Raw genomic sequence first — 56,569 nt, forward strand, 5'->3', positions numbered from 1 at the left:
GGTCGGCGCGCTGCCCGCGCTGCCGGGCCTGGGTGACCTGCCGGTGGACCTGCCCGAGGGGCTCCCCGCGCTCCCGGCGTTGCCGGGTGGGTGTGATGACGGTGACGGTTCGTCGGCGCTGCCGGCGCTGCCCGCCCTGCCGGGTCTGGGTGACCTGCCGGGCCTCGGTGACCTCGACACCCCCGCCGGCGGCGTGAACGCCATCGTCGACACCGGCAGCACCGGCGTCGTCACGAGCGTGACCAACGACGTGCTGTACTCGGCGACGTCCGGTTACCTCTCGAACGAGGGTGACGGCGACGCCCCGACGATCTCGCACGTCACGACCAGCATGCTGGGTGAGGTCACCGCGGACGGGAAGCTCGCCCCGGAGGAGTTCGGCGGCGCGTTCGGCGCCTCCTCGTCCGTGGTCGACCTCGACGCGGGCCTCGTCGGCCACTCCAGCGGTCACGTCGCGACCGGTGCCGGGGTCGACAGCGTCCTCGGCGGTCTCGCCGGTGGCCTGACCGCGTCCCCCGATGGCCTGTCGATCGCCGGGCAGTCCCCGCTCGGCAACTTCTCGGCCGGCTCGGACGGCGAGTTCTCCATCGACCCGGCGAACCCGGCCGACCTGCTCGACGTCGACAACCTCGGCACGACCGGCGACGCGGTCGCCGGGACGGTCGCGAACGTCGCCTCGAGCGGCACCCACGCGGTGACCGGCGGCGTCGAGAACGGCGGCGACCAGCTCGCCGGCCTGCTGACCGGCCCGGCCGCCCCGGTCGCGGACGTCGTGGACACCACGACCGACACCGTGTCCGACGGCATCTCCCAGGGTGGCGCCACCGTCACCGACCACGTGTCGACCCTGCCCGCCGTCGACGACCTGCCGGTGCCGCAGCTCCCCGAGCTGCCCGCGCTGCCGGACGTGCCGACGATCGACTCGGCCGCGGTGCCCGCGGTCGGCGACGTCACCAGCTCGGTCTCCGACACCGTGGCCGGCGTGACCAGCCAGCTGCCGGTCGACACCTCGTCGCTGCCGGTCGACACGAGCGCCGTCACCGGCCTCGTGTCCGACAACCCGGTGACCGATGCCGTCAACGACAGCCCGGTGGGTGGGCTCGTCTCGGGCGTCACCGGCCACCTCCCGCAGGACGCCCCCATCGTGGGCGATCTGGATCTGGGTCTGTAACGCGCCTTTTCAGCCCAGTGGGAAACGGGGTTAGCCCCAACCCCGAAGAGCCGGGGCCCGTACGCCGTACGGGCCCCGGCCCCCTTTCACCCAGATGGGGGAGCACGGCACACTCGTCCGCGTGAGGACTCAGCCCTGGCTCACCGTTCTCGACGACACCATCGCCGCGTGCATCACGCACCACCGCACTGACCTGGCGGGAAAGCTGGAGAAGCGCCGTTCGCTCCTCCTCGAACCGACACTCCGGGTGCCCGTGATCGGTGAGCTGAACCAGGGCAAAAGTCAGTTGGTGAACGCCCTCGTGACCGCGAACGTGTGTGCCGTGGGTGACGATGTGACCACAATCACGCCAACGACCGTAACGCATTCGCCGACCCCCACCGCGGCTCTCGTCACCGACGTCCCGACGTCCGGCCGACGCGCCATCGGCCCGTCGAACGAGCCGACGCGGACGCCCGTTCCGGTGGACGAGGTCGCCCAGCGGGCGCTGGTCAGCCCACCCGACGTGCACGCCGAGGTCGGCCTGCCGCGCGAGCTGCTCGCCGCCGGGCTCGCGCTGATCGACACGCCCGCCCTCAACTCGACCGGCGCGTTGCGCACCGCGTCGACGTTCGCCGCGCTCGCCACCGCCGACGCCGTGCTCATGATCACCGACGCCACCGGCGAGCTGTGCGCCTCCGAGCTGGACCTGCTCAAGGAGGTCACGTCGCTCTGCCCCGTGGTCACGGTCGTGCTCACGAAGATCGACATCGTGCCGCGCTGGCGCAAGGTCGCCGAGCGCAACCGCGCCCGCCTCGCCGCGGCGGGCCTGCGGGTGAAGGTCGTGCCGGTGTCGGCGACCGTGCGGCTGGCCGCCGCGCAGACCGGCGACAAGCAGCTCAACGAGGAGTCCGGCTTCGCCGACCTCGTGCGCACCCTGTCCCAGGACGTGCTGCGCAACGGCGACATGATCGCCCGCGGCGCCACCGCCGTGCTGGCCGCGCAGGCAACCAAGGAGCTGATCGGCCCGCTCACCACCGCACTGACCGAGGCCCGCACCGGTGAGCAGGGCCGGGCGCAGACGCAGTACCGCGCGGCCCAGCACCGCCTCGACGAGCTGCGCAGACGCACGACCCGCTGGCAGACCATGCTCTCCGACGAGGTCGCCGACCTGATCTCCGACGTGGAGTACGACCTGCGCGACCGCACCCGCAAGATCGTCCGGGTCGCCGACGAGTTCTTCGACGCCGCCGACCCGGCCAAGACGTGGGACGATTTCGGCGACTGGCTCCGGGACGCGCTCGTGGACACCGCCGAGGTCAACTTCGCGTGGCTCGTCGAGCGGTTCCAGTGGGTGGCGGAGAAGATCGCCCGTCAGGTGGCGCTCGAGGAGGCCGTGCCGGAGGACGTCGCGAAGGAAGGCCTGCTCGACCACGTCGGCGGGCTGGAACCGCCCAGGATCGAGAAGTTCACCATCGGCCAGCAGCTGTTCGTCGGTCTCCGCGGCTCGTACGGCGGCCTGCTCATGTTCGGTCTCGCGACCACGATCGCCGGCATGCCGCTGATCAACCCGATCTCGCTGTCCGCGGGCGCCGCGTTCGGCGCGAAGAGCATCTGGGACGAGCGGTCCGGCAGGCTGAAGCGGCGGCAGGCCCTCGCCAAGCAGACCGCGCAGCGCCACGTCGACGACTTCTTCCTCTCCTACGGCAAGGCCAGCAAGGACACCGCCCGCCAGGTGCAGAGGAAGCTGCGCGACCACTTCCAGGCGGTCGTCGAGCGGCTGCAGTCGGGCATCGCCGAGCAGGCGACCGCCGCCAAGCGCGCCGCGGAGGCGGAGCTGGCCGAGCGGCGGCGCCGCAGCCAGGAGATCGCCGCCGAGGTGGACCGGCTCGTCGGACTGCACAAGCGGATCCAGGCCCTGGTCGGCCAGCCCGCGCCCAGGGAGCTGACAGCGTGAGCGGAGCTTGCGGAGCGAACCGGTCAGGCACAGCAGCACGGCGCCCCGGAGCCTGCGAGGGGGCGGCGTGACCCTGGCTGACCGCGCGCACGGCATGGTGCGCGACGCGCTCGACCTGTACCGGGACAGCCCGCGCGCCACCAACTGGCTGCGCCGCCACCTGGAACGGCTCGCCGAGCCGTTGCGCGTGGCCGTCGCCGGGCAGCCGGAGACGGGCAAGTCGACGCTGGTGAACTCGCTCGTCGGCGAGGAGATCGCGCCGTTGTCGGTGGAGGAGGGCAGGCAGGTCCTCGCCTGGTACCGCGGTGGCATGAACCCGAGGGCGCAGGTGTACCCGACACAGGCGCCGCCCAGGGACGTCCCCGCCGCGCGGATGGGCGGGCGCCTCCACATCGACCTGGAGGGCTGGCGGTCCGACCAACTCGATCGGGTGGTCGTGGACTGGCCGTCGCGCACGCTGCGTGGTCTCACCCTGATCGACACGCCGGGCATCGACTCGTCGGAGGTCGGCTCCCGGATCTCGCTGGACGCGGACGCGGTGCTGTACCTCATGCGGCAGCCGCACGCGACGGACGTGGGGTTCCTGCAGTCGCTGCAGGACCACCCGATCGCGCGGGAGGCGCCGGTCAACTCGATCGTCGTGCTGTCGCGGGCCGACGAGGTCGGCGGTGGCCGGATCGACGCGCTGACCTCGGCGAAGCGGCTGGCCCGGCGGTACCGCACGGACGTCGGGCTGACCGGGCTGTGCCAGAACGTGATCGCGGTGTCCGGCCTGCTCGCGCAGGCGGGACGGACGCTCGCCGACGAGGAGATGGTGTCGCTGGGCGTGCTGGCCGAGGCGCCCCGTCGGCAGCTGGAGATCGCGATGGTGTCGGCGGACCGGTTCGCAGGCGACGGCGTGGCGCTGCGGCTGGACGCCCGCACCCGGCTCGCGCTGCTGGAGCGGTTCGGGATGTTCGGCATCCGGCTGGTCACCACGTTGATCCGGCAGGGCTTCACCACCGCCGACGCGCTGTCGGCGGAGCTGGTGGACCGCAGCGGGCTGGCCGAGCTGCGTGAGTCGATCCGGCAGTGCTTCACCGACCGGCACGACGTGCTGAAGGCGCGGTCGGCGCTGCTGGCGCTGGAGGTCGTGCTGCGCATGGAGCCCCGGCCCGCGGCGCGCAGGCTGGTTTCGGCGCTGGAGGCGCTGGTGGTGAGCGCGCACGACTTCCGTGAGCTGCGGCTGCTGGCCGCGCTGCACGGCGGGCGCGCCACCCTGCCCGACCCGCTCGCCGACGAGGCGCGCAGGCTCGTCGGCGGGGTCGGCACGGAGCTCACCGCCCGACTCGGGTTCGAGCACGAGGCGTCCGGGCACGAAATGCACGACGCGGTGTCCGACGCGCTGCGCCGCTGGCAGGAGCAGGCGGAGAACCACGCGCTGGGCACGGTGCAGCGGCGGGCGGCGCGGGTGGTGGTACGCAGCTGCGAGGGCATGGTGGCGCAGCTGAGTAGGTACTAGTGGGGTGTCCACCAACGTTCGCCGGGTTTCTCGGCGGCCCAGCTTCCCGCTGGCGGCGTTGCCGATCCACCCAAGTACACCCAGTACGAGGGAGGATCGGCGCCTTGCCAGCGGAAACCTGGATCCACCGATAAACCCATCAACATTGGTGGACACCCCACTAGTCGGAGGGTCGGCCCGCTGTTCGCGGGCTGGTGCTCTAGGTTTGGCGGCCTGACAGAATTTTCCGAGGAGGAATCTCGTGGCGCGCGACCCCGACACCATCCAGCGGGAGATCGAGCAGGCGCGGGACGCGCTCGCGTCCACGCTGGACCAGCTCGGCACGAAGGCCAACCCGAAGAAGCTCGTGAACGAGGCCAAGGCGGGCGCGGCGAGCACGCTGAACTCCCCGAAGGTCAAGTACCCGCTGATCGGCGTCGGCGCGCTGATCCTGCTGCTGCTGATCCGCAAGCTGTTCCGCTGACCGCGATGCCCTGAAAGACGCTTTCAGGACGCGTCTTTCAGGGCATTCGGCGGTCAGCTGCCGGAGGCGGCTTCCTTCTGTGGTTCCTGGGTCTTCGCCTGCTTCTCGGCGTCGGACTTCGCTCGTGGCCTCGGGGTCGGCTTCTGCTCCGGTTGCCCGGACTTCTCCGGCTCCGCGGGCGCGGGGACCTCGACCGGCTTCTCCGGCTCGGTCTTCGCGAGGCGCGCCGTCAGGTACGCCGTCGTGAACTCGACGGCGTCACCGTTCAGCAGGTGCACCACCGTCTTGTGACCGGGCTCGTCCGGCGCGATCTTCTCCACCAGCTGGTCCGCGCGGTCGCGGGCCGCGATGAGGCCCGGCGCGCGGGCCGTCAGGGTCTGGCCTCTTCCCTTGACCGCGACCGCCCAGTCGTCGCCGTCCGGCGTGTAGTTCACTTCGATCGGGTCAGCCATCTCGTACTCCCGCCCTCCTCGGTCCTCCCCGGCCCCCCGTGGGAAGACACGTTCCGCTGACCATAATCGATCGGCGGTGACAGTGCGTGCTCAATCCGGTCGTAGACCGAACCAGACCATGCGCATAACCAGTTCGGCGGCGTCGGCGGCCGACACGTCACGGTGGACATACCACGTGGCGAGCCGTTCACACGCGCCGACCACGATCTCGGCGTACGCCTCCAGTTCGGCGTGCGGCACGTCCGGCAGGAACGACGAGAACAGGGTGACGTTTATTTCCGTCTGCTGCTGGCGGCCGGCCTCGATCTCGTCGACGGCCTGCTGGCCCGCGACCGTGGCCTCGGCCTGGATGATCTTCCACGACTGCCGGTGCGAGTCGATGAACTCGAAGAACGCGGTCAGCCCGCGCCGCAGCGCCTCCTCGGCCGAGCCGACGCCCTCGACGGAGGCGATCGTCGCCGCGAGCAGTTCGGCGCGAGCCGCCCGGATGCACGCGACGAGCAGGCCCTCCTTGGACCCGAAGTACTCGTAGATCATCGGTTTGGAGACGCCGACGCGGTCGGCGATCTCGTCCATCGAGGTGTCGCGGTAGCCGCGCTCGGCGAAGATCTCCTCCGCCACCTCCAGCATCTGCCGCTCGCGCTCGGCGCGCGGCATCCGCTTCCTCCGCTGTTCCTTCACAGGCCCCACGGCGCTACTCTACCGGAAGTAACCTACTCCGAGTAAGGTAGGGCGGCATGGAGTTCCACACCGTGGTGATCGGCACCGGCTTCTCCGGTCTCGGCATGGCCATCCAGCTGAAGAAAGACGGCCGCGAGGACTTCGTCGTGCTCGAGAAGGCCGCCGACGTCGGCGGCACGTGGCGCGACAACACCTACCCGGGCTGCGCCTGTGACATCCAGTCGCACATGTACTCGTTCTCCTTCGAGCAGAACCCGCGCTGGTCGCGGTCGTTCTCGCCGCAGCCGGAGATCTGGCAGTACCTGCGTGACGTCACCGACCGGTACGGCCTGCGCCGCCACATCCGGTTCGGCGTCGAGGTGACCGGTGCCCGCTGGGACGCCGACGAGCACCGCTGGCACATCACCACCAGTGCGGGCGACTACACCGCGAGGTTCCTGGTCTCCGGCATCGGCGGGCTGCACATCCCGAACGTCCCCACGCTGCCGGGCGTCGAGCGGTTCCGCGGCAGGGCGTTCCACTCCGCCCAGTGGGACCACGACTACGACCTCACCGGCAAGCGCGTCGCGGTCGTCGGCACGGGCGCGAGCGCGATCCAGTTCGTGCCGCGCATCCAGCCGGACGTCGCGAAGCTGACGCTCTTCCAGCGCACCCCGCCGTGGATCATGCCCAAGCCCGACCACGCGATGCCCGGCTGGGTGAAGACGCTGTTCCGCCGGGTCCCTGGCACGCAGCGGCTCTACCGCGACGCCATCTACTGGCTGCTCGAGGCCCGCGCGATCGGGTTCAACGGCAACCCGGCGCTGATGCGGCTCGCGTCCCGGGTCGCGAAGGCGCACATGCACAAGGCGGTCAAGGACCCGGACCTGCGCCGCAAGCTCACGCCCGACTACGTGATGGGCTGCAAGCGGGTGCTCATCGCCAACGACTACTACCCGGCGCTCACCCAGGACAACGTCGAGGTCAACACCGACGGCATCCGCGAGGTCACCGAGCACGGCGTCGTCGACGACAAGGGCGTCGAGCACGAGGTCGACGCGATCATCTACGGCACCGGCTTCCACGTCACCGACGCCTTCGACTACCTGGACATCACCGGTCTCGACGGCCGCGACCTGTCCAAGGACTGGCGGGACAACGGCATCCAGACCCACCTCGGGATCACCGTCGCGGGCTACCCCAACCTGTTCTTCCTGCTCGGCCCGAACACCGCGCTCGGCCACAACTCGGTCGTGTTCATGATCGAGTCGCAGATCAGGTACGTGTCGGCCGCGATGCGGCTGGTCGAGGAGCGGGGCGCGCAGGCGCTGGACACGAAGGAGAGCGCACAGGCGCGGTTCCAGTCCGACATGCAGCGGCGGCTGGTCAAGGGTGTGTGGACCCAGGGCGGCTGCAAGAGCTGGTACCTCGACTCCCGCGGCGTGAACCGCACCATCTGGCCCGGCTTCACCTGGCGGTACTGGCTGCGCACCCGCAAGCTCGAACCCCAGGAGTTCGACCTCGTCGGCTAGCCCCAAACACCGCGAGTCGCGCTCCCAGGCACAACGAGTTGTCGGTTTCGTGCACACACACCACCTGCACGAAACGTACGACTCGGTGTGTTCGAGAGCGCGACTCGCTATGTCTGGGCGCGTGACTCGCGGGGTTGGGTGCGGTTAGTCCGCGTGTGCAGTGCGTCTGTGCGCCTGTGCACTGACGCTGGCGGCAGCGGGCCCGTAGCCACGACGCTTCCCCCGAACGAACACGTGAGGGGAGACGTCCATGGCCACGCTGTCGCCCGCGCAGATCGCCGAGTACGCCCACGACGCCGGGTTCCGCGGCCAGGACCTGACGGTGGCGGTCGCCGTGGCGATGGCCGAGTCCGGCGGGGACACCCGCGCGCACAACCCCGTGCCGCCGGACGACTCGTACGGGCTGTGGCAGATCAACATGATCGGCTCGCTGGGCCCGGCCCGGCGCGACCAGTTCGACCTCGACAGCGACCGCGAGCTGTTCGACCCGGAAGAGAACGCCAGGGCCGCGTGGGCCATCTCCGGCCACGGCGACTCGTTCCGGCCGTGGACCACCTACACGAGCGGTGCCTACAAGAAGTTCCTCGACGACGCCCGCCGCGGCATCCGCGCCATGAAGAAGAAGGACGACGACCGCGAGCCGGCACGCGGCCGGGGCCGGGACGGGTTCGCCGTGGACCCGGACGCGCTGTCCGGCTACGCCCGCGCCACCCGCCACATCGCCGACGACCTGCGGGACCTCTCGACACACCAGCTCCGAAACGTCCGGGGCCTCGCGGACGACAGTTTCGGCAGGATAGGAAAGGAATCCGGGTTCGCCGCCGCACTGGACCACTTCGGGGCCGCGCTGCAACGGCAGGTCAAGGGCGTCGGCGCCAGGGCCGACACGATCGCACACTCCGTGTCCAGGACGGCTCGCGACTACCGGGAGGAGGAGCAGGACATCCAGCAGGTGCTCCTCGGTCTGCTAGGAGACCGGTAGGTCTGCTACGACCCCCCGTTTCACCTGCTTAAACTGTCGAACGTGTACACCGTCCGGGGCATATCTGGTATCTGGGAACAGCGTGGGACCGACGACCGATCCCCCCGGTTCTCACCGAGGCCGGTACTCTGAGCTACGTGGTGATGACCCAAGAGCATCAACCACGGACGCGAGAAGTAGCTGACCGGGCACCGCAAGTGTCGAGATGCCTTGCGGTCAGCGGATCGTGAGGCGGCGTGGTCGTCGCAGGCCATGGCGGGATCCGCGGACAGAGGTCGACACGGGGGTTGACACGTTGAGCCAACGAGCGCCTGGGATGTCCGCCGTGCTGGCGGTCACCGAGTTCCGCGCGCTCTGGTTCGCCGAGGCGCAGTCGATCTTCGGCGACCAGCTCGCGAAGGTCGCGCTCACGATCCTCGTCTACGACCGCACCGAGTCGGCGCTGTTCGCCGCGCTCGTCTACGCGCTGTCGTACGTGTCCGCGCTGGCGGGCGGCCTCGGGCTGTCCCAGCTGGCAGACCGGTTCCCGCGCCGGTCACTGATGGTCACGTGCACCTCGGTACAGGCCGTGCTGGTCGCGCTCATGGCCATCCCCGGCATGCACATAGCCGCGCTCTGTGCGCTCGTCCTCGGCGTCGGGCTCGCGCAGGCACCCGCCCTCGCCGCGCAGAACGCCGTGACCAGGGAGATCTTCACCGACGACGAGCTGTACCTGCGCAGTCAGGACCTGCGTGGCATCACCACGAACACGCTCATGCTGCTCGGCCTCGCGCTCGGCGGCATCCTGGTCGTCGCGATCGGCACCACCTGGGCGCTGTCGATCAACGCGTTCACGTTCCTGGTCAGCGCGATCGTCATCCGCCGTTACCTGCGCAACCGGCGCGCGGCGGGCAGCGGCGAGGACGGCTGGTTCGGTGCCGCCAGGTGGGTGTTCGGCAACAACCGCATGCGGGTGCTGCTGACGCTGTCCTGGCTCGTCGGGTTCGTCGTGATCCCCGAGGGCCTGGTCGCGCCGCTCGCGAAGGAGCTGAACGCCACGGACGCCGCGGTCGGCTGGCTGCTCGCCGCGGACCCGCTCGGCTTCGTGTTCGGCACGTACGTGCTGTCCAGGTTCGTTTCCGCGGAGCACCGCGTGCGGATCGTCGGCGCGCTCGCGACGGCGTCGTGCGCGTGCCTCATCGCGTTCGCGTTCGAGCCGCACGTGGTGTTCGCGCTGGTGCTGCTGGCGCTGGCAGGCGCGTTCGGCGCCTACCAGATCACCGTCAGCGCCACGTTCAACACACTCGTCCCCAACGAGATCCGGGGCGGCGCGTTCGGCGTTATCCGTGCCGGGCTCCGGGTATCCCAGGGCATCGGCGTGGCGATCGGGGGTGCGGTGGCCGAAGGGATTGGCTCCGCGTCCACCACGATCGCGCTCGCGGGTGCGGTCGGCGTCGTGATCGCCGTGCCCACCACCGTCGCGTGGGCCAGGCAGAACCGTGCCGAGAACACGGTCCACCGGGCCGGAGCGCGCGGCGGCAAGACGAAGAACCGAGCCGGAGGACATCCGGAGACGTCACGGGCGTGACAGGCCGTCGAATTCGTCCGGGGACGGTGTGACAGATCAGTACTCGCGGTCCGACATCACGAATTCACCTCCCGCCGACGGGCTGCGATCAGTGACCCGAGCCGTCACTGACAGCGAACCTACGGAGGTGGCGCATAACTCACAGTGGGAACTCATCAGGGGGACCTCCCGCCCGGGGGCTGGCAGCAGGTGTCGTCAATCCGCCTACACCGGGTCAACGACTGAGAGAATAGTAACCGGTCCGTGTGCTTCATGGTTTTCGTACCGTTCCGCACACATTGGTGGGCGATGTTGATGCAGGATGTAGGCCCATGTCGTTCACCGCTCGAGAGGGAGTCATGCCGGTGGCACCCGACGACGCGAGCACGCCGGGAGACCCGGCGTCACCGGCGTCCACCAGTGTGAACGACGAACGCGCCGCGAAGAAGAGCGAGCGCAAACTGAACATCGTTCACCCCCGCGAGTGGGCGCTGTGGAGCCAGCCCCGGCGGATCGTCTCCTACCACCTCGGCTTCGAGACCGTGGCACTGGTGGTGATGATCTGGGCCTGTGTCACCGCGCCCGCGCCCGGCAGCAGGGACTGGTTCCGGTTCGCGGCGCTGGCGTTGTGCGCGACACTCCACATCCAGCTGTCACGGCGGCAGGAGGAGCGGCGCCGCAGCAAGCGCACGAAACCGCAGGTCTATGTGGACCTGACCGGCATCTGGTCGTTCCCGGGCGTGCTGGTGCTGCCCATTCACCTGGCACTGCTGCTGATCGTCGTCAGCCGTGCGCAGCGCTGGTTCGTCGCGCGCAGGCAGCCGCACCGGTTCGTGTTCGCGGCCTTCTCGATGATGCTGGCCGCCACGATCGCGCACGAGGTCGTCGACCTGCTCGGCGACCGGGGGTGGGTGTCGTTCGGCGCGATGGGCTCGCTGGGCTCCTTCAAGGAGTTCGCGGTGATGGTCGTCGCCGGGTTGATCTACGGCGGTCTGCAGGCCCTGTTCATCGGCGTCGTGCTGGCGCTCGCGGACAGCCAGGCGACCGTGCGGACCTTGTTGGGCAGCAAGGAGGACAACGAGCTCGAGGCCGTCACCATCGCACTGGGCGTGGTGGCGGCGGTTCTTGCCGTCAACCTGCCCGCCGCGCTGGTGATCATGGTGGCCATCGGCGTGATCGGCAACCGGATCGCCGAGGTCCGCCAGTTGCAGGTGGACGTTCGAACGGATCCCAAGACAGGCTTGCTCAACATGCGAGGCTGGCGCGAGGTCGCCGAGCGCGAGATGCACCGCGCGAACCGCGACGACCTGCCGTGCGCGTTGCTCATGGTCGACCTCGACCACTTCAAGTCGATCAACGACACGTGGGGTCACCCGGCCGGTGACGACGTGCTCGAGTACGTCGCGCACGCGCTGCGCAGTGCCACGCGGCCGAGCGACGTGATCGGCAGGTTCGGCGGTGAGGAGTTCGTCCTCCTGCTTCCCGACGCCGACGCCACCGAGGCGGAGGCGGCCGGGGAACGAATCCGGCAGACGATTTCCGAACTGCACGTGCCGACCACGGACAAACGCGGTGGTCCGGTGGCCATCTCGAATCGCACGACCTCGATCGGCGTCGCCGTATACCCGGCACACGCGGAGGCGCTGGACTCTCTGCTGCAGGCCGCGGACGCCGCCGTTTACGAAGCCAAAGAAGGCGGCAGAAACCAGGTCCGACTGGCGAGCTGACCCGAGTTGGCACGGGGCGAGTTGCGATTTCGCAGAGATTTCCGATTTGAGGTTTAGAACGCGGAAAGCCGGTTTTCGATCACTCTGCGGGGCCAGGTGGCTCCCCTGAGTGGTACCGGGGTATGACGTAGAAGATCAGGGTCAATCCGGATGGATCGGGTGATCTCGGCTAGTAGCCTTCGGCGCATGGGGAAACCAGGACGGTTGCCCCGGTTCAGCGCACTGGTGGCGATCGTGCTGGCGGCGGCCGGCTTCGCGGTGATCGCCTCCCGGCCGGACCCGCCGAGTTACGAGCCGCCGACGGGGGACGTCGCCAAGGCGGCGCAGGCGATCGAGGACCAGCTCGACCCGGAGTCCGGGCGGGATCCGATCGCCAACCTCCCGGCGGACTTCGAAGAGGTCAGCGGGCGCGAACCGGTGCACATGAAAGCGCCTGACGGCACGACCCGTGCCGTGCATCCCGGTGGGGGGTGCTCGTCACCGTGGGGGGCGACGCAGTGGGACTACAGCGTGGGGTGCAAGGCGCACGACCTGGGCTACGACCTGCTCCGCTACGCCGAGGCGAAGGGGCAGCCGTTGTCGCCGGAGCTGCGGGAACGGCTCGACGACCGGCTCTCGCAGGACATGCACGCGCAGTGCCGCTACAACCCGCTCGGCTCGCCGGGCGCCTGCGAGGTCGTCGCGTCGATCTACACGGCGGGCCTCGTGGTCAACTCCTGGCACCAGCGGTGGGGGCCGCCGCGCAACGAGCCGGTCGGCGTGTGGTCGATCGCGATGATCGTCATCATGTTGTTGATCATGGCCCGGGCGCCCGCCATCGCGCGCAAGGGCGTGCCGAAGGCCCGTCCGGTGCACCACCAGCCCGTGCTGGACGAGACCGAGCAGGCACAGGCGCACAGCATGAGCCTCCTGCGCATACTCAGCCTGACCGGCGTCGTCCTCGGTGAGTCGCTGCTGGCCTTCACCATGCGCGGCGACTCCGAACCGGCGTGGGCCTGGCCCCTGACCTGGTTGCTGCAGCTCGTGCCGCTGTTCTTCCTCGCGGGCGGCCATTCGAACATCCTGGCCTGGCGGGCCATGGAGGGCCACTACGTCACCTATGTCGTGAGCCGCGTCGGCTGGCTGATCCGGCCCGTGCTCGCGTTCGTGATCGCGTGGCTGGTCATCCCGCTGTCGCTGGAGCTGTTACGGGTCCCGGAGAGCGGGGTCGCGGCGTTCAGCAGGATCATCGTCCAGCCGCTGTGGTTGCTCGGGCTGTACGTGCTCGTCGTGGCGCTCACCCCGCTCATGCACCGGCTGCACCGGGCGTTCCCGGTGGTCACGCCGCTGGGGCTGCTGGTGGGCGTGGCGGGGCTCAGCTTCGTCGGCGGCTCGGTCGCCGCGCACGCCGGCGGTGTCCTGGTCGCGCTGCTGTTCGCCCAGCTGGCGTTCCACTACGCGGACGGGACGCTGTGGCGGGTCCCGCGCCGGGTGCTGCTCGCGGGGGCCGCGGCGGCGTTCGCCGGGCTGGTGCTGCTCACGGTGTTCGGCGCGCAGCCGAAGCTGCTGCTCGCCGAGCCGACCGGGTACGCGGCGTTCGCGCCGTCGCTCGCCGGGGTGCTGCTCATCGGCGTCATGCAGACCGCGCTGGTCGCGCTGCCCCGTGAGGCCGGGCTACGGGCCCTCACCACCAGCGCCCCGGCCCGCGTGGCCGCGGTGGTCAGGGCCGCGCCCATGACCGTCTACCTGGTGTACCTGTGCGCGATGCTCGTGCTGGAGGGCCTGATCGGGGTGGCGAGCAGGGCGACGGGCGTCGGGTGGCTCACCGAACCGCGCATGATCTTCGCGGTCGGCCTGATCGCCATGCCGACGCTGCTCGCGTTCCTGTGGTTCGAGCGCCGCCCGCCCGCACCCGCGGAACCGGCGACGGGGCCACCGCCCGCACGGGGCTGGCAGGACACCCTCGCCGCGGTCCTCGGCGTCGCCTACGGGGCGTTGGGCGTGGTCGGGTTCGCCGTCGCCGGGCTGTCGGGGTGGGACGAGTCCGCCGAGGTGCTCGGTCTGCCGGTCGACCCGATGGCGAACCTGATTCACCTGCTCATGGGGTGGTACATGGTCCACTGTGTGCACCTGCACACCAGCTCGCGGCCGGGTCCGTGGCTCGTGTCGGCCGTCGCGTGTGTGCCGCCCATGCTCACGACCGTCAGCGGACCTGGCACCGTGGTACATGGCATGACGATGGCCGGGGCCCTGGTCGTCGCCCTGGCCTGCACGCCCGTGCTGGCCCGCGCGGCAGGCCCGAGCCCGGCGCCCGCCGGACGTTGACCGGGGTGCGAAACACCGCGTCGGTGCGATCACGTCCGGCGACGTATGCCACGCTACGGGACAACCGTGCGGGGCCCGGGCGCGTCTGTAGTCAGGGAGAGCGGTTCAGCGGGAGCGGGAGGGAGCCGGGGTGAGTTATCGGCCGCCGAGGTCAGAAGGGCCACGGCCCGGGCGTGGCCGGCAGCAGCCGCCGCGCGACGGCAGGCGCACGCCGCCGCCCGTGAACTCAGGGCGGGTCGTCGCCGGCCGCGCCGGTGGCCTCTCCGACCGTCGCGAGCGCGCCCGCAGCGAGGCCCCGACCGAGCGCAGCAGGCCCGCGTCGAGGACGTCGGACGCGCGCTGGCAGCCACCGCCGCCGTCCGCGTCGAAGGCCCGGCAGCCCAGTCGGTCCCGGCCCGCTCTGACCGGTGCCAAGACGCTGGTCGCGCTGCTGTCCGCGGTCGTGCTGGTCGGCACCGGCTACTACGCGAACCGGCTCAACGAGTTCACCGAGGGGCTGGCCACCCGGGACGTCATCGACCAGCCACCGGTCGAGAAGCCGGCGGACGGCGCGATCGACATCCTGATGGTCGGCATGGACAGCCGTACCGACGCCCAGGGGCATCGGCTGTCCGACGAGCAGCTCGCCATGCTGAACGCCGGGGTGGCCGACGGCGAGCAGAACACCGACACGCTGATCATGATCCGGATCCCGAACGACGGCGGTCCGGCGGTCGGCGTGTCCATGCCGCGCGACTCCTACGTCGACATCCCCGGCTACGGCCAGCACAAGATCAACTCCGCGTACGCGCGCGCCAAGAACGACGCCATGGCCAGACTGCGCGAGGAGGGTGTCTCCGACGAGGCCGAGCTGCAGGTGCGCTCCAACCAGGACGGCGCCAAGAAGCTGATCGAGACGGTCCAGAACCTGACCGGCGCGGGCATCGACCACTACGCCGAGATCAACCTGCTCGGCTTCTACGACATCACGAACGCCATCGGCGGCATCGACGTGTGTCTCAACCAGGCGGTCAAGGACAAGTACTCCGGTGCGGACTTCCGCGCCGGGGTGCAGACGATCGCGGGCAGGAAGGCGCTCGCGTTCGTGCGGCAGCGGCACGGTCTGCCCAACGGTGACCTGGACCGCATCGTGCGCCAGCAGGTGTTCATGTCCGGGATGGCGAAGAAGGTGCTGTCCGGCGACATGCTCGCCCCGGGCTCGGACACGCTGGACAAGCTGCAGGCGGCGATCCAGAAGTCGGTCGTGCTGGACAAGGACTGGAACATCATGCAGTTCGCCCAGCAGATGATCGGCATCACCGGCGGCAACCTCGATTTCAAGACCATCCCGCACGGCACGATCGACCTGCAGACCGAGAGCGACGGCTCCGCGATCGAGATCGACCCGGACGAGGTGAAGTCCTACGTCGAGAGCCTGATCGGCAAAAAGGACGACGAGGGCGGAAAGGACGCCCCCGGGGACGACAGCGCCCAGGACAACAGCAAGACGACCGTCAACGTGCGCAACGCCACCGACGTCGGAGGTCTCGCCGGTTCCGTCGCGGGCGAGCTGGCCGCCAAGGGCTTCGCCAAGGGGGAGGTCGGCAACGCCGACAACCGCGACTCCACCGTGGTCCGGCACGCCGCGGGCGAGAAGGACGCCGGTGACCGGGTGGCCGCGGCACTCGGCGGGAACCTGCAGGTCGAGGAGGACGTGAACCTCCCGGCCGGGACGGTGACCGTCCTGCTCGGAGCGGACTACAGCGGGCCCGGCGCGTCCGGTTCGGACAGTGCGGCGGGTGGCGGTGACGGCCTCGCGGGCGACCGGCTCCTCGATCTGTCAGGTGGCGGTGTCGCGTACGCCGAGCAGCCCAAGCCGAAGAACCCGGACTGCGTCAACTGACCTAACGAGCGACTGCTGTTCAGCCGCGGTTACTCACCCGAACGGGTTACTCGCAAAAGCAAATACTGAAAACCCGCGTAATCAGTCGCGGGTTGGTCGCTTCCTCTTATGTCGGCGTCCCGGTCGGGGACCGGGACGCCACTGAGAGAGGGGCGATCGTGCAGCTGGACACAGCGAACTACCAGCGGGTACTCGGCGACGAGCTGCGCCGTCTGCGTAAGCAGCGCGGGTGGACGCGGCGAGATCTCAACCGTCGGTTGCAGAGCGACATCTCCCTCCAGACCCTCGCCACGTACGAGCTCGGCACGAGACAGTGTTCCGTCGTGCGGCTCGTGGAGATCTGCCTCGCGCTCGACGAGGTGCCCCACGAGCTGATGGCGCGCGTGCACCAGCGGGTGTTCAGCGACTCCCCGGTCGGCCGTATCCGCATCGACCTGCACAAGGTCGTCCGCGACGCGCAACCCGAACTGCTGCCGCTGCGCAGGTGGGCGCAGGGCAGGCTCAGCGAGCTGAACGGCACGGCGGGGCCCGCGGACGTGAGTCTGGACATCTCCGCGCTGGAGCGGATGGCCGAGCTGTGCGGGCTGGAAACCGTGGAGCTGATCGCCCGGCTCCGCACCGTCTCCGGGGTGCCCGGCCCCGTATAGCGCCCCTGGCACGTTTTGCGGTCACCCGTCCGGGTAGCCGTGGTGTGTACCGGACTTTCAGTCGGGAGGTGCACAACGATGCCGGACAGGAGTGGGCCAGCCGAAGGCGTCAAGGGCGTCGTCGAGGACATCAAGGGCAGGTTCAAGGAAGCGGCCGGCGCGATCACGGGGGATGACTCCAAGGTCCGCGAAGGCCAGGCCCAGCAGGACAAGGCCGGGGCACAACGCGAGGTGGCGGAGAAGGAAACGGCCGCCGAGCGGGCGAGGGCCGAAGCGGACATGCATGAGGCGCGCGAAAGGTCCCACCAGGACCGCTGAAGCGCACCATGCCCGCGGCGCCGGTGACGACACGTCCCGGCGCCGCGGATTGCTTGTGGCGTCCGGCCCGAGGTACCTTCCGGTTCAGCGGCGGATCTCGGCCACTGCCTCGAGTAGACGGTCCACATCGGACTTGGTGGTGTACGGGGCGATGCCCGCGCGGACCGCGCCGCCGTTCTCGATGCCGAGGACCTTCGCGCACTCGTAGGCGTAGAACGTGCCCGCCGGGGCGTTCACCCCGCGGTCGGCCAGCGCCCGGTAGATCTCCGCGGGTGCCACCCCGGTCACCGTGAACAGGGTGGTCGGGGTGCGCGGGCGGTCGGGGTCGCCGTAGCGTTCGACACCGGACAGCTCCGCGAGGCCGTTGTCCAACTGGGACAGAAGGACCTGCTCGTGGTGCTCCAGCGCCTCCATCGAGGTGGCCAGGCGGTCGCGGCGTGACCCGGTGCCGGGGACGAGGTCTGCCAGGAAGTCGATCGCCGCCGTGGTGCCCGCCAGCGACTCGTAGGGCAGGGTGCCGTACTCGAAGCGTTCCGGCACGATGTCCGACGACGGCAGCAGCTTGTCGGGGCGCAGCTCCTCCAGCAGTGCGGGCGCGGCCGCGAGCATGCCCAGGTGCGGGCCGAGAAACTTGTACGGCGAGCACGCGTAGAAGTCCGCGCCCAGCGCCGCCATGTCGGCGAACGCGTGCGGGGTGTAGTGCACGCCGTCCACGTACACCAGCGCGCCGACGGCGTGTGCGGTCGCCGCGATCGTCGGGATGTCCGGGCGACTGCCCAGCAGGTTGGACGCCGCGGTCACGGCCACCAGCCGGGTGCGTGCGGAGATGACCTGTGCCACGTCGTCGGCGGTCAGCACGCCGGTGGCCGGGTCGAACGTCGCCCACCGGACGGTGGCCCCGGCGGCCTGCGCGGCCTGGACCCACGGGCGGACGTTCGCGTCGTGGTCCAGCCGGGTCACCACCACCTCGTCGCCGGGGCCCCACGTCTTCGCGAGGGTGCGGGCGAAGTCGTAGGTCAGCTGGGTCATGCTGCGGCCGAACACGATGCCCGCGGGGTCGCCGCCGACGAGGTCGGCACCCGCGGCGCGAGCGGCGTCCACGATCTCGGTGGCCCTGCGTTCGGCGGCGGTCACCGTGCCCTTGTTCGCGACCGCCGACCGCAGCACGTCCGCGACCGCGTCGGCGACCCGGGCCGGTGACTGCGAGCCGCCCGGCCCGTCGAAGTGGGCGGCGGCGCCCTGGTCGAGTGCGGGGAAGTGTGCCCGCACCGCGGTCACGTCGTAGGACATGCAGGACCTCCGGCCAGCCGTCGAAGTGGTACGCCACCCACACTAGGCAGCACAACCACCCGCAGCCAGAACCCCGCGAGTCGCGCGCGCCCGCATACCGAGTTGTGCGTTTCGTGCAGATGGGACGGTGCGCGGTGACATGCACGAAACCGACAACTCGGGGTGTTCCAGCGCGCGACTCGCGGTGTTCTGGCGCGTGACTCGCGGGGTGGTGGGTGTCTAGTCGAGGTTTAGGTCTACTACTACTGCTGCGTGGTCGGAGGCCTGTTGGTTGTGGTTTCGCATTTCCGGGTACGTGTACCAGTCGGTCGGGCGTGTGGTCCTGGTGCCCCACAGGCCGTGCCGGAACAGGTGGCCCGAACGGAACCGTCGCCGCAGCGACTTCGAGACCAGCACGTAGTCGAGCCGGTTGCGGATGCCGCACGAGTCGAACGTGCCGGGGCGTTTGCCGGTGTCGAACCCGTCGAGGTCGTAGCACGACAGCAGCGGACCGTCGAACAGTTCCTTCAGGTTCGCGGGCGGCGTGGTCAGCGACGGCTGGCCCTCGTTCAGGTCGCCGAGGACGATCACGTTCTTCCGCGCCGCCACCAGCTCGTCCGCGATGCGGCGGACCTCCTTGGCCTGGCGTCTGCGTTTCGCACCACCACCGCCCGACTGCGACTTGAAGTGGTTCACCAGCACGTGCAGGACCTTGCCGGACGGCGTGCGGACCTCGTACTGCGGGCAGTCGCGCGAGAACACCGGGACGTCGCCGTCCTTGACGTCCACATTGGACCGAATGGACCGGATGTCGTACCCGGCCTTGGTCATGATGCCCACGTCGATGCCGCGGTCGTCGTTGCCGTCGACCAGCATCACGTGCTCGTAGCGGCCGCCGAGCAGCTCCTTGTTGAGCCGCACCAGCGACGGGCGGTCCTCCACCTCGATGAGCGCGAGCACGTCCGCGTCGATGTCGGTGATCACGCGTGCCGTGGTGCGGGTGCCGATCTCGTCCACCGGCTCCTTCGCCAGCTCCACCCAGCCGATCCAGTCGGCGCGGCCCGTCGCGATGATCTCGACGTCCTTCGCGGGGTCCTGCGGCTCGCGGTCGAACGTGCCCCGGTTCTTCCGCAGCCACGCCCACCTCGGGTCACGGGTGTGGTTGCGGCGCACGACCCCGTCGCGAACCGTGTAGACCTCCAGCGTCACCAGCAGCTCCCGCAGCCGCCGACGGGTGTCGTCGCGGTACTCCTCGGCCGCGATGAGCTCGTTGAACTCGGAGTAGGCGGCCAGGATCGGCGCGCCGGCCGACCGGTCGGACGTGTCGAACGCCTTCGGTCGCGCGAACAGGTTCTCGACGTTGAACGACGCCACTCTCATACCGGAAAGGTCGTGCTGACCGGCCTACCGATACGCCCACCGAGGATGCCGGCCCAGAAGGGCGACCAAACGGTCGCCCGACACTGCTCCGAACGGCGTAGCGATCGGTGTCGCGAACCGCGCCGGCCGGTCTCCCGCCGCCACCAGCAGCGGCACCAGATCGAGCAGCTCGGTCGCGAGTCCGTCCGGCACGGTCGCGTCCGCGCCGCACGCCCGTGCCACGTCCCACCCGTGCACCACCACCTCCAGCGCACCGGTCGTGGTGACAATCGCGGACGTCAGCGCCAGCTCGCCCAGCGCGACCTCCCTGCGGGGCACGGGCGGCGTCCACGCGCCGACGAGCCGGGTGGCCCGGTCCCGCACCAACGCGATCGGGTCGCGGCCGGTGTCGTCGGCGGTCTCGGGGAACACCCGGCCGAGCGCGGCCGCCTCGTGCAGTGCCAGCAGCGAGTCGTTGACGTGGTCCAGCAGCGCACGCAGGTCCCAGTCCGCGCACGGCGTCGGGCGGGTGAGGTCCGCGCCGTCCGCCGCGTCGAGGCAGGCCAGCGCGTAGTCGACGGCGCGCGCCAGCAGGCCGACGCCGCCGAGCAACGGGGTCATGCCGTGCTCGGCAGGCCGAACGTGTCGAACAGGCGCAGGTCGAAGAACGACACCACGTGCGAGAACCGGTCACCGCGCACCGTGAACGTCTGCAGCGTGAACGGCCGGAACGCGCCGTCGTCGGCCCGCAGGTACATGCCGAGCGCCGGCTCGCCGTTGGCCTCGGTCGCGGCGAACCGGAAGTCGCCCGGCCCGCCGGGGCACTGCATGGTGAGATGCCGCGCCACCTGCCGAGGGCCCTGGAACCACGTGGTGAACGGCGGCATCTCCCACACCGCGTCCTCCGCCAGCAGCGACACGATGGCGTCGACGTCCTTGCGTTCGAACGCGTCGACGTACCTCTCCAGCAGCCGCCGCTTGTCCTCGGTGGTCGGCTCGACCACGTCGTCCGGTGTCGGCGCGACCGCCTCGAGCTGGGCGCGGGCCCGCTGCAACGCCGAGTTCACAGCCGCGGTCGTGGTGTCGAGCAGCTCGGCGACCTCGGCGGCCCGCCACGCGAGCACGTCCCGCAGGATCAGCACGGCCCGCTGCCTGGCCGGCAGGTGCTGCAGCGCGGCGACGAACGCGAGTCGCGTGCTCTCCCGCGAGGTGACGATGGCCGCCGGGTCCTCGGCGCCGGCGAGGTCGTGGTTCGAGCCGCTCGGCATCGGCTCGAGCCACGGCACCTCGTTCCGCGTCTCCAGCGGCAGGCCGCCGGTGTCGCTGGGCCCGCCGAGCCCGGTCGGCAACGGGCGGCGGCCACGGCTCTCGAGTGCGGTCAGGCACTGGGTGGTCGCGATCCGGTACAGCCACGTCCGCAACGTGGAGCGGCCCTCGAACTTGTCGTAGCCGCGCCACGCCCGCAGCATGGTCTGCTGCACCAGGTCCTCGGCGTCGTGCACCGACCCGAGCATGCGGTAGCAGTGCGCGAGCAACTCCCTGCGGTACGGGTCCGCCTGGGTCAGGAAGTCCGGCTCGGTCTCGACGGGCATGCCGACTCCTTTCTCCTGTGTCAGTACAGACCCCGGTGGACGGCGAAACTCATCGCTGTCGCGAGCGCGAGTCTTCCCGGCCGCGGCTCAGTGCACCACCCGGTAGCGAAGGTGTGTCGCCTTCGCGCCCACGACCGTGCTGATCTGCTCCAGCTGGATCCCCGACGGGAGTGTGTCGAACAGCCGCGTGCCCCCGCCGACCAGGATCGGGACGACGTGCACGTAGATCTCGTCGACGAGGCCGAGCGGGAGCCCCTGCTGCATGACGGTCGCGCCGTGCAGGCCGACGACCTTGTCCCCCGCGACGTTCTCGGCCTGCTCGATGGCGCTGCGCACGCCGTCGGTGACGAACCGGTACACGGGCGGGTAGGTCCGCGTCGGCGCGTGGTGCGTCACCACGAAGACGGGGGTGTCGCCGAGCGGGCCGCCCTCGCCCCAGCCGCCGTCGCCCTCGTTCTTGTCGAACGACGTACGGCCCATCACGATCGCGCCGCAGGTGTCCAGCGACTCCTGCATCATGGCGCGTTCCTCGTCGCCGGGGTCGACGAACAACCAGTCGTGGAGCGAGCCGGCGCCGTCGCCGAACGGGTTCTCGCGGCTGTCGTTCGGGCCGGTGACGTAGCCGTCGAGGGACATGGACATGTCGCAGATGACGCGTGCCATTTCGGGTTCCTTCCTACGCTGCGGTGGATGCGGTGAGACTCGCCTCGCAGGCCGCGACCAGCTGGGCGTCGGCCCTGGTCCGTGCGCCGCGCCCGCAGCCGGGGCAGCGCAGCGCGACGGTGCGGGTGACCTCGTCGACGGCGACCTCCAGCGCACGCCCGCAGGGGCGGCACCAGCGGTGGCCGGTGACCCGGCTGACGTGCAGGTCGCTGTGGCAGCACTGGTGGATCCACCGCCGGTGTGCCGGGCAGGTGATCCGGTCCAGCGCGTCGAGCCAGCCGGTGTCCTCGGCGGTGTCCTCGGCCATGAGCGCGTCGGCCAGTGCGTTCCGGGTGACCAGGGTCGTGGTTGCCATGTCACTGTCCTCTCCGCTCGGCGTGTCTCGCTGACGCGTCGAACGGGTCGCCGAGGTTTCGACAGCCGATGCCGGGAAATTTCTACGAGCGCGCTGCCAGGCGGTCGATGGCCTCCGGCGCGAACACGGCTTCCGCCGCCAGGCCGGCCATCCCCACCAGCGGGGCCTGCTCGCCGAGCACCGCGGGTCCCACGTCCAGCCCGGTGGCCGCGACCTCGTGTGCGTGCTGCGTCAACGTCTCCGCGAGCCCGTCCCGGAACGGGGCCAGCCCGCCGATCTCCCCACCCACCCGGACCACGTGCGGGTTGAGGATCGTCACGACCGTGGCCAGCACGGTGCCGACCAGGCGCCCGGCGTCGGTGGCCAGCGCGACCGCGTGCGGGTCACCGGACTCGACCCGCCGGATCACGTCCGGCAGCGCGCGCACCCCCTCCCCGCGCAACTGCCGGATCATCGCCTTCCCGCTCGCCAGCGCCGCGACACACCCGTGCCGTCCGCAGGTGCACCGCTCGTCGCGGTCCTCGATGCGGATGTGCCCGATCTCCCCGGCGCACCCGGTGGCGCCGCGGTGGGGGCGGCCGCCGATCACCACCCCCGCGCCGATCCCCGTGCCGACCGCGACCCCCAGCACCGTCGACTGGCGGTGGCCCGCCGCCAGGTACTCGCCGTACGCGAGCGCGTTGGCGTCGTTCTCCAGCAGCACCTCGACCCCGAGTCCGTCGGCCAGCCCGTCCCGCAACGGCACGTCCCGCCACGCGGTCATGGTCGGCGGCATGATCGAGACACCGGTGACCTGGTCGATCTGCCCCGGCACCGCGAGCCCGACCGCGGCGAGGTCCCCGCCACGACCCGTCTCCGTCAGCTGTGCGCGCGCGATGTCCACCAGCCACGGCACCACGTCACCGGGGGTGTGGCCGAGCGGCAACCGCTCCGTGTGGTCCACCAGCACGGTGCCCGCGAGGTCCGCCACGCCGACCGACACGTGGCTGGCGCCCAGCCACGCCACCACCGCGACCCGGCTGGTCCGGTCCGCCTCGAGCAGCGCGGCCCGCCTGCCGCCACTGGACGCGTCGTGGCCCGCTGTGCGGACCATGCGCAACCGCGTGAGCGTGTCCAGCCGCTCGACCAGCGTCGCGCGGGACAGCCCCAGCAGTGCCTGCAGTTGCTGGCGGGTGAGCGGGCCCGCGTCACGTAACACGGCGACAACATTGCCCGGGGACGCCGCCCCGCCGGTCGCGGTTGTTCGGTTGACGTCGGCCATGGCTCCCGCCTAAGTTTGAGGAGTCCTACTTCTGTCTAGAGTTTAGACATAAGTTCTCGGAGGTCAGGTGAGACCCAACCTGGGGTCCGTGCAGTTGGCCGCGAGCGCGGCGTGGACCCTGTCCGGCAACGACATCGGCACGATGATCACGGCGGCGCCGCGGCTCTACCCGCACATGTGGAGCTGGGACACCGCGTTCATCTCGATCGGGCTCGCCCACCTCAACGTGGCGCGCGCGGCCCGCGAGCTGCAGACGCTGCTGAACGCGCAGTGGCGCAACGGCATGATCCCGCACATCGTGTTCTCCGAGGGTGCCGGCTACTTCCCGGGCCCGGAGCGGTGGGGCGCCGCGGAGCTGAACGCCGACGCCCCGAACACCCCGCGCACGTCCGGCATCTGCCAACCGCCGGTGCACGCGATCGCGTTGCGGCGCATCGTGGACATCGCCCGCTCACAGGGGCAGCGGGAGGTGGCGTACAAGCTGCTGAAGTCGGCGTGGCCCCGGCTGTACCGCTGGCACGAGTGGCTGGTGCGCCACCGCGACCCGCTCGGCACCGGCATGCTCGCGATCGTGCACGGCTGGGAGTCCGGCATGGACAACTCGCCGCGCTGGGACGTCCCGTACGCCGAGGTGGTCCCGGGTCCGGACCTGCCGCCGTACGTGCGGTTGGACCGCGGCCTCGTCGCCGCCGACGCGGAACGGCCCAGCGACGCCGAGTACGACCGGTACCTGTGGCTGATCGAGCAGATGCGCAAGGTCCGCTACGACGCGGACGCCGTGGTGCGCACGACGAGCTTCCTCGTCGGCGACGTGTTCGTGACCGCGTTGTTCGCGCTGGCCTGCGACGTGCTCGCGGAACTCGGCGAGGAGTGCGAGCAGCCGCCGTGGCGCGTCCGGCAGCTGCGTGGCTGGGCGCGGCGGTCCCGCGCGGCGGTCGCGGCCGCACACGACCCGTTGACCGGTCTGGCGCGTGATCGCGACCTGCGCGGCGACCGCTGGCTGTCGTCCAGCACGATCGCCGGGTTCGCGCCGCTGCTGTGCGGTGGGCTGCCCGACGACGTCGAGAAGCAGATGCTGGCCACCCTGACCGGCCCTGACTGGGCGGGCCATCCGGCGCTGTTCGCACGGATCCCGCCGACGGTGTCGCCGAACGACGTCGGGTTCCGGCCGCGCGAGTACTGGCGCGGCCCGGTGTGGCCGGTGATCGCGTGGCTGTTCGGGTGGGCGTTCGAGCAGCGCGGCTGGCAGGGCGAGGCCGACCACCTGCGGTCGGAGTGCCTGCGGCTGGCCGCGGACGGCTCGTTCGCCGAGTACTACCACCCGCTGACGGGCGAGGCACTCGGGTCGCGGCAGCAGTCGTGGACGGCCACGGTCGTGCTCGACTGGCTGCACACGTCGTGAACGCGTTCGCCGGCCCCGGCCGGTTCTGGCGGGGCAACCTGCACACCCACACCACGAACTCCGACGGCGCGCTGTCGCCCGCCGCCGCGGTGGAGGAGTACCGGTCGGCGGGCTACGACTTCGTGTCGCTGACCGACCACTTCCGCGCCGAGCACGGGTACCCGGTGACCGACACCCGGCCGCTCCGCACGGAGAAGTTCACGACGCTGATCGGCGCGGAACTGCACGCGCCCCGCACCAGGCTGGGGTCGTCGTGGCACATCCTGGCCGTCGGGCTCCCGCTGGACTTCGCGCCGGTGCCGGGCGAGACGGGTCCGGAACTGGCCCGCCGCGCCCGCCGTGCCGGCGCGTTCGTGGGGATGGCCCACCCGTCGGCGTCGCTGCTCACGCTCGACGACGCGGAGAGCCTCGACGCCGCGCACGCCGTCGAGGTGTACAACGCGGTGTCGGCGTGGGAGGACCGCGGGGACAGCTGGCACCTGTGCGACGTGCTGCTGGCCCGTGGCCACCGGCTGACCGCGTACGCGGCCGACGACGCGCACTTCCAGCCGCAGGACCCGCCGGGATGCGCGGCGTGGGTCCAGGTCCGTGCGACCGCGCTGGAGCCCGACCTGTTGCTGGCCGCCCTGAAGGACGGTGACTACTACTCCAGCACGGGCCCGGAGATCCACGGCGTGTCGGTGCACGACGGCCGGGTGACCGTGGCGTGTTCGCCCGCGAGCCGCGTGCTGGTGACCGGCGGGCAGCCCGGCAAGCAGGTCGTCGCCGGTGACGGGATCACCGAGTGCACGCTGCCGCTGGCGGAGTTCCGCCGGTACTTCCGGGTCACCGTGGTCGGCATGGACGGTGTCGGGGCCGGCCGCGCGTGGACCAACCCGTTCTGGCTCGACTAGTGCCGCCTCGCCGCCCTGGCGGCCGCCGCGCCCGCGGCGACGACGATGACCAGCACCGTCAGCCCCCAGCGCCGCTTCTCCTCCGTGGCGTCCCGCAGGGACGGCACGGCCGCGGGGTCCGGCTTGTCCACGATGTAGAGGCCCGGCCGTGACGTCGTCGGCGGGGTCGTCGGTGGGGGAGGGGGTGCCGCCGCGGTCGTGGTCGGGACCGTCGGCAGGGTGGTCGGCAGGGGTTGTGGCGCCAGGGGTGCGGTGACGGGCGGCGCGGGCGGCACGGTCACGGTGGTGGTCGCGGTGGTGGTCGCGGTGGTCGTCGGTGGGGGCGGGGCGGTCACCGACGTCGTGGCGGTGACCGTCGTGGGCGGTGGGGCCGTCACGGTCGTAGTGGCGGTGATCGTGGGCGGTGGGGCCGGTGGGTGCCACGGCGGTGGCGGGGGCGGGCGGCCCGGTAACAGGCACACGGTCACGGAGACCAGCACCGACACGTGCACGCCGAGCAGGCACTTGATCATCGCAGCCGGTCCAGGGCCGACTCGAACGCGGCCGGGCCCACCTGCGCGCCACCACCGTACGGGTTCTGCAGCTGCTGTGTCGCGAACAACAACAGCGCCATCGTGCCCGCCAGTATCGACACGATGAGGATGTGCGTCGCCGGTTTGGGGCCACCGAAGAGAATCGGCAGCGCGACCGCCATGGCGGCGCCGACGAGCAACGCGAACCACACCACCGAGTTCACGCCACCGCTCGTCGCGGTGTTGAGCCGTTCCTGTCGCTGCTGGTAGACGGTCGACAGCTGCGCGTTCGCCTCGTTCTTGCGGTCGACGGTCCAGTCGTCGGTCGCCGGTGTGGCGGCCACCTCGGCGCGCAGGCGTTCCAGCGCCGCCCAGCCGGTGTCGTCGGTCTGCGTGCCATCACGCATGTGCGGCCATTCCCGTTCGATCACCTCCTCCGCGTACGCCCGCGCCCGCGCCGCCACACCGGTGCTGTCCGGCAGCTCCTGCGCCGCCCACACGGTGGCCACCAGGCTGTCCGCCTCCGCGTACGAGCCGTCCTCCGCCGCGCTCACGCCGTCGAACAGCGAGATCAGCACGAACGCCAGCAGCACCGCCTGCAGGCCGCCGACCAGCGTGAACACCTGGCCCGCCGCCTCGTTGTTGTCGACGACGCCCTGTGTCTCGCCGATGCGCCGCACCAGGTAGGCGAGCAGGCCCGCCGCCAGCCCGACCCCGAGCACCCACGCCAGCCCGGTGAGATAGATGTTCACGTCCAGTCTCTCTTCATCGCCTCGTCGAGCAGGGCTTCGACGATCTGGCTCTCCGGGACCGTCCGGACCACCTCGCCGCGTACGAAGATCTGCCCCTTGCCGTTCCCCGACGAAACTCCGAGGTCCGCCTCGCGTGCCTCACCCGGCCCGTTCACGACGCACCCCATCACCGCCACCCGCAGCGGTGTCTCGAAACCGTCGAACGCGGCGGTCACCTGCTCCGCCAGGCGGTACACGTCGACCTGCGCCCGGCCGCACGACGGGCACGACACGATCTCCAGCCGCCTCGGCCGCAGCGCCAGCGATTCCAGAATGGACAGTCCGACCTTGACCTCTTCCACCGGCGGCGCGGACAGCGACACCCGGATCGTGTCGCCGATGCCCTCGGCGAGCAGCACCCCGAACGCGACCGAGGACTTGATCGTGCCCTGGAACCTCGGGCCCGCCTCGGTGACGCCGAGGTGCAGCGGGTAGTCGCAGCGCGCGGCCAGCTGCCGGTACGCGGCGATCATCACCACCGGGTCGTGGTGCTTCACCGACAGCTTCAGGTCGGAGAACCCGTGCTCGGAGAACAGCGAGCACTCCCACAACGCGGACTCGACCAGTGCCTCCGGGGTCGCCTTGCCGTGCTTGGCGAGCAGCCGCTCGTCGAGCGAGCCCGCGTTGACGCCGATGCGGATCGGGACACCCGCGTCGCTCGCCGCGCGGGCGATCTCGGCCACGCGGTCGTCGAACTTCCTGATGTTGCCCGGGTTCACGCGCACGGCCGCGCACCCCGCGTCGATGGCGGCGAACACGTAGCGCGGCTGGAAGTGGATGTCGGCGACGACCGGGATCGGGGACTTCTTCGCGATGTCGGCGAGCGCGTCCGCGTCGTCGGCCGACGGCACCGCGACCCGCACGATCTGGCAGCCGGCCGCGGTCAGCTCGGCGATCTGCCGCAGCGTCGCCTCGACGTCGGCCGTCACCGTGGTCGTCATCGACTGGACCGTCACCGGGGTACCGCCCCCGACCGGCACGTCGCCCACCATGACCTGCCGGGACCGGCGCCGTCTCGGGCCCACCGCCGGGACACCGAGGTCCACCGCGGTCATCACACCACCGCCTTCATCCTGGCGAGTCGTTTGAGGACGGTGCAGGCGATACCGTTGCCGTCGAGGCCGTGCGCACGCAGGATCTCGTCGCGGGACGCGTGCGGCAGGAACCCGTTCGGCAGCGCGAACGTCGCCACGCAGGTGCGTTCCCCCGCGGCGGCGAGCGCCTGCGCGAGCCGGGCGCCGAGCGCGCCGGTGGCCGTGGTGTCCTCGACCGCGAGCACCAGCGGGAACCCGGCGGCGAGGCGCAGCAGCCCGGGATGCAGCGGCATCGTCCACTGTGGATCGACGACCGTGACGGGCACGTCGTGGCGGGAAAGCTCGTCGGCCGCAGCCAGGCACGCGCCCGCGAGCGGGCCCACCGCCACCAGCAGTACCGGCGCCTCCGGGGCGTCCAGCAGCACGTCGTAGCCGTCCGTCCGACGTACCGCCGGGATGTCGGGTCCCGCCTTCGCCTTCGGGTACCGCAGCACGGTCGGCGCGTCCGAAACGGACACCGCCGCGCGCAGGAGCTCCCGCAGCGTGGCCGGGTCGCGCGGCGCGGCGAGGCGCAGCCCCGGCACCACCGGCAGCACGGACGCGTCCCACATGCCGTGGTGGCTCGCGCCGTCCGGGCCCGTGACGCCCGCGCGGTCGAGCACGAACGTGACCCCGAGCCGGTGCAGCGCCACGTCCATCAGCACCTGGTCGAACGCGCGGGACAGGAACGTGGCGTAGATCGCGACGACGGGGTGCAGCCCGCCCATCGCGAGGCCCGCCGCCGACGTGACCGCGTGCTGCTCCGCGATGCCCACGTCGAACGTCCGCGCCGGGAACCGCCGCGCGAACTTCCCGAGCCCGGTGGGCAGCGCCATCGCGGCGGTCAGGCACACCACGTCCGGCCGGTCCTCGCCGATCGCCACGATGCTGTCGGCGAACACCGACGTCCACGACGCCCCGGCGGTCGAGGACGCCGGGCTCACCGCGTGCATGCGGTCCGCCTCGTCCGCCTCGGCGGGCGGGTGGCCCTTCCCCTTCTCCGTGACGCAGTGCACGACCACCGGCCGCCCCAGCGCCGCCGCCTCGTGGAGAGCGCTCTCCACCGCGACGACGTCGTGCCCGTCGACCGGACCGGTGTAGGCGAACCCCAGTGCGGTGAACACGTTCGTCCGGGTCGCGCCCGCGCGCAGCGCGGCGAGGTGCTCGGCGAGACCGCCGACCGTCGGCGCGTAGGAGCGGCCGTTGTCGTTGAGCACCACCACGACCGGCCGCGCGGGCGCCGCGCCGAGGTTGTTGAGCGCCTCCCACGCCATGCCGCCGGTCAGCGCGCCGTCGCCGACGACCGCGACCACCCGCCGGTCGTGGGCGCCCGTGACGGCGAACGACTTCGCCAGTCCGTCCGCATAGGACAGCGCGGTGGAGGCGTGCGAGTTCTCGATCACGTCGTGCGGCGACTCGGTGCGCGACGGGTAGCCCGACGTGCCACCCGCCTGGCGGAGGTCGTCGAAACGCCGGCCGGTCAGCAGCTTGTGGACGTACGCCTGGTGCCCGGTGTCGAACAGGAGCACGTCGTCCGGCGAGCGGAACACGCGGTGCAGCGCGATGGTCAGCTCGACCGCGCCGAGGTTCGGCCCGAGGTGCCCACCGGTGGCGGAGACCCTGTCGACGAGCACGGTCCGCAACTCGGCGGCGAGCGAGTGCAGCGCGGGCGCGGACATCCGGCGCAGCGCGGCCAGGTCGGGCATCACGATCGCACCGAGGACGGGAGGGTGAACCGGATGTCCTCGGTCGCGGTGCGGTGTTCCAGCACCCGGACCGGTCTGAGCGCGGCGACCACCTCGTCGACCAGTTCGGGTGGCGCCGACGCACCCGCCGTGAGGCCGACGGTGCGCACGCCGTCGAGCCATTCCGGTCTGATGTCGCCCGCGTCGTCGATGAGGTGTGCCGGTGTGCCCGCACGCTCGGCGAGCTCCACGAGCCGCACGGAGTTCGACGAGTTCGCCGAACCGATCACCAGCACCAGGTCGGACCTCTCGGCCACTGTGGACAGTGCCTGCTGGCGGTTCGTGGTGGCGTAACAGATGTCGTCGGACGCCGGGCCCGCGAGCTTCGGGAAGCGAGCGCGGAGCACGCCGACGATCCGCGCGGTCTCGTCGACCGAGAGCGTGGTCTGCGTCAGGTAGGACACGCGCTCGGGCACGGTGACCGTCCGCGCCTGCTCGACGTTCTCGACGAGGATGGTGTCGTCGGGGGCCTCGCCGAGCGTGCCCTCCACCTCCTCGTGGCCGGCGTGGCCGATGAGCAGGACGGTGTCGCCGCGGCCCGCGAACCGGCGGGCCTCCGCGTGGACCTTGGTCACCAGCGGGCACGTGGCGTCGACGACGTGCAGGTGCCGCCCTCCCGCCTCGGCGCGCACGGCGGGGGAGACACCGTGCGCGGAGAACACGACGGTCGCGCCACGCGGCACGTGCGTCAGCTCGTCGACGAACACCGCCCCACGCCGCTCGAGGTCCGCGACGACGCGCGCGTTGTGCACGATCTGCTTGCGCACGTACACGGGTCGGCCGCGCTGCGCGAGCGCGTGCTCGACGATCTCGATGGCCCGCTCGACACCCGCGCAGAACGACCGCGGCGCGGCGAGCAGAACGGTATGGGGAGCCGGGGCCATGGAACCTCCTCGTTCCGCACGCCCGCCGGGGACATGCGTCAGTGCTGTCGGGTGGTCAGCAGGTGGGCCAGTGCGGTCAGTTCCGCTGCCGCCGCGGTCTCGGGGAGGTGCTCCAGGTGGGTCAGGGCGGTCGCCATCAGGTGGTCGGCCTGGTGCCGGCTCCACGCGCGACCGCCTGCCTGCTCCACGAGATCCGCCGCCCGGTGCAACTCCCGGTCCGCGGGCGGTTCCGTGCGTCCGTACAGGGCGGCCAGTTCGTCGCCCGCCGCCGTGCCGGACGTCAGCGCGTACACCACCGGGAGCGACTTCTTGCGGTTGCGCACGTCCGAGAACACCGGCTTGCCCGTCGTCCCCTCGTCGCCCCAGATCCCCAGCAGGTCGTCCACGTGCTGGAACGCGAGCCCGATGTGCTCGCCGAACGCACGCAGATGCCCGACCTGCTCGGGTGATCCGCCGCCGAACGAGCCGCCGATCGCGCACGCGCAGCCCATCAACGCGGCCGTCTTGCCCGCCGCCATCGCCTGGCACTCCGTGAGTTCCACAGTGGACCGCTGCTCGAAGTCCATGTCCGCGCACTGGCCGTCCACGAGCTCCTGCACGGCCGCGGTCAGCATCCGCATGCCCGGCCCCGCCGCGGGGTGGCCGCTCGCGGCCAGCACGTCCAACGCCAGCGTCAGCAGCGCGTCCCCCGCGAGGATCGCCGCGCCGATGCCGAACACGCTCCACGCGGTCCGCCGGTGCCGCCTGGTCAGGTCGCCGTCCATCACGTCGTCGTGCAGCAGCGAGAAGTTGTGCACCAGCTCGACCGCGACCCCGGATGGCACCGCCTCCCTCGGCGACCCGCCGACCACCGCGGCGCTCAGCAGCGTGAGCGTCGGGCGCAGCGCCTTGCCACCCGCCGACGACGTCCGCGTGCCGTGCTCGTCCCACCAGCCGAGGTGGTACCCGGCGATGCGGCGCATGCTGCTCGGCAGCGTGTCCACGGCCGCCCGCATCGCCGGGTCGACCAGTTCCCGGCTCCACACAAGCGTTTGCGTGGTACTGATCCGTTCCGGTGCGACCACGTCAGCGCCCCAGCTCGACGTTCTCCAGCACCCCGAGCGCGTCGGGCACCAGCACCGCCGCCGAGAAGTACACGCTGACCAGGTACGACAGGATGGCCTTCTCGTCGATGCCCATGAACCGCACGTTCATGCTCGGTGCCACCTCGTCGTCGATGTTCACCGTGTGCAGTCCGATCACGCCCTGGTCCTCGACGCCGGTACGCATCACGATGATCGACGACACGTCGCCCTCGGTGATCGGGATCTTGTCGCACGGCAGGATCGGCACCCCGCGCCACGTCTGCACGGTCGTCCCCTCGAACACGACGTTCTGGGGGTAGATCCCGCGTGCGGTGCACTCCCGCCGGAACGCGGCGATCGCCCGCGGATGCGCGAGGAAGAACTTCGACTTGCGCCGCCGCGACAGCAGCTCGTCGAGGTCGTCGGGCGTCGGTGGGCCGGAACGGGTGAAGACCCGCTGCGACAGGTCCGCGTTGTGCAGCAGCCCGTACGACGGGTTGTTGACCAGCTCGTGTTCCTGCCGCTCCCGCAGCGCCTCGACGGTCAGGCGCAGCTGTTCCCGCGTCTGGTCCATCGGGTCGTTGTAGAGGTCGGCGACCCTGGTGTGCACGTGCAGCAGCGTCTGCGCGACGTCCAGTTCGTACTCGCGTGGCGTCAGCTCGTAGTCCGCGAACGTGCCGGGCAGCTCGACCTCGCCCGCGTGCCCCGACGACAGCTCGATCGCCGCCTCACCGGCACGGTTCTGCGCCTTCGACGGCCGGGAGAGCGCTTCCCGGATGTGCTCGCGCAGCGCGTCGGACTGCCCGTTCATCTGCCGGAACGACTGTCCCGCCAGCACCAGGACGGTGCAGGGGGTGATCGTCTTGACGCTGAACTCCCACTGGTCGCGCTCGCCGGTGAGGATCTCGCTGCCGAAGTGGTCGCCGTCCGCGAGCACCTTCGCGACCTGGTCGTCGTCGTACCTACCGGGTGTCAGCTTGTTGGCTTTGCCGTGCGCCAGCAGGAAAAGCTCCTCGCGTGGCTCTCCACCCCGGACGATCAGCTCACCCGGCCCGTACTCCCGCTGCTCGAACCGGCCGGCGAGCGCACCGAGCGCGGCGTCGTTCGTGAAGTCCCGCAGCAGCGGCAGCTCCCGCAGCTCGGCGGGCACCACCCGGATGGCGGTGCCCTCGCTGACGAACGTCAGGCGCCCGTCGCCGACCGCGTACGACAGGCGCCGGTTGACCCGGTACGTGCCGCCCGCGATGTCCACCCACGGCAGCATCTTGAGCAGCCACCGCGTGGTGATGCCGCGCATCTGCGGCTTGGACTTGGTGGTGGTGGTGAGGTTGCGCGCCGCGTCGGTCGACAGGGTGCGCCGGACGGTGGCCTGCAGCTCCACGGTGGTGGTCACGGCTCAGCCTTCCCGGCCCAGCTCGACGTTCTCGAGGACGCCCAGCGCGTCCGGCACCAGCACCGCGCACGAGTAGTACGCGCTGACCAGGTACGACATGATCGCCTGCTCGTTGATGTTCATGAACCGCACCGAGAGGCTGGGCTGGTACTCGTCGGGGATGCCGGTCTGGTGCAGGCCGATGACGCCCTGCTGCTCCTCGCCGGTGCGCATGAGGAGCACCGAGCTGGTGCGGTGCTCGGAGACCGCGATCTTGTTGCACGGGAAGATCGGCACGCCCCGCCACGCGGGCACGCGGTGGCCGTTCACGTCGATCGCGTCCGGGTAGATGCCGCGACGGCTGCACTCCCGGCCGAACGCGGCGATCGTGCGCGGGTGCGCGAGGAAGAAGCCGGGGTTCTTCCACACGGTCGCGAGCAGCTCGTCGAAGTCGTCCGGGGTCGGCGGGCCGGACCGGGTGTGGATGCGCTGCGCGAGGTCCGCGTTGTGCAGCAGCCCGAAGTCCGTGTTGTTGATCATCTCGTGTTCCTGGCGCTCGCGCAGCGCCTCGATGGTCAGCCGCAGCTGCTGCTCGACCTGGTCCATCGGCTCGTTGTAGAGGTCGGACACGCGGGTGTGGACGCGCAGCACGGTCTGCGCGACCGACAGCTCGTACTCCCGGGGCGCGAGCTCGTAGTCCACGAACGTGCCGGGCAGGTCGGCCTCGCCGACGTGCCCCGACGACAGCTCGATCGACGCCTCGCCGTGCGGGTTCTGCGCCGCCGCCTTGCCCGACTGGAACGCGGTGACCTGCGTGCGCAACGTCTCCGAGCGGTCGAGCAGCTCGTCGAAGGCGCGCTGCGGCAGCATCAGCACCGTGCACGCGGTCTGCGCCTTGACCGTGTACTCCCACATGCTCTGCGGGTCGACCAGCGTCTCGTCCCCGAAGTGGTCGCCGTTCGCGAGCGTGTCCAGGATCGTCTCGTCGCCGTAGCGGCCGGGGCCGATCTTCGTCACCTTGCCGTGCGCGATGAGGAATGCCTCGTTCGACTCGTGCCCGAATTCGACGATCGTGTCGCCCGCCGAGAATTCCCGTTGCTCGAACCCGCCGGCGAGCGCGGCGAGCACCTCGGTGTCGTCGTAACCGCGGAACAACGGCAGCTCGCCGAGCTCCGCCGGAATCACCCGGATCGCGCCGCCGTCGTTGGTGAACGTGACGCGGCCGTCGCCGACCGCGTAGGACAGGCGGCGGTTGACCCGGTACGTGCCGCCGGAAACCTGCGTCCACGGCAGCATTTTCAGCAACCACCGCGACGACACGCCCTGCATCTGGGGAACGGACTTCTTCGTCGTGGCAAGGTTTCGAGCCGCGGCGGTCGCCAGGCTCTGCTGCGGCCGCTCACCGTTTGCGCCGACCCCGGGCGCCACCGGTTCCGTCACCGTCACAACGCACACCACCAATCAAAGAAAATTGTTTTGGGCAAGGCGAATACCGCGACCCGGGGAAATACGTGAAACTTTGTCAACGATCCGAAGTTAGCACCGCGCTCAAAACGAGCACAGTCGCCCAAGCGAGTGAGGTCGATCGCGACGGGAAATCATCGTCTTTTTCACTCTGTTCAGCGGTAACGCCGCACGATCTGTTCGCTGCGTAGTCTGTTGCTGGGCCGAACGAGCGGGGGGTGCAGCGAACGGGTCAGGGGCGGACATCACGGCTTCCCCGGGTGATGGCGCGGCCACCACCGCAATGGGCTAGTCCCGGCCGTCGCTGTCTCTACGGTGTGTTCACTCCGGACACGACGAACGGCACGGCCGACGGGACATCACCGTCGGCCGTGCCGCTTTCGTGTGGGTGTTCTATGCGTCGAGGAACATGAGTTGTTCGTTCGTGAGCTTGATGTCCAGGGCGGCGAGCGAGATGTCCAACTGGGCGGGCGTGCGCGGCCCGGTCAGCGTGATCGGGGTCGGGTCCGTCTGGTGCAGCAGCCACGCCAGAACGAGCTGGTTCGGTGTGACCCCGAGGTCACCCGCCAGTGTGGTCACCCGCGCGACGCGTGCCTCCGCGTCGGGTCCGGCGTAGTCGGTGTGCGCGGCCGCCTTCGCCGGGGTGTCGTAGATCCCCTTGAGGATCGGGGAGTACGCCACCAGTGACACCCGCGGATTGGCGCGCAGGTGGTCGAGCTGCTCGTCATCCACAATGGACAGGAAGTTGGCGCCGGGGACCGGGCGCAGGTATGAGTGCTGCTGTTGCAACGCGACCGGCGCAGGCCAGCCGTGCCGCTCGCACAACCCGAGGACGCGCTCCAGCCGCCAGGTCCGGATGTTCGACCAGCCGACGTGGCGGATCTTCCCCTCGGCGACGAACGCGGCGAGTGCCTCGAGGGTCTCCTCCAGCGGGGTGGCGAGGTCGTCGACGTGTACGTAGTAGAGGTCGACGTGGTCGGTGCCAAGCCTGCGGAGGCTCCCCTCGAGTGCGGCCCGCAGCGTGGTGGCGCCCGCGCCCGCGTAGGCCGGTCGCTCCGGTTTGCCGCGGTAGCGGTCCGGGTCGGACACCCACGCGCTGCCCTTCGTGGACAGGAACACCCGTTCCCGGTTGCCCCGGGCGGCGAGCCATCGGCCGAGCACGGTCTCGCTCTCGCCGCCGGTGTCGCCCGGCGCGGGCCACCACGCGTAGCAGTCGGCGGTGTCCACGAAGGACCCGCCGGCGTCGAGGTACCGGTCGAGCATGCCGAACGAGGTCTGTTCGTCGGTCCGGGTGCCCATCAGCATCGCGCCGAGCGAGAGCTTGCTGACCTGCTCACCGGTGCGGCCAAGTTCTGTCGTCTCCACGAACCCGACACTAAGGTCGAGGCAACGCATACGTCCAATGCAAATGCTGGACGTTTCTGATACGTGTATCGCATGGAGCTACGACAGGCCCGTGCGTTCGTGACGATCGTCGACGAGGGCCACGTCGGCCGGGCGGCCGAGCGGTTGCACGTCACGCAGCCGACACTGTCCCGGCAGGTGGCCGCGCTGGAGCGGGCGGTGGGGGTGCCGCTGTTCGATCGGAGCAGGCGGTCACTGGCACTGACGCACGCGGGCGAGGTGTTCGCGGCGGGCGCGCGGGACCTCGTGCGTCGCGCGGACGGCGTCGTGGCGGCCACCCGCCGCGCCCACCGCGGCGAACTGGGGGTGCTGCGGATCGGGTTCGTGCAGTCGGCGACGTTCGAGGCGTTGCCCGGTCTGCTGGGCCCGTTCCGAGCGGCGTGGCCGTCGGTGCGCATCGAGGTGACGGCCATGACGACGCTGCGGCAGTCGGCCGCGTTGGCTGACGACGCCCTCGACGTCGGTTTGCTGCGCCCGCCGGTGTCCGCGCCGGACATGGAGACGCGGACGTTGTCGCACGATCCGCTGCTGGTGGCGCTGCCGGGCGGCCACCGGCTGGCGTCCCGCCGCCGGGTGTCGCTGGCGGACCTGGCGGACGAACCGTTCGTGCTCTACGGCCGCGAGTCGGGCCCCGCCGTGCACGACCGCATCGTCGGCTTCTGCCGGGACGCCGGGTTCACGCCTCGGATCGTGCAGGAGGCCGTCGACGTGCAGACGATCGTTGCGCTGGTGGCGGCCAACGTCGGGGTGTCGCTGTTGATCGCGCCGACACCGCGCACGGACGAGTCGGCGGTCGTCTACCGGCCGTTGGCGGAGGACCTGCCGACGTGGGAGATGGCGCTGGTGTGGTCCCGTGACAACCGGTCACCGGTGCTGACCCGGCTGCTGGAGACCGTGCTGTAGGCGGCCTCGGCACGTCCGCGTCACTCCGGTTCCTTCGGGTACACCGCGATCGCGAGGTTGAACTGGTCGCCGTCCGCGCCGCCGTACTTGGTGAAGAGGTTCCGCAGCGTGGTCCGCAGTTCGTCGAAGAACTCCGCGCGGTGCGCGGCGGGCAGCGCGATGCGGCCGGACACCCCGAGCGTGGGCAGCTCCGGACGGGTCCGGTCGATCGTCGCCAGGTCCTGCTGCACGTCCTCGACCAGCTCGATCAGGTAGCCGAGGCTCAGCTCGTCGCGCACCCGGCGGCCGCCGATCGTGCCGATCAGGCGGGGGGACAGCCAGTACGACCGGGCCGTCGCCTGGTAGATGCCCTCGACGATGCCGCGCACCCGGCGCTCCGACACCTGGGTCACCAGGCCCGCGTCGACCAGTCGCTTCACGTGGTAGTACACCCGCTGCGGGGTCTGGTCGAGCTTCGCGCCGACCTCCGTGCACGAGCTCGGGTCGGCCAGGTGGCGCAGGACCTCGACGCGCTGGGGCTTGAGCAGCGCCTCCGCCTGCTCGAAGCCCTCGACGTACAACAAGTCTTTCATAGTGCCTACGAGTGTTTACATAAAAGAAGTGTTTGTCAATAGTCGCGAATCTATGCTTGCCCTCGATGAGTCACGTACCGAGCCGGGTCCTGGTCACCGGGGCGGCCGGCCGGCTCGGCAGCGCGGTGCTGCGCGTTCTCGCGGCACACGGCGCTTCCGTCGTCGGTCTCGACCGCCACGACCCGGGCACCGTTGAAACGTTCTTCACCGGCAGTGCCAGTGACGTCGACCTGGTCGCCAAGGCCATGTCCGGTGTCGACGCCGTCATCCACCTCGCCGCGCTGCCCTCGCCGGAGCACGGCACGCCGGAGGAGGTCTTCGTCGGCAACGCCGCCGCCACGTTCGTCGTGCTCGACCAGGCGGCGCGGGCCGGGGTCACGAGGTCCGTGATCGCGAGCAGCCTGTCGATCACCGGCCTGCCGTTCGCGCCCCGCCCCGCCGCACCGGACTACGTGCCGATCGACGAGGCGATGCCCCTGCAGGCCGCCGACCCGTACGCGCTGTCCAAACAGGCCGACGAGGCCACCGCCGCCATGGTCGCCCGCCGCGACGGGATGTCCGTCGTCGCGCTGCGGTTCCCGAAGCTCGGCAGCCCGGAGTTCCTCGCCGACTACGCGCGGGAGTACCGCGACGAGCCCGGCGCCGGCGCGCACGAGCTGTGGAGCTACCTCGACCTGCGCGACGCCGCCACCGCGTGCCGGCTCGGGCTGGCGGCCGAGGTCACCGGCGCGCACCCGCTCTACCTCGCCGCGCCCGAGACGCTGTCGCCGTACCCGACCGAGGACCTCCTCGCGCGCTACCTGCCGAACGTGCCGCGCCGGAGAGCGCTCTCCGGGCGCACGGTCCCGATCGACACGTCCGCCGCGACCGAGTTGCTCGGCTTCACCCCGGAGCACCTGTACGACATCACGCCCGCCGAGTTGGGAGCGCCGTGACCTACTACGACGACTTCGTTCCGCACCGGGGAATCCGCTCGCCCCGCGCGTACCTGCACACCGACGCGCCACGGCTCGCGCTCGACGGTGACTGGCGGTTCCGGCTCTCGCCGGTCGCGGACATCCCGGAGGACTTCGCGGCGCCGGACTTCGACGACAGCGACTGGAGAGCGCTCTCCGTGCCGTGTCACTGGCCGCTGCGCGGGTACGGGAACCCCTGGTACACCAACGTGGTCTACCCGTTCCCGGTCGACCCGCCGCACCCGCCGGAGGAGAACCCGACCGGTGACCACCGCGTCGCGTTCGACCCGCCGGAGGGTTGGGCCGGGCGGCCGGTCGTGCTGCGGTTCGAGGGCGTCGAGTCGTGCGCGAAGGTGTGGCTCAACGGTGCGGAGCTGGGCTTCTTCACCGGCTCGCGGCTGCCCGCCGAGTTCGACGTGACCCTGCGGCCGGGCCGCAACGTGCTGGCCGTGCGCGTGCACCAGTGGTCGGCCGCGAGCTACCTCGAGGACCAGGACCAGTGGTGGCTGCCGGGCATCTTCCGTTCCGTGACCCTGGAGCGACGGGCTGACCTGGACGACGTGTTCGTGCACGCGTCCTACGGGGACGGTCACGGCACGTTGCGCGTCGAGGCGTCCGTTCCCGCCACGGTGTCGGTACCGGAGCTGGGAATCGAGGTGCCGGCGGGCGAGGAGGTCACGGTCCCGGTCGAGCCGTGGAGTGCCGAACGGCCGCGGCTCTACGACGCGACCGTGTCGTCCGGCGACGAGACCGTGCGGCTGCGCGTCGGGTTCCGCACGGTGTCCATCGTGGACGGTGTGCTGCTGGTGAACGGCGCACCGCTGCACCTGCGTGGCGTGAACCGGCACGAGTTCCACCCCGACCACGGGCGGGCCGTGCCCTACGAGACCATGCGCGAGGACGTGCTGCTCATGAAGCGGCACAACATCAACGCCGTACGCAGCAGCCACTACCCGCCGCACCCCGCGTTCCTCGACCTGTGCGACGAGCTGGGTCTGTGGGTGATCGACGAGTGCGACCTGGAGACGCACGGCTTCCTGTTCACCGGCTGGGAGCGCAACCCGTCGGACGTGCCGCGGTGGCGGGATTCCTATCTGGACCGCATGCGCCGCACGGTCGAACGCGACAAGAACCACCCGAGCATCGTGCTGTGGTCGTTGGGCAACGAGAGCCACACCGGCGCGAACCTGGCCGCGATGGCCGACTGGGTGCGGGAACGCGACCCGTCCCGCCCGGTGCACTACGAGGGCGACGCCGACTGCGCCTACGTGGACGTGTACAGCCGCATGTACGCCACACACACCGAGGTCGATCAGATCGGGCAGGAGCCGGGCATCCCGTTCCTGCAGTGCGAGTACGCGCACGCGATGGGCAACGGCCCGGGCGGCCTCGCCGAGTACGTCGCGTTGTTCGACCGGTACCCGCGGATCGCGGGCGGGTTCGTGTGGGAGTGGATCGACCACGGCCTGCGCCACCCCGTGCACGAGTACGCGTACGGCGGCGACTACGGCGAACCGCTGCACGACGGCAACTTCGTGATCGACGGCCTGCTGTTCCCGGACCGCACGCCGTCACCGGGCCTGCTGGACGTCAAGAAGGTCTACGAGCCGGTCCGGATCTCGTTCGCGGACGGCCGGGTCACGGTCGAGGAGCTGCGGCCGACCCCGCCGCTGCGGTTCGAGTGGACCGCGGGCGACCGGTCGGGTGAGCTGGACCTGTCGACGGGGTCGGCGCGGTTGCCCGAGCTGCCCGAGTTCGCCGAGGAGACGTGGCTGACCGTCCGTGCGGTGCTGGCGGCGGACGCACCGTGGGCGGACGCCGGGCACGAGGTCGCGTGGGGGCAGCACCAGGTGACGGCACCGTCCACGCGGGTACGGCCGGGCATCGACCGTCCACAGCAGACGGAGGACGGCTTCGTCCTGGGCCCGGCGGAGTTCGACCGCACCGGCCGCCTGCGCGCGTTCGGCGGGCTCCCGGTCGGTGCGCCGCACCTGGCGCTGTGGCGGGCCCCGACCGACAACGACCGCGGCGAGCACGCGCGCACCGACGAGACGTGGCGCGCGCTCGGCCTGCACCGGCTCACGCACCGGCTGGACGGCGTCGAGGCGGGCGAGACGCTGGTGGTGCGGGAACGAACCGCACCCGCCGCACTGGCCCGCGGCGCGCACGTCACCTACGAGTGGGCGTCGGCGGCCGAGGGCCTGGCCCTGACCGTCTCGGTCGAACCGGACGGCGAATGGCCGGAACCCATCGGAAAGCTCGGCATCACGCTGCCGCTGCCCGCCACTGTCGAGAACGTGACGTGGTTCGGCCGGGGCCCCGGCGAGGCGTACGCCGACACCGGCCACGCGACCCGCACCGGCCGCTGGGAATCCACAGTGGACGAGCTGCAGACCCCGTACGTCCGGCCGCAGGAGAACGGCAGGCGCGCCGAGGTCCGCTGGGCCGACCTGACCGACGCGCACGGCCGCGGCCTGCGCGTCACCGGTGACTTCGCGTTCACCGCCCGCCGCTGGACCGACGCCGACCTGGTCGCCGCCACGCACCGCAACGAACTCACCGCCGGTGACCGTGTGTGGTTGACGATCGACATCGGACAGCAGGGCATCGGCACCGCGTCGTGTGGTCCCGGCACGTTGCCCGCCTACGAGCTCACGCTGCGGAAGACGACGTTCACGGTCGTGTTCACACCGTTGTCGTGACCCTGTTGATCTGCGAAGATGAGCGGCTATGGCATCGAGACTGAACCCGTACATCAGCTTCGACGGCAACGCGAAGCAGGCCATGGAGTTCTACGAGCAGGTGTTCGGCGGCACGCTCACGCTGAACACGTACGGTGACATCGACCACTCCGGACAGGCACCGAATCCGGACGCGATCATGCACGGCATGCTCGAGACCAAGAGCGGTTACACGATCATGGCGGCCGACAACGCGCCGGGCCAGCCGTTCAACCCGGGCGACAACATCACGGTGTGCCTGAGCGGCGACGACGCCGACGAACTGCACGGGTACTGGGACAAGCTCGCCGACGGCGGCACGGTCTCCGTCCCGCTGGAGAAGCAGATGTGGGGCGACGAGTTCGGCATGTGCGTCGACCGCTTCGGCGTCGGGTGGATGGTCAACATCTCCGTGTCGTGAGCGTCAGGGCGACTCGAGTCCGCCGTCCGGGCGGCGGACTCGGGCTGCCCAGCGTTCGTGCAGGCCCGTCTCCGGCGGGTACCGCGCGGCCAGCCTCTCGTCGAGGTCCACTCCCCAGCCCGGCGCGTCCGACGGGTACAGGTAGCCGTCGACCGCGACCGGCGTGCCGGGGAAGACCTCCCGCACGGTGTCGGCGTACACGTGGCCCTCCTGGATGCCGAACGCCGACGTGGTCACGTCCAGCGCGACGTTCGCCGCCACCCCGACCGGTGACACGTCACCGGGGCCGTGCCACGCGGTCCGCACCCCGTTCACCTCGCACAACGCCACCAGCTTCCGGCACGCCGACACCCCGCCGACCGTGGAAACGTGGACCCGCAACAGGTCCACGGCGTGCGACTGCACGAGCCGGGCGGCGTCGGTGAGCGACGACAGCTGCTCGCCGACCGCGATCGGCACCGGCGACCCCTCCCGGACCGACGGCAACCGGTCGTAGTGCTCCGGCGCGACCACGTCCTCCAGGAAGAACAACCGGTACGGCTCCAGTGCCCTGGCCAGCACCACCGCCTGCTTCGGGGTGAGCCGCGAGTGCACGTCGTGCAGCAGTTCCACCTCGTCGCCGAGTACCGCGCGGGCCCGTTCGAACAGCCGGGGCGTCGCCACGAGGTAGCGGTTGACGTCCCATCCGTCGGGGTACGGCGCCGACGGGTAACCGCCGGGGGTTCCCGGCGCGCCGTAGGTGCCGAGCCCCGGTCCGCCGACCTGCAGCCGCACGTGCCGCAGGCCGGTGGCGAGCAGCCGTTGCGCGTCGTCGAGGGCGTCCTCGACGGTGGCGCCCGACGCGTGCAGGTAGGTGTCGGCGGCGGCACGGACGCGGCCGCCGAACAACTCGTACACCGGCATCCCGGCCCGCTTGCCCGCGATGTCCCACAACGCCTGGTCCACACCGGACAGTGCGTTGTTCAGCACGGGCCCGCCGCGCCAGTACGACGACAGGTGCACGAGCCGGTTGATGTCCTCGATGTCCGCGGGATGACGGCCGATCAACAGCGGCGCGACGTGCCGGTCGACGGTGGCCGCGACCGCGTGGAACCGCTGGGTGAAGGTGGCGCAGCCGAGCCCGTACAGGCCCGGGTCGGACGTCTCCACGCGCACCACGACCAGCGGGATGCCTTCCGGCGCGGTGACGATCGCCCGCACCGCCGTGATCGACAGCTTGTCCCGTCCCGACCACGGCGCCTGCGTCTCCTCCATCACGACCGTGAGCTTACGGCCGGTGGGGACGTCGCCATTGCCGGAGCGACGTCCCCGCCGGGTCTGCGAGACGGTCAGCCGACCGTCCACTTCTGGTTCGCGCCACCGGTGCAGGTCCAGATCTGCAGACGGGTGCCGTTCGCCGAGCTGTTGCCCGTCGCGTCGAGACACTTGTCGGCCGCGATGTTCACGATGTCGTTCGCGCCCGAGATGGCCCAGCGTTGCGCGCCGGTGCCGTTGCAGTCCCACAGCTGGACCTTCGCACCGTCCGCTGTGGACCCGGACGTGACGTCCAGGCACTTGCCCAGCGCGCGGATGGAACCGTCGGAGTTCACCGACCACTGCTGCGCGGCAGTGCCGTTGCAGTCGTAGAGCTGCACCGGGGTGCCGTTCGCCGTGTTCGCACCCGCCACGTCGACGCACTTGCCGCCGATGCCGCGGATCTGCCCGCCCGTGCCGCCACCGGGCACGTCGTTGGTGACGCGCACGTAGTCGATGGTCAGCGTGTTGGGGAACGGCGTGCTGGCGTTCGGGTCACCCGGCCAGTAGCCGCCGACCGCCAGGTTCAGGATCAGGAAGAACGGCTTGTTGAACACCCACTGGCGGCCGCCGAGGTCCGCGGGCGTGCGGGTCTGGTAGGTGTTGCCGTCGACCTTCCACACGATCCGGTCCGGCGACCACTCCACGCGGAAGGTGTGGAAGCCGTCCGCGAACGGGCTGCCGATCGAGTACCCGGCGCCGATGCCGCCGGAGCCGGAGTAGCCGGGGCCGTGGATCGTGCCGTGCACGGTGTTGGGCTCGAAACCGACGTTCTCCATGATGTCGATCTCGCCGCTCTGCGGCCAGCCGACGTTGCCGATGTCGGTGCCGAGCATCCAGAACGCGGGCCACATGCCCTGGCCGCGCGACATCTTGATGCGGGCCTCGAACGTGCCGTACGTCTGGGAGAACTTGCCCGCCGTGTTGAGCCGGGCCGAGGTGTACTCGCACCGCCCGTACCAGCACTGGTAGTTGCCGGGGTTCTCCCGTCTCGCCGTGATGACCAGGTTGCCCTGGCCGTCGTGGGCGGCGTTGCTGGTGCTGTTCGTGTACCACTGCCGCTCGTGGTTGTTGACGTTGTCGCCGGTCTCCATGGTCCATTTGGAGGTGTTCACCGGCGTGCCGGCCGGTGCGTTGAACTCGTCGGCGAACGTCGTCGCGGCGATGCCGACGTCTGCCACCGGGATTACCTGCTGGTCGGTCGCCGTCGGACTCGCCACGGCTGCCAGCGTGGAGAGGCCGAGTGCGGCCGCGGTCGCCAGGACCGTGCCGAAACGGGGTCGTCGAGAGGGTCGCGTGGACATCAGTGTCACCGCCGACGGTCGTATTTGTTTGTTGGTCCAGACAACAAATCGTGCCATGGTCCAGACCACGCCGACAAGAGGTCGGACCACTTTTCTGCAACCGGTTCCGGGCAGGTCAGTCAGTGGACCCGGCCGACCCGGACGGCCTGGAGGTTGGTCTCGTCGGCGTGGGTGCCACAGGACGAGCAGACCATCTCGGGGTGGAACTCGGCGCCGCACTCGTGGCGCCAGGCCGTCGGGGGCTCGCCCTCGGTGGCGTAGTTGTTGCCCCACTCCATCAGTGCCATCAGCACCGGGCGCAGGGCGCGGCCGGACTCGGTGAGGACGTACTCGTGGCGCGGCGGCCGGTCGGTGTACCGCACGCGCCGCAGGACGCCGGCCGCCACGAGGGTCTTCAGGCGCGCGGCGAGGATGTCGCGGCTCGCGCCCGTGTTGCGGGCGAACTGGTCGAAGCGGCGCACCCCGAGCGTGGCCTCGCGGAGTACCAGGAGGCTCCAGCGTTCGCCGACGACAGCCAGCGCGTTGGCGATGGAGCAGTCACGACCTGTCACGTGCGTCACGATACTCCGTCTGGAATTCCAACTCACTTGGTGAGAGAGTTGGGTAATCCAACCGAGGAGGTCAGTCATGCGAGACGCGGTCATCGTCGATGCGGTCCGGACGCCCATCGGCAAGGGGAAGCCGGGTGGCGCGCTCCATGGACAGCACCCGGTCGCGCTGCTCGCGCACACGATCCGTGCGCTGGTCGACCGCACCGGCGTCGACCCCGCCACGATCGATGACGTCATCGGCGGTGCCGTCGACCAGGTCGGTGAGCAGGCCATGAACACCACGCGGTGGGCGGCGCTGTCGGCCGGGCTGCCCGAGTCGGTGCCCGCGACGACCGTCGACCGGCAGTGCGGCAGCAGCCAGCAGGCCGCGCACTTCGCCGCACAGGGTGTGCTCGCGGGTGCGTACGACGTGGTCATCGCGTGTGGGGTCGAGTCGATGAGCCGCGTGCCGATGTGGTCGAACGTCCCCGCCGGCGCCGACCCGTTCGGTCCGGGCATCGCCGAGCGCTACCCGGACGGCCTGGTGCCGCAGGGCATCAGCGCCGAGCTGATCGCCGCGAAGTGGGGCATCAGCCGCGCGGCCATGGACGAGTTCTCGGCGGCCTCCCACCGGAAGGCGGCGGCCGCGCACGCCGACGGCCGGTTCGAGCGCGCCATCGTCCCGGTCGCCGGCGTGACGATGGACGAGTCGATCCGCCCGAGCACGACGGTCGAGGTCCTGGCCGGGCTCCGGCCCGCGTTCGAGGACGAGGGCATGGCAGCCCGCTTCCCGCAGATCGACTGGTCGGTGACGGCGGGCAACTCGAGCCCCATCAACGACGGCGCGTCGGCGGTGCTGATCACGTCCAGCGAGACGGCCGCACGCCTCGGTCTCACGCCGAAGGCGCGGCTGCACAGTTTCGCGGTGACCGGTGCGGATCCGCTGCTCATGCTGACCGCGATCATCCCGGCGACGGAACGCGTGCTGCGGCGGGCCGGGTTGACGCTCGCGGACATCGACCTGTTCGAGGTCAACGAGGCGTTCGCCAGTGTGGTGCTCGCGTGGCAGCAGGAGACGGGCGCGGACTTGGGCAGGGTCAACGTGAACGGCGGCGCCATCGCGCTGGGTCACCCGCTGGGGGCGAGCGGCACCCGGCTCATGGGCACACTGGTCGACGCCATGACCGACCGCGGCGCCCGCTACGGCCTCCAGACGATGTGCGAGGCAGGCGGCCAGGCGAACGCGACCATCCTGGAACGCCTCTGACGTCTTGTGCGCCCCGGCGGCCTCCGGCCCCCGGACACCACACTACCGCCGACCACCGACACGGAACGCCCGCGACGTGGACCACTGTGGACAACCAACCCACCTGTGGACAACCACCGTCGCGTGGCGCGGGATTTGTCGGTGCCATGCCGTAGCGTGGTTCGAGGGGGCCGGAGGCCACCGGTCACAGCGTGTCCAGCGCCGCCCACGGTGACGTCGTCGTCGTGGGCAGTGCCGCGATCCGGCGCGTCAGCGTCCAGCTGCCGCCCGTCGCGATGGTCACCTCGTGCTGGGACTGGATCCAGTTGCCGTTGCCGTACGCCGTGAAGCCGCTGTTCGCGTAGACCAGCGCGTACGTCTGCGCGTCCGTGCCCGTCATGCCGATCCACCTACCCGTCGTCAGGTACGCGGCCGGGCTGCCGTACGGGGTCGCGATCGTGCCGTGCCCCGCCACGCCGCTGCGCTGCCCGGGCCCGTCGTAGTCGATCGCGTCGCCGAGCCACCAGGTGCCGGTCGCGCCCGGGTTGGTGAACACGCTCGTCGCGGTGATCCACGGTTCGCCCGCCGCGACCTCGTACGTCGTCACCACGTCCACACCGCCGCCTGCCGCCCGCACCCGGACCGTCGTGCCGTCGACCTCCACTGTGGACGCCACGACCAGACCTCGTTGCCACGCCTCGGTTCCGGTCGGCCTGACGGCCGACACGTACGGCAGGTGCATCCAGTCCAGCTGGTCCAGCTTGCCGACGGCGGCGAGGTCCACCGGCTTGCCCCGCGTCGCGCCGGGCAGCTGCGGGTCCGCGAACCCGTTCGCCACGGCCATCGCGACGAGTTCGTTGCCCAGTACGACGTCCGTCACGCCCGCCTCCGCGTACGGGCCCGGCACCCGGCGGCCCGTGCCCGCGTACGGGGCCGTCACCCGGGTGAGCACGACGTCCTGCTGCTGACCCGCCGTGACCGGCCTGCGCACCGACTCGTACCCGGTCGCGTGCACCTCGAGGGTGTACGTCCCCGCCGGGACGAACGCGAGGTAGCGGCCGTTCGCGTCCGTCCACACGCGCACCGAACCGACGACCACCTCCGCGTTCGCGAGCGGACCGTCCGCTGTGGACACTCGCCCCGAGATGCCGTCGCCGCCCTCGACCTGCCGTGCGCCCGCGACACCGTCCCGCACCTCGAACACCGCGAGCGTCTTGACCTCCTGCCCGACGACGACCCGCAGCGTCGACTGCCACCTGTCGCGTGTCAGGTCGCACATCACGTACCCGCGGTAGCTGCCGTTGTACAGCTTGACGTGCGGGTTGGCGGGCAGTCCCTGCCGCACGGCAGCGTCCCAGCCGATCCCCGACGAGATCGACGTGCCCACGAACTCCGACGCGATCACCGGCGACGCCGGGTCGTCGAAGTCGGCGAGGATGTCGTTGACCCAGTGGGAGTGCCAGTCCCCGGCCAGCACGACCGGGTTGCGCGGCCGGTAGCGGACGATCGTGTCGAGGATCCGTTGCCGTGCCGCGGGATAGCCGTCCCACTGGTCGAGGTTGTAGGAGCGGCCGGGCCCGAGGTCGTAGTCGAACCGGGCGAGGATCGTCTGCTGGGCGAGCACGTTCCACCGCGCCCGCGACCGGCGAAGTCCGGCCAGCAGCCAGGTTTCCTGCTCCGGCCCGGTCATCGTGCGGTCCGGGTCGGACACGTCGTCGCACGGCGGCTTGTTCATGCCGTCGCCGCAGGCCTGCGCGTCGCGATACTGACGCGTGTCAAGTACGGCGAACTCGGCCAGCCTGCCCCACCGGAAGCGCCGGTACACCGGCCACTCGTCGCCGACCGGCGCGGTGCGCATCGGCATGTGTTCGTAGTAGGCCTGGAAACCGTTGGCGCGCCGCTCGGCGAACGGGCGGCCGTCAGGACTGGTCTTGTGGTCGGCGGCCCAGTTGTTGAGGACCTCGTGGTCGTCCCAGACGGAGATGAACGGGAAGCGGGCGTGGGCGTCACGGAGGTCGGGGGAGGACTTGTAGAGCGCGTGGAGACGGCGGAACTCGGCGAGCGACCCGTTGGCGGTCTCGTAGACGTAGTCGCCGAGGTGGACGACGAAGTCGAGGTCCTGGCGCGCCATGTCGCGGTACGCGGGGTACGGTCCGCCCGCCCAGGCCTGGCAGGACGCGAACGCGAACCGCAGGTGGCGGGCGTCTGCGCCGGGCGCGGGGAGGGTGCGGGTCCTGCCGACGCGGCTGGTCACCCCGTCGACGCTGAACCGGTAGTGGTACCAACGATCCGGCGCCAGCTCCCGGGCGATGACGTGGACCGCGCCCGACGAGGCGACGGCCTCGCCGTGCCGCACGACGCGCCGGAACTCCTCGTCGTGGGCCACTTCCCACCGCACGGTCGCGGCACCGGTCACGTGCGTCCACAGCACGACGCTGTCGTGCAGTGGGTCACCGGACGCCACCCCGAGGGGGAAGGGGTCGGGATCAGCGGTGGCCGCCACCGAGGTGATCGTGGCGGCCGTCACGCCGGAGAGGACGAGAAAGCGTCGCCGGTCCAGGAGATTCATACGCACCGCCTCGCTCGGGATGTCCCGAGCGAAGCAGCGGGTCGTGACCGGTCAGCGCACGGCGCGTGAACGCCGGTTGTCAGCTCTGTGGAATGCTCAACAGAAGCGTGCGGCCGAGTTCCGCGTTGCGGGGCTTGGCGAGCACGTCGTAGCGGCGGGCCACCAGCTGGCTCTGCGAGACGAAGTCACGCTGGCCACGGGTGGCGCCGTACCGGACCGCGGCGGAGGCCAACCCGAACACGACACCGGACACCATGCCGATCAGGATGGGCGCGAGGCCGCCGGTGGTCGAGAACAGGCTCAGCAGCAGGCCGACGAACAGGCCGAGCCAGGCGCCGGACGCCGCTCCCGCGGACAGGACCCGGCCCCAGGTCAGCCGCCCGGAGACCCGCTCGACGAGCATCGGCTCCACGCCGACGATCGTGACGTCCTGCACGGGGAACTCGTTGTCGGCGAGGTAGTCGACCGCCCGCTGCGCTTCCTTGTAGGTCTCGTACGAGCCGATCGGCCATCCTTCCGGCATCGTCGGCAGGCTGGTGGTCGGTGCGAACGCTGCCGTCATCGGTGTCACCTCCAGTGGGTGTGTGTCTCACTGGGGTCAACGCCGGATGTGAGAGTTCTGTGCCCTGTCGGCCGGAGTTCACAGGGGGTTCTCAGCTTGTTCGGCGGGCGGCCGCCGGCCCCCGGTTTCCAGCCTACGGCGTGGGGGCGACAGTTCCGGGTCGTGAGCGGCGTCGCTGTGGACAACCGGACGTGCTGTGGACAACCCGGTGTTCGCCGCCCGACGACGTCGGTCCCACCCGCTACGCTGGATACCGGGGCCGGCGGCCGCGCCCGCTACGGCCGAGGCCCGATCTCCACCCCGTTCTCCCGCACCGTGATCGCCTGCGCCGGGCACTGGTCGGCCGCGTCCAGGGCAACCTCGTCCGGCTCGATGTCCGGCCGCACTGGGTTGGCGAAGTCGTCCAGCTCGAACAGCTCCGGAGCCAGCGCCGCACACATCCCCGACCCCAGGCACACCGCCCGGTCGACGCCCACCTGCCACGTCACCGCGATCACCACCCCACCGGCATCGTCACCGGGCCGCGTACCAGCATCTCCGTCTTCCACGTGATGTCCCCGGCCACGTGCAGACCCGGCAGCTCCTCCAGCAGCACCCGCAGCGCCTCCTGTAGTTCCATCCGGGCGAGCGCCGCACCCAGGCAGTGGTGCACGCCATGACCGAACCCCAGATGCGCCGCCGGTGGCCGGTCGATCCGCAGCTCGTCGGCGTCGTCGAAGCGGAGGGCGTCGCGGTTCGCGGCCCCGACGGCCACCACCACCGGCTCGCCCTCGCGCACCAGCACGTCGCCGACCCGCACGTCCTCCGTCGCGTAACGCGGGAAGCCCGCTCCGGCGCCCAGCGGCACGAACCGCATCAGTTCCTCCACCGCGCCCGGGACGAGCGACGGATCGGAACGCAGCCGGTCGAGGGCGGCCGGGTGGTCGAGCAGGGTGACGACGAAGTTCGGGATCTGGCTCGCCGTCGTCTCGTGGCCCGCGACCAGGATGCCCACGCACAGGTCGACCAGTTCCAGCTCCGAGAGCCGATCCTCCTTGTCGCGCGCCTCGATCAGCGCCGTCATCAGGTCGTCGGCCGGTTCCGCGCGGTGCGTCGTGATCAGGCCGCGCATGTAGTCGCGCAACTCCTCGCGGCTCGCCAGGAACTCCTCGGCGGTCAGCCGGCTCGTGGACAGCACGTTGTCGCTCCACGCGCGGAACTTCGGGCGGTCCGCCACCGGCACGCCGAGCAGCTCGCAGATCACCGCCACCGGCAGTGGCAGCGCGAACCCGTCGACGAGGTCCGCGGGCGGGCCCGCCGCCTTCATGTCCGCGACCAGGCCCTCCGCGATCGAGCGGGCGCGGGGCCGCAGCTCCTCCACCCGCCGCACCGTGAACGCCTTCGCCACGAGCGTGCGCAGGCGGGTGTGCTCCGGCGGGTCCATCGACAGGATGCCGCCCGTCAGCTTCGCCTCCTGCATCCTCGGTTCGTCGCGGTCGGCGGCCATCGCGCGGCTGAAGCGCTTGTCGCCCAGTACCAGTCGCGCGTCCGCGTACCGCGTCGCCAGCCACGCCGGCTCGCCGTGCGGCAGCCGCACGCGCAACATCCCCTCTGCCTTCTGTGCCTCCCGGTACGCCTCGTGCAGGGCCAGGCTGCCGGTCTCGTTGAACGGGTAGGCGACGGTCATCTCACATCTCCCCACGTTGTAAGCACCTGCTTACAAGCTACGCAGCGTGTCAAGGCGGTTACGGGGCACAACGGCTACTGTGTCCGCTTTGGAGGTTCCGGTGAGCGAAGAGACACGGCGGCGGGACTCGGCTGCCACCCGTCAGGTACTGCGGGACGCGGCCATCGAGCTGTTCGCCGAACGTGGCTACGACCGGACGACCGTGCGCGACATCGCCGCCCGCGCGGGTGTCAACCAGGCCTTGCTGTTCCGGTACTTCGGGACCAAGGAGGCGCTGTTCGAGGACGCCACCGCCGGGCACCGTCGCGAGGAGACGGACGCGCCGAAGCTCGTCGCCGAGATGCTCGGCAACCTGCTCGACCCGTCGTCGTCCGCGCGGCGGGACCAGGTGCTGACCGCGCTGCTCCGCACGCTGGGCACCGACGACGAGGCCGCCGCCATCCGCGAGAGGCTGAACGCCGGCTACGCGGAAACCCTTGCCACGCTGACGGATCAGCCCCATGCGGCCCTGCGCGCCGACCTCGTTCTCGCGTGGTTGTTCGGCATCAGCCTCATGCGCGGCGTCGCGGCCACCCAGCCCCTGGCGGGCGCCGACCCGGCCGTCGTGCGTGACCTCGTGCTGCCCGCCGTCCGCGTGTTGCTCGAGAAGTCGTCGTAGCACGCGTGGGCCGCGACTCCGCCGCCGTCACCGGTAGCGTGTCGGGCATGCACCCCAGGCCACAGCTGACCCGAACGGAATGGCAGGACCTGTGCGGCGAGTGGGAGTTCGCCCACGACGACAAGAACGCCGGTGTACAAGAGAAGTGGTGGCGGGGCGACCACGCGTTCGAGAAGCGGATCACCGTGCCGTTCCCGCCGGAGTCGGCGGCGAGCGGTGTGCACGACCCGGCACCGCACCCGGTCGTCTGGTACCGGCGGACGTTCGACGCGCCCACCGGCGACCGGGTGCTGCTGCACTTCGGCGCCGTCGACTACCGGGCCAGGGTGTGGGTCAACGGCACGGAGGTGTGCTCGCACGTCGGCGGGAACGCACCGTTCCACGTGGACATCACGCACGCGCTCGTACCTGACGGTCGTCAGGTCGTGGTCGTGCGGGCCGAGGACAGCGTCGACGACATGACGCAGCCACGCGGCAAGCAGTACTGGGAGCCGGAACCGGCCGCGATCTGGTATCACCGGACCACCGGCATCTGGCAGCCGGTGTGGCTGGAGGCCGTGCCGTCGGCGCACGTCGCCGGCGTGGAGTGGGTCCCCTCGTTCGCGTCGCGGTCGGTGCGGGTGCGGGTCAGCACGGTCGACGCGGCGGGGTTGTCCGTCCGGGTGCGGCTGTCGCTCGGAGAGCGCGTTCTCGCCGATGACCGGTACCTGGTGGACGGCAGCGACGTCGAGCGCACGATCGCACTGCCGCACGGCGACTTCCGCTGGAGCCCGGCCTCTCCGACGTTGATCGACGCGACCGTGTCGCTGCTGCGGGACGGTGAGGTGGTCGACGAGGTCGGCAGCTACTTCGGCCTGCGGGACGCGGAGGTGCGCGACGGCCGGTTCGTGCTCAACGGCGAACGGCTGTTCCTGCGGCTGGTGCTGGCGCAGGGCTACTGGCCCGAGTCGCACCTGGCCGCGCCGTCGGAGAGCGCTCTCCGACGCGAGGTGGAGCTGATCAAGGAGCTCGGCTTCAACGGGGTCCGCGTGCACCAGAAGGTCGAGGACCCGCGGTTCCTGTACTGGTGCGACCGGCTCGGGCTCGTCGTGTGGGGCGAGATGGCGAACGCGTACGACTACTCCGCCGACGGCGTCGCCCGCTTCACCGCCGAGTGGCTGGCGGTGGTGCGCCGCGACATCAGCCACCCGTCGGTCGTCACCTGGGTGCCGGTGAACGAGAGCTGGGGCACGCCCGCGCTGGCGTCCGACGCGAGGCAGCGGCATTTCCTCGAGTCGCTCTACCACCTGACGCACGCCGTCGACGGCACCCGGCCGGTGATCTCCAACGACGGCTGGGAACACGCGACGAGCGACATCTGGACCGTGCACGACTACAGCCCGTCGGCGGACGGGCTCGCGTCCCGGTACGGGACACCCGAGGCCGTGGAGAGCGCTTTCCGCCGTGACTGGCCCGGCCCCCGCCGGACCATGCTGGGCGACCCGGTGCGCGGTGATCAGCCGCTGATGGTCACGGAGTTCGGCGGGCTGAGCTACACGCCGGACGCGGGGGACCGCTGGTTCGGCTACCGCACGGTCGAGGACGCCGACGCCCTTCTCGCCGCCTACGAACGCCTGGTGACAGCGCTGGTTGACAGTCGTCAGGTAGCCGGTTACTGCTACACGCAGCTGACGGACACCGAGCAGGAGGTGAACGGCCTGCTCACCGAGGCCCGCGAGCACAAGGTGGACCCGGCCGAGATCCGGCGCGTCAACTCGCTGCCCGCCGCGAGCGTGCCGACGGAGGAACTGCACCGGCTGATCGAGGCCGCGCACCGCCGGTCGCGCGGCGAAGCCGAGTAGCGCGCGGTCACCGGCGACGCGTCCGTTCGTGCACGACGAGCCGGAATCAGGGGCGCGGCGCGCTGGTTGACCGTAGGGTCGGTAGTGGACCAACGGAAGGGCGAGCGATGGCGGACACCAAGGTCGTGCACAACCGGGAGCAGCTGCGGTACGAGGTGTACTCGGACGACAGGCTCGCCGGTTTCACGCAGTACTACCGGACCGGCGACCGGGTCGTCTTCACGCACACGGAGATCGACAAGGCGTTCGGCGGGCAGGGCCTGGGCAAGGTCCTGGCCGCGGAGGCACTCGACGACGTCGTCGCGAACGGCAAGGTCATCGTGCCGATGTGCGAGTTCATCGCCGGGTACGTCAAGAAGACGGACAAGTACGACGGGCACGTCCAAGCGCCGTGAGCAACCTGGAGACCAGCCCGGACGTGACGCTGTGCCACACCGAGGCCGACGACCACGCGGTTGCGGAACTGTTCACGCCGAGAGCCGTGCCACTGGGCGGTTTGCGTGCGATGCAGGTGGACCGCGTGATGCCGCAGCGCGGCCTGCCGACGGTGGGCGCGTGGTGCTTCCTGGACTCGTTCGGTCCACATGAGGCGGCGATGCGCGTCCTGCCCCACCCGCACATCGGGCTGCAGACGGTGACGTGGCCGCTCGCGGGCGAGATCCACCACCGCGACAGCCTCGGGTCCGACGTCATGGTCCGCCCGGGTCAGCTGAACCTGATGACCGCCGGTCGCGGCGTGTCGCACTCGGAGTTGTCGGTGTCGCCGGGACCGTTGCACGGCCTGCAGTTGTGGGTCGCGCTGCCCGCCGAGCGCGCGACGATGGAGCCGGACTTCGAACAACACGTGTCGCTGCCGGTGTACGCGGCCCCGGGCGTGACGGCGACCGTCCTGATGGGTTCGCTCGCCGACGTGACGTCGCCCGCCACGGCCCACACTCCGATCGTGGGCGCCGAGCTGACGGTCACGGGCGCGGCGGTGCTCCCGGTGCGCCCGGACCACGAGCACGCGGTGCTGGCCATCGATCCGGTGCGGGTTGCCGGCCGTGAGGTACCGCCCCGGCACCTGCTGTACCTGGGCACGGGCCGCGCGGAGGTGCGGCTCGACGGCCAGGGCCGCGCGCTGCTGCTGGGCGGCGAGCCGTTCCCGGACGAGCTGGTGATGTGGTGGAACTTCGTGGGCCGCGGCCACGACGAGATAGCCGCCGCCCGTGCGGCCTGGGAGGCGGCGGACCCCCGGTTCGGCGAGGTGGCGGGCCACGACGGTGCGCGGATCCCGGCGCCGGATCTGCCGGGCGTGCGCCTGACCCCGCGCAGACGCCGCTGATGCCCTTTCAGGGCAGTGAGCTTCGCGGGCGGGTCGCGCGGAGCCACCACAGGCCGAGCAGCGGCAGGATCGCGGGCACGTACCCGTAGCCCTGCCCGTAGTCCGACCACACGGTCGCGTCAGGAAAGAGGTCCGGCACCGCCAGGGAGAGGGTGCCCACGACGAGCACGCCGACCAGCTCGACGAGGATCGAGACGGTGGCGATCCGGCGCGAGGTTCGGTTGCCGCGGGCGAGGCACACCGTCGCGACGATGTACACCGCCGCGGCGAAAGCTGACAGCAGGTAGGCGAGCGGGGCCTGCGAGAAGCGCGTCCCCAGCTGCACGGCCGACCGGGCGGTCGCAGCCAGCGCGAAGATCGCGTACACCGCGATCAGCAACCGGCCGGGGCCGGAGCGGGTGCGTGCGGCGATGTCAGACATTGGCGTCCCACACCTGTCCGAGCCGCAGGACCAGGATCGGCACCGTCAGGCAGCCGACCACCATCACCGCGGGGCCCCACCGCGTCCGTTCCAACAGCGCCCAGAAACCGGCGAGGGGCAGCACCAGCAACGCCGTGATCAGATAGCCGAGGTACGCGAGCGTGTCCACCTGACGGTCGTCAGTCGACAGTCGCACGATGCCGGCGACCAGCTGCACCAGCAGCCCGACCTCCACCAGCACCACCAGGCCGTACAGCCACAGCCCGTGCCACTCCCGCAGCTGGATCGGCTTGCCGGCCACGACCAGCACGGCCGCCCACACCGCGGCCGCCAGTGACAGGTACGTCAGCACCGCCGCGAGGATCTCGAACACCGCGCTCCCATCAGAACTCGACTACTACGAATCGTAGGAAGTCACCACACCAGGAAACTCAGCGGGGTCGACACCAACGTCAGCCCGACGAGGACCACCAGCCAGCACACCACCGCGGGCAACGGCTCCTGCTGCAACCGCTGCAGCCGCGCCACCACCGCCGCGTCCGCCATGCCCAGCGCGCCCGGCGGTGTGACGGCCGTGAACCTGTGCAGCGCGGTAGCGAGCGAACCGGGCGCCGCGCTCTGGTCGGCACGCATCTCCACCAGCAACGCGACCGCGTCCGCCGCGAACCGGCACAGCGGCCGGAACACCAGGAACGGCAGCAGCACCAGGTCGTGCCGTTCGCGGGCATGGGTCTGCTCGTGCGCCAGCACCGCCGCCACCTCGTCACCGCGCAGTGTCGCCAGCGCCCCGGAGCTGAGCACGACGTGCGGCCGCCACCCGGGCACGCAGTACGCGACGGTCAGCGGGTGGTCCAGCACCAGCACCCCCGGGAGAGCGCTGTCCGAGCGCGCGACCAGCGTCAGGACCTCCCGGTGCCGTCGCCGCGCCCGCAGCGTCGCCGCCCACCGCCACGCCACCGCGGTGAGCAACGCGACCGGGAGAGCGCTCCCCAGCCACGGCGACACCTGGAACGCGATGCCGCCGACACACAGCACGACCGTCAGCGCCACCATCTGCCACAGGAGGATCCCGGTCCTCGGCGACCGCCACACCCAGCGCGCGTCCGCCAGTGGTCGCACCGCCATCAGGCAGACGGCCAGCGTCACCACGAGGTGGACCGACGTGGTCACTCCCGCTCGTCCTGCCGTGCCCGCGCGAGTGCCTGGCTCAGCACCTCGGCCTCCGTGCCGCTGACCGACCTGGCGAAGCGGGTGAGCGCCGCGTCCCGGTCCCCGGTCAGGGAGAGCGCGTCCAGCATCAGTTGCGCGACGTAGCCCTCGCGGGTGTTCTCCGGCTCGTACCGCCAGGCCCGGCCGTCG

The 56,569-nt window shown here is 71.0% G+C and carries 52 protein-coding genes and 1 pseudogene (1 of these 53 only partly in view); 23 read left to right on the forward strand and 30 right to left on the reverse strand.

Annotated features, from left to right (window positions below; all coding sequences use genetic code 11):
• From ACIBVP_RS18225 to ACIBVP_RS18240, 4 genes and pseudogenes are all read left to right on the forward strand, one after another.
• Positions 1-1,171: pseudogene (locus tag ACIBVP_RS18225) on the forward strand (hypothetical protein); the annotation flags it as partial.
• Positions 1,172-1,292: 121 nt separating this feature from the next.
• Complete coding sequence (locus ACIBVP_RS18230) at positions 1,293-3,107, forward strand: dynamin family protein (protein WP_396107295.1); 1,815 nt, start codon at positions 1,293-1,295, stop codon at positions 3,105-3,107.
• Between the two features lie 67 nt (positions 3,108-3,174).
• Entirely contained in the window at positions 3,175-4,608 is a 1,434-nt protein-coding gene (locus ACIBVP_RS18235) for a hypothetical protein (RefSeq protein WP_396107296.1), read from the forward strand.
• Positions 4,609-4,849: 241 nt separating this feature from the next.
• The gene (locus tag ACIBVP_RS18240; protein WP_378060187.1) at positions 4,850-5,071 is read left to right on the forward strand and encodes a DUF3618 domain-containing protein; all 222 of its coding nucleotides are present in this window, start codon (positions 4,850-4,852) and stop codon (positions 5,069-5,071) included.
• Positions 5,072-5,124: 53 nt separating this feature from the next.
• Here the strand turns inward: ACIBVP_RS18240 and ACIBVP_RS18245 are convergent, their stop codons facing one another.
• Both ACIBVP_RS18245 and ACIBVP_RS18250 read right to left on the reverse strand, forming a co-directional pair.
• Positions 5,125-5,523, reverse strand: coding sequence for a hypothetical protein (locus tag ACIBVP_RS18245; protein WP_396107297.1), 399 nt, complete (start codon positions 5,521-5,523; stop codon positions 5,125-5,127).
• Between the two features lie 90 nt (positions 5,524-5,613).
• Positions 5,614-6,213: a TetR/AcrR family transcriptional regulator gene (locus ACIBVP_RS18250; RefSeq protein WP_396107298.1), complete on the reverse strand. Its 600-nt coding sequence runs from the start codon at positions 6,211-6,213 to the stop codon at positions 5,614-5,616.
• 47 nt (positions 6,214-6,260) lie between these two features.
• Between ACIBVP_RS18250 and ACIBVP_RS18255 the strand changes: the two genes are divergently transcribed.
• The 8 genes from ACIBVP_RS18255 (at position 6,261) to ACIBVP_RS18290 (ending at position 17,121) form a co-directional block, all read left to right on the forward strand.
• A complete protein-coding gene (locus tag ACIBVP_RS18255; protein ID WP_396107299.1) occupies positions 6,261-7,715 on the forward strand; it encodes a flavin-containing monooxygenase in 1,455 nt (484 codons plus the stop codon).
• Positions 7,716-7,965: 250 nt separating this feature from the next.
• Complete coding sequence (locus ACIBVP_RS18260) at positions 7,966-8,697, forward strand: transglycosylase SLT domain-containing protein (protein WP_396107300.1); 732 nt, start codon at positions 7,966-7,968, stop codon at positions 8,695-8,697.
• Between the two features lie 316 nt (positions 8,698-9,013).
• On the forward strand, positions 9,014-10,264 hold the full coding sequence (locus tag ACIBVP_RS18265) for an MFS transporter (RefSeq protein ID WP_396107301.1): 1,251 nt from the start codon (positions 9,014-9,016) through the stop codon (positions 10,262-10,264).
• A gap of 338 nt (positions 10,265-10,602) precedes the next feature.
• Positions 10,603-11,970 (forward strand): diguanylate cyclase, encoded by a 1,368-nt coding sequence (locus tag ACIBVP_RS18270; protein ID WP_396107302.1) that lies wholly within the window; start codon positions 10,603-10,605, stop codon positions 11,968-11,970.
• Positions 11,971-12,156: 186 nt separating this feature from the next.
• Positions 12,157-14,274 (forward strand): phospholipase A2, encoded by a 2,118-nt coding sequence (locus tag ACIBVP_RS18275; RefSeq protein WP_396107303.1) that lies wholly within the window; start codon positions 12,157-12,159, stop codon positions 14,272-14,274.
• 220 nt (positions 14,275-14,494) lie between these two features.
• The gene (locus ACIBVP_RS18280; RefSeq protein WP_396107304.1) at positions 14,495-16,156 is read left to right on the forward strand and encodes an LCP family protein; all 1,662 of its coding nucleotides are present in this window, start codon (positions 14,495-14,497) and stop codon (positions 16,154-16,156) included.
• Positions 16,157-16,314: 158 nt separating this feature from the next.
• Positions 16,315-16,803: a helix-turn-helix domain-containing protein gene (locus tag ACIBVP_RS18285; RefSeq protein ID WP_396107305.1), complete on the forward strand. Its 489-nt coding sequence runs from the start codon at positions 16,315-16,317 to the stop codon at positions 16,801-16,803.
• Between the two features lie 78 nt (positions 16,804-16,881).
• Positions 16,882-17,121 (forward strand): CsbD family protein, encoded by a 240-nt coding sequence (locus ACIBVP_RS18290; RefSeq protein WP_396107306.1) that lies wholly within the window; start codon positions 16,882-16,884, stop codon positions 17,119-17,121.
• Between the two features lie 84 nt (positions 17,122-17,205).
• Here the strand turns inward: ACIBVP_RS18290 and ACIBVP_RS18295 are convergent, their stop codons facing one another.
• The 7 genes from ACIBVP_RS18295 to ACIBVP_RS18325 form a co-directional block, all read right to left on the reverse strand.
• On the reverse strand, positions 17,206-18,411 hold the full coding sequence (locus tag ACIBVP_RS18295; protein WP_396107307.1) for a cysteine desulfurase-like protein: 1,206 nt from the start codon (positions 18,409-18,411) through the stop codon (positions 17,206-17,208).
• Between the two features lie 219 nt (positions 18,412-18,630).
• Positions 18,631-19,770: an endonuclease/exonuclease/phosphatase family protein gene (locus ACIBVP_RS18300; RefSeq protein WP_396107308.1), complete on the reverse strand. Its 1,140-nt coding sequence runs from the start codon at positions 19,768-19,770 to the stop codon at positions 18,631-18,633.
• A gap of 24 nt (positions 19,771-19,794) precedes the next feature.
• A complete protein-coding gene (locus ACIBVP_RS18305; RefSeq protein ID WP_396107309.1) occupies positions 19,795-20,370 on the reverse strand; it encodes a TIGR03086 family metal-binding protein in 576 nt (191 codons plus the stop codon).
• Positions 20,367-21,341: a sigma-70 family RNA polymerase sigma factor gene (locus tag ACIBVP_RS18310; protein ID WP_396107310.1), complete on the reverse strand. Its 975-nt coding sequence runs from the start codon at positions 21,339-21,341 to the stop codon at positions 20,367-20,369. Before ACIBVP_RS18310 ends, ACIBVP_RS18305 begins: the two co-directional genes overlap by 4 nt.
• Before the next feature lie 87 nt (positions 21,342-21,428).
• A complete protein-coding gene (locus ACIBVP_RS18315; RefSeq protein WP_396107311.1) occupies positions 21,429-22,004 on the reverse strand; it encodes a dihydrofolate reductase family protein in 576 nt (191 codons plus the stop codon).
• Between the two features lie 13 nt (positions 22,005-22,017).
• A complete protein-coding gene (locus ACIBVP_RS18320; RefSeq protein WP_396107312.1) occupies positions 22,018-22,359 on the reverse strand; it encodes a hypothetical protein in 342 nt (113 codons plus the stop codon).
• An 82-nt stretch (positions 22,360-22,441) separates the two neighbouring features.
• The gene (locus ACIBVP_RS18325; RefSeq protein ID WP_396107313.1) at positions 22,442-23,557 is read right to left on the reverse strand and encodes an ROK family protein; all 1,116 of its coding nucleotides are present in this window, start codon (positions 23,555-23,557) and stop codon (positions 22,442-22,444) included.
• A 130-nt stretch (positions 23,558-23,687) separates the two neighbouring features.
• Between ACIBVP_RS18325 and ACIBVP_RS18330 the strand changes: the two genes are divergently transcribed.
• Together ACIBVP_RS18330 and ACIBVP_RS18335 are read left to right on the forward strand one after the other, a co-directional pair.
• Complete coding sequence (locus ACIBVP_RS18330; protein ID WP_396107314.1) at positions 23,688-25,022, forward strand: MGH1-like glycoside hydrolase domain-containing protein; 1,335 nt, start codon at positions 23,688-23,690, stop codon at positions 25,020-25,022.
• Positions 25,019-25,915 carry a PHP domain-containing protein gene (locus ACIBVP_RS18335; RefSeq protein ID WP_396107315.1) on the forward strand — a complete coding sequence of 299 codons (897 nt, stop codon included), beginning with the start codon at positions 25,019-25,021 and terminating at the stop codon, positions 25,913-25,915. Before ACIBVP_RS18330 ends, ACIBVP_RS18335 begins: the two co-directional genes overlap by 4 nt.
• On the opposite strand, the gene ACIBVP_RS18340 is transcribed toward ACIBVP_RS18335, so the two are convergent.
• The 9 genes from ACIBVP_RS18340 to ACIBVP_RS18380 form a co-directional block, all read right to left on the reverse strand.
• Positions 25,912-26,427, reverse strand: a complete 516-nt coding sequence (locus ACIBVP_RS18340; RefSeq protein ID WP_396107316.1) for a hypothetical protein — start codon at positions 26,425-26,427, stop codon at positions 25,912-25,914. The two genes, ACIBVP_RS18335 and ACIBVP_RS18340, sit on opposite strands and share 4 nt — an antisense overlap.
• Positions 26,424-27,179, reverse strand: a complete 756-nt coding sequence (locus ACIBVP_RS18345; protein ID WP_396107317.1) for a hypothetical protein — start codon at positions 27,177-27,179, stop codon at positions 26,424-26,426. Before ACIBVP_RS18345 ends, ACIBVP_RS18340 begins: the two co-directional genes overlap by 4 nt.
• The gene (ispG, locus tag ACIBVP_RS18350) at positions 27,176-28,273 is read right to left on the reverse strand and encodes a flavodoxin-dependent (E)-4-hydroxy-3-methylbut-2-enyl-diphosphate synthase (protein WP_396107318.1); all 1,098 of its coding nucleotides are present in this window, start codon (positions 28,271-28,273) and stop codon (positions 27,176-27,178) included. Before ispG ends, ACIBVP_RS18345 begins: the two co-directional genes overlap by 4 nt.
• Positions 28,273-29,997: a 1-deoxy-D-xylulose-5-phosphate synthase gene (locus tag ACIBVP_RS18355; protein WP_396107379.1), complete on the reverse strand. Its 1,725-nt coding sequence runs from the start codon at positions 29,995-29,997 to the stop codon at positions 28,273-28,275. The genes ispG and ACIBVP_RS18355 overlap by 1 nt, the downstream gene beginning before the upstream one ends.
• Positions 29,997-30,920 (reverse strand): 4-hydroxy-3-methylbut-2-enyl diphosphate reductase, encoded by a 924-nt coding sequence (gene ispH / locus ACIBVP_RS18360; protein WP_396107319.1) that lies wholly within the window; start codon positions 30,918-30,920, stop codon positions 29,997-29,999. Before ispH ends, ACIBVP_RS18355 begins: the two co-directional genes overlap by 1 nt.
• A 38-nt stretch (positions 30,921-30,958) precedes the next feature.
• On the reverse strand, positions 30,959-31,945 hold the full coding sequence (locus tag ACIBVP_RS18365) for a family 2 encapsulin nanocompartment cargo protein polyprenyl transferase (protein WP_396107320.1): 987 nt from the start codon (positions 31,943-31,945) through the stop codon (positions 30,959-30,961).
• A 40-nt stretch (positions 31,946-31,985) separates the two neighbouring features.
• Entirely contained in the window at positions 31,986-33,377 is a 1,392-nt protein-coding gene (locus tag ACIBVP_RS18370; protein WP_396107321.1) for a family 2B encapsulin nanocompartment shell protein, read from the reverse strand.
• A gap of 3 nt (positions 33,378-33,380) precedes the next feature.
• On the reverse strand, positions 33,381-34,802 hold the full coding sequence (locus ACIBVP_RS18375; RefSeq protein WP_396107322.1) for a family 2B encapsulin nanocompartment shell protein: 1,422 nt from the start codon (positions 34,800-34,802) through the stop codon (positions 33,381-33,383).
• A 411-nt stretch (positions 34,803-35,213) separates the two neighbouring features.
• On the reverse strand, positions 35,214-36,185 hold the full coding sequence (locus ACIBVP_RS18380; RefSeq protein WP_396107323.1) for an aldo/keto reductase: 972 nt from the start codon (positions 36,183-36,185) through the stop codon (positions 35,214-35,216).
• A gap of 72 nt (positions 36,186-36,257) precedes the next feature.
• Between ACIBVP_RS18380 and ACIBVP_RS18385 the strand changes: the two genes are divergently transcribed.
• On the forward strand, positions 36,258-37,127 hold the full coding sequence (locus ACIBVP_RS18385; RefSeq protein WP_396107324.1) for a LysR family transcriptional regulator: 870 nt from the start codon (positions 36,258-36,260) through the stop codon (positions 37,125-37,127).
• 20 nt (positions 37,128-37,147) lie between these two features.
• Here the strand turns inward: ACIBVP_RS18385 and ACIBVP_RS18390 are convergent, their stop codons facing one another.
• On the reverse strand, positions 37,148-37,699 hold the full coding sequence (locus tag ACIBVP_RS18390; protein ID WP_396107325.1) for a helix-turn-helix domain-containing protein: 552 nt from the start codon (positions 37,697-37,699) through the stop codon (positions 37,148-37,150).
• Between the two features lie 65 nt (positions 37,700-37,764).
• Between ACIBVP_RS18390 and ACIBVP_RS18395 the strand changes: the two genes are divergently transcribed.
• The 3 genes from ACIBVP_RS18395 to ACIBVP_RS18405 are packed head-to-tail and all read left to right on the forward strand — an operon-like array spanning position 37,765 to position 41,796.
• Complete coding sequence (locus ACIBVP_RS18395) at positions 37,765-38,634, forward strand: NAD-dependent epimerase/dehydratase family protein (protein WP_396107326.1); 870 nt, start codon at positions 37,765-37,767, stop codon at positions 38,632-38,634.
• Complete coding sequence (locus ACIBVP_RS18400; RefSeq protein WP_396107327.1) at positions 38,631-41,357, forward strand: glycoside hydrolase family 2 TIM barrel-domain containing protein; 2,727 nt, start codon at positions 38,631-38,633, stop codon at positions 41,355-41,357. The genes ACIBVP_RS18395 and ACIBVP_RS18400 overlap by 4 nt, the downstream gene beginning before the upstream one ends.
• Before the next feature lie 28 nt (positions 41,358-41,385).
• Positions 41,386-41,796 (forward strand): VOC family protein, encoded by a 411-nt coding sequence (locus tag ACIBVP_RS18405; protein ID WP_396107328.1) that lies wholly within the window; start codon positions 41,386-41,388, stop codon positions 41,794-41,796.
• Positions 41,797-41,799: 3 nt separating this feature from the next.
• On the opposite strand, the gene ACIBVP_RS18410 is transcribed toward ACIBVP_RS18405, so the two are convergent.
• The 3 genes from ACIBVP_RS18410 to ACIBVP_RS18420 all read right to left on the reverse strand — a co-directional run bounded on the left by ACIBVP_RS18410 (position 41,800) and on the right by ACIBVP_RS18420 (position 44,944).
• Positions 41,800-43,050 (reverse strand): enolase C-terminal domain-like protein, encoded by a 1,251-nt coding sequence (locus tag ACIBVP_RS18410; RefSeq protein ID WP_396107380.1) that lies wholly within the window; start codon positions 43,048-43,050, stop codon positions 41,800-41,802.
• A gap of 74 nt (positions 43,051-43,124) precedes the next feature.
• Positions 43,125-44,393 (reverse strand): lectin, encoded by a 1,269-nt coding sequence (locus tag ACIBVP_RS18415; protein ID WP_396107329.1) that lies wholly within the window; start codon positions 44,391-44,393, stop codon positions 43,125-43,127.
• A gap of 119 nt (positions 44,394-44,512) precedes the next feature.
• Positions 44,513-44,944, reverse strand: a complete 432-nt coding sequence (locus tag ACIBVP_RS18420) for a winged helix-turn-helix transcriptional regulator (RefSeq protein WP_396107330.1) — start codon at positions 44,942-44,944, stop codon at positions 44,513-44,515.
• Positions 44,945-45,020: 76 nt separating this feature from the next.
• Between ACIBVP_RS18420 and ACIBVP_RS18425 the strand changes: the two genes are divergently transcribed.
• A complete protein-coding gene (locus tag ACIBVP_RS18425; RefSeq protein ID WP_396107331.1) occupies positions 45,021-46,190 on the forward strand; it encodes a thiolase family protein in 1,170 nt (389 codons plus the stop codon).
• A gap of 184 nt (positions 46,191-46,374) precedes the next feature.
• Here the strand turns inward: ACIBVP_RS18425 and ACIBVP_RS18430 are convergent, their stop codons facing one another.
• From ACIBVP_RS18430 to ACIBVP_RS18445, 4 genes are all read right to left on the reverse strand, one after another.
• Positions 46,375-48,738, reverse strand: a complete 2,364-nt coding sequence (locus ACIBVP_RS18430) for an alkaline phosphatase D family protein (RefSeq protein ID WP_396107332.1) — start codon at positions 48,736-48,738, stop codon at positions 46,375-46,377.
• Between the two features lie 79 nt (positions 48,739-48,817).
• The gene (locus tag ACIBVP_RS18435) at positions 48,818-49,300 is read right to left on the reverse strand and encodes a general stress protein (RefSeq protein WP_396107333.1); all 483 of its coding nucleotides are present in this window, start codon (positions 49,298-49,300) and stop codon (positions 48,818-48,820) included.
• A gap of 275 nt (positions 49,301-49,575) precedes the next feature.
• A complete protein-coding gene (locus ACIBVP_RS18440; protein WP_396107334.1) occupies positions 49,576-49,788 on the reverse strand; it encodes a ferredoxin in 213 nt (70 codons plus the stop codon).
• 5 nt (positions 49,789-49,793) lie between these two features.
• The gene (locus ACIBVP_RS18445; protein ID WP_396107335.1) at positions 49,794-50,966 is read right to left on the reverse strand and encodes a cytochrome P450; all 1,173 of its coding nucleotides are present in this window, start codon (positions 50,964-50,966) and stop codon (positions 49,794-49,796) included.
• Positions 50,967-51,066: 100 nt separating this feature from the next.
• Between ACIBVP_RS18445 and ACIBVP_RS18450 the strand changes: the two genes are divergently transcribed.
• From ACIBVP_RS18450 to ACIBVP_RS18465, 4 genes are all read left to right on the forward strand, one after another.
• Complete coding sequence (locus tag ACIBVP_RS18450; protein ID WP_396107336.1) at positions 51,067-51,624, forward strand: TetR family transcriptional regulator; 558 nt, start codon at positions 51,067-51,069, stop codon at positions 51,622-51,624.
• Between the two features lie 47 nt (positions 51,625-51,671).
• A complete protein-coding gene (locus ACIBVP_RS18455) occupies positions 51,672-53,465 on the forward strand; it encodes a glycoside hydrolase family 2 protein (protein ID WP_396107337.1) in 1,794 nt (597 codons plus the stop codon).
• A gap of 107 nt (positions 53,466-53,572) precedes the next feature.
• Positions 53,573-53,860 (forward strand): GNAT family N-acetyltransferase, encoded by a 288-nt coding sequence (locus ACIBVP_RS18460; protein ID WP_396107338.1) that lies wholly within the window; start codon positions 53,573-53,575, stop codon positions 53,858-53,860.
• Complete coding sequence (locus ACIBVP_RS18465; RefSeq protein WP_396107339.1) at positions 53,857-54,789, forward strand: pirin family protein; 933 nt, start codon at positions 53,857-53,859, stop codon at positions 54,787-54,789. Before ACIBVP_RS18460 ends, ACIBVP_RS18465 begins: the two co-directional genes overlap by 4 nt.
• A 7-nt stretch (positions 54,790-54,796) precedes the next feature.
• Here ACIBVP_RS18465 and ACIBVP_RS18470 read toward each other — a convergent pair whose 3' ends face one another.
• The 4 genes in view from ACIBVP_RS18470 to ACIBVP_RS18485 are tightly spaced (at most 41 nt apart) and all read right to left on the reverse strand, a layout consistent with a single transcriptional unit that may run on beyond the window.
• The gene (locus ACIBVP_RS18470) at positions 54,797-55,210 is read right to left on the reverse strand and encodes a hypothetical protein (protein ID WP_396107340.1); all 414 of its coding nucleotides are present in this window, start codon (positions 55,208-55,210) and stop codon (positions 54,797-54,799) included.
• Positions 55,203-55,583, reverse strand: a complete 381-nt coding sequence (locus ACIBVP_RS18475; protein ID WP_396107341.1) for a hypothetical protein — start codon at positions 55,581-55,583, stop codon at positions 55,203-55,205. Before ACIBVP_RS18475 ends, ACIBVP_RS18470 begins: the two co-directional genes overlap by 8 nt.
• A 41-nt stretch (positions 55,584-55,624) precedes the next feature.
• Complete coding sequence (locus ACIBVP_RS18480) at positions 55,625-56,380, reverse strand: M56 family metallopeptidase (RefSeq protein WP_396107342.1); 756 nt, start codon at positions 56,378-56,380, stop codon at positions 55,625-55,627.
• Positions 56,377-56,569 carry the 3' portion of a BlaI/MecI/CopY family transcriptional regulator gene (locus ACIBVP_RS18485; protein WP_396107343.1) on the reverse strand. The gene runs 176 nt beyond the window's last position, so only the last 193 of its 369 coding nucleotides appear in the window; its start codon lies off the right edge, out of view; the stop codon is at positions 56,377-56,379. The genes ACIBVP_RS18480 and ACIBVP_RS18485 overlap by 4 nt, the downstream gene beginning before the upstream one ends.

This window comes from Actinophytocola sp. NPDC049390, from assembly GCF_044466355.1.
Classification (GTDB): domain Bacteria; phylum Actinomycetota; class Actinomycetes; order Mycobacteriales; family Pseudonocardiaceae; genus Actinophytocola.

What these genes read in the sequence shown, in the direction of transcription:
- ACIBVP_RS18425 (WP_396107331.1), top strand. Translation starts at nt 45,021, where the DNA reads ATGCGAGACGCGGTCATCGTCGATGCGGTCCGGACGCCCATCGGCAAG.
- ACIBVP_RS18460 (WP_396107338.1), top strand. Translation starts at nt 53,573, where the DNA reads ATGGCGGACACCAAGGTCGTGCACAACCGGGAGCAGCTGCGGTACGAG.
- ACIBVP_RS18320 (WP_396107312.1), bottom strand. Translation starts at nt 22,359, where the DNA reads ATGGCAACCACGACCCTGGTCACCCGGAACGCACTGGCCGACGCGCTC.
- ACIBVP_RS18445 (WP_396107335.1), bottom strand. Translation starts at nt 50,966, where the DNA reads ATGACCGTCGCCTACCCGTTCAACGAGACCGGCAGCCTGGCCCTGCAC.
- ACIBVP_RS18270 (WP_396107302.1), top strand. Translation starts at nt 10,603, where the DNA reads ATGCCGGTGGCACCCGACGACGCGAGCACGCCGGGAGACCCGGCGTCA.
- ACIBVP_RS18300 (WP_396107308.1), bottom strand. Translation starts at nt 19,770, where the DNA reads ATGAGAGTGGCGTCGTTCAACGTCGAGAACCTGTTCGCGCGACCGAAG.
- ACIBVP_RS18390 (WP_396107325.1), bottom strand. Translation starts at nt 37,699, where the DNA reads ATGAAAGACTTGTTGTACGTCGAGGGCTTCGAGCAGGCGGAGGCGCTG.
- ACIBVP_RS18470 (WP_396107340.1), bottom strand. Translation starts at nt 55,210, where the DNA reads ATGTCTGACATCGCCGCACGCACCCGCTCCGGCCCCGGCCGGTTGCTG.
- ACIBVP_RS18260 (WP_396107300.1), top strand. Translation starts at nt 7,966, where the DNA reads ATGGCCACGCTGTCGCCCGCGCAGATCGCCGAGTACGCCCACGACGCC.
- ACIBVP_RS18295 (WP_396107307.1), bottom strand. Translation starts at nt 18,411, where the DNA reads ATGTCCTACGACGTGACCGCGGTGCGGGCACACTTCCCCGCACTCGAC.
- ACIBVP_RS18355 (WP_396107379.1), bottom strand. Translation starts at nt 29,997, where the DNA reads ATGCCCGACCTGGCCGCGCTGCGCCGGATGTCCGCGCCCGCGCTGCAC.
- ACIBVP_RS18310 (WP_396107310.1), bottom strand. Translation starts at nt 21,341, where the DNA reads ATGCCCGTCGAGACCGAGCCGGACTTCCTGACCCAGGCGGACCCGTAC.
- ACIBVP_RS18405 (WP_396107328.1), top strand. Translation starts at nt 41,386, where the DNA reads ATGGCATCGAGACTGAACCCGTACATCAGCTTCGACGGCAACGCGAAG.
- ACIBVP_RS18430 (WP_396107332.1), bottom strand. Translation starts at nt 48,738, where the DNA reads ATGAATCTCCTGGACCGGCGACGCTTTCTCGTCCTCTCCGGCGTGACG.
- ACIBVP_RS18305 (WP_396107309.1), bottom strand. Translation starts at nt 20,370, where the DNA reads ATGACCCCGTTGCTCGGCGGCGTCGGCCTGCTGGCGCGCGCCGTCGAC.
- ACIBVP_RS18415 (WP_396107329.1), bottom strand. Translation starts at nt 44,393, where the DNA reads ATGTCCACGCGACCCTCTCGACGACCCCGTTTCGGCACGGTCCTGGCG.
- ACIBVP_RS18455 (WP_396107337.1), top strand. Translation starts at nt 51,672, where the DNA reads ATGCACCCCAGGCCACAGCTGACCCGAACGGAATGGCAGGACCTGTGC.
- ACIBVP_RS18385 (WP_396107324.1), top strand. Translation starts at nt 36,258, where the DNA reads ATGGAGCTACGACAGGCCCGTGCGTTCGTGACGATCGTCGACGAGGGC.
- ACIBVP_RS18315 (WP_396107311.1), bottom strand. Translation starts at nt 22,004, where the DNA reads ATGGCACGCGTCATCTGCGACATGTCCATGTCCCTCGACGGCTACGTC.
- ACIBVP_RS18275 (WP_396107303.1), top strand. Translation starts at nt 12,157, where the DNA reads ATGGGGAAACCAGGACGGTTGCCCCGGTTCAGCGCACTGGTGGCGATC.
- ispG (WP_396107318.1), bottom strand. Translation starts at nt 28,273, where the DNA reads ATGACCGCGGTGGACCTCGGTGTCCCGGCGGTGGGCCCGAGACGGCGC.
- ACIBVP_RS18265 (WP_396107301.1), top strand. Translation starts at nt 9,014, where the DNA reads ATGTCCGCCGTGCTGGCGGTCACCGAGTTCCGCGCGCTCTGGTTCGCC.
- ACIBVP_RS18290 (WP_396107306.1), top strand. Translation starts at nt 16,882, where the DNA reads ATGCCGGACAGGAGTGGGCCAGCCGAAGGCGTCAAGGGCGTCGTCGAG.
- ACIBVP_RS18395 (WP_396107326.1), top strand. Translation starts at nt 37,765, where the DNA reads ATGAGTCACGTACCGAGCCGGGTCCTGGTCACCGGGGCGGCCGGCCGG.
- ACIBVP_RS18255 (WP_396107299.1), top strand. Translation starts at nt 6,261, where the DNA reads ATGGAGTTCCACACCGTGGTGATCGGCACCGGCTTCTCCGGTCTCGGC.
- ACIBVP_RS18340 (WP_396107316.1), bottom strand. Translation starts at nt 26,427, where the DNA reads ATGATCAAGTGCCTGCTCGGCGTGCACGTGTCGGTGCTGGTCTCCGTG.
- ACIBVP_RS18245 (WP_396107297.1), bottom strand. Translation starts at nt 5,523, where the DNA reads ATGGCTGACCCGATCGAAGTGAACTACACGCCGGACGGCGACGACTGG.
- ACIBVP_RS18410 (WP_396107380.1), bottom strand. Translation starts at nt 43,050, where the DNA reads ATGGAGGAGACGCAGGCGCCGTGGTCGGGACGGGACAAGCTGTCGATC.
- ACIBVP_RS18435 (WP_396107333.1), bottom strand. Translation starts at nt 49,300, where the DNA reads ATGACGGCAGCGTTCGCACCGACCACCAGCCTGCCGACGATGCCGGAA.
- ispH (WP_396107319.1), bottom strand. Translation starts at nt 30,920, where the DNA reads ATGGCCCCGGCTCCCCATACCGTTCTGCTCGCCGCGCCGCGGTCGTTC.